Annotated in this window: 34 protein-coding genes; 23 read left to right on the forward strand and 11 right to left on the reverse strand. The window is 73.5% G+C overall.

What is annotated here, in order from left to right; all coding sequences use genetic code 11:
- Nucleotides 1-90: 90 nt before the first annotated feature.
- The 4 genes from IEZ07_RS27800 (at nucleotide 91) to IEZ07_RS27815 (ending at nucleotide 4,340) form a co-directional block, all read left to right on the forward strand.
- Nucleotides 91-1,071, forward strand: coding sequence for a pectate lyase family protein (locus tag IEZ07_RS27800; RefSeq protein ID WP_191897460.1), 981 nt, complete (start codon nucleotides 91-93; stop codon nucleotides 1,069-1,071).
- 65 nt (nucleotides 1,072-1,136) lie between these two features.
- Nucleotides 1,137-2,180 carry a pectate lyase family protein gene (locus tag IEZ07_RS27805; RefSeq protein ID WP_204054641.1) on the forward strand — a complete coding sequence of 348 codons (1,044 nt, stop codon included), beginning with the start codon at nucleotides 1,137-1,139 and terminating at the stop codon, nucleotides 2,178-2,180.
- Nucleotides 2,181-2,350: 170 nt separating this feature from the next.
- Nucleotides 2,351-2,971, forward strand: coding sequence for an L-threonylcarbamoyladenylate synthase (locus tag IEZ07_RS27810; protein ID WP_068897306.1), 621 nt, complete (start codon nucleotides 2,351-2,353; stop codon nucleotides 2,969-2,971).
- 187 nt (nucleotides 2,972-3,158) lie between these two features.
- A complete protein-coding gene (locus IEZ07_RS27815; RefSeq protein ID WP_191897461.1) occupies nucleotides 3,159-4,340 on the forward strand; it encodes an AI-2E family transporter in 1,182 nt (393 codons plus the stop codon).
- A 269-nt stretch (nucleotides 4,341-4,609) separates the two neighbouring features.
- Here the strand turns inward: IEZ07_RS27815 and IEZ07_RS27820 are convergent, their stop codons facing one another.
- Nucleotides 4,610-6,181: a pectate lyase family protein gene (locus tag IEZ07_RS27820; RefSeq protein ID WP_191897462.1), complete on the reverse strand. Its 1,572-nt coding sequence runs from the start codon at nucleotides 6,179-6,181 to the stop codon at nucleotides 4,610-4,612.
- A 783-nt stretch (nucleotides 6,182-6,964) separates the two neighbouring features.
- On the opposite strand from IEZ07_RS27820, the gene IEZ07_RS27825 reads away from it, so the two are divergent.
- The 3 genes from IEZ07_RS27825 (at nucleotide 6,965) to IEZ07_RS27835 (ending at nucleotide 11,431) form a co-directional block, all read left to right on the forward strand.
- The gene (locus tag IEZ07_RS27825) at nucleotides 6,965-8,221 is read left to right on the forward strand and encodes a cytochrome P450 (protein WP_191897463.1); all 1,257 of its coding nucleotides are present in this window, start codon (nucleotides 6,965-6,967) and stop codon (nucleotides 8,219-8,221) included.
- A 305-nt stretch (nucleotides 8,222-8,526) separates the two neighbouring features.
- Complete coding sequence (locus tag IEZ07_RS27830; RefSeq protein ID WP_204054640.1) at nucleotides 8,527-9,933, forward strand: MFS transporter; 1,407 nt, start codon at nucleotides 8,527-8,529, stop codon at nucleotides 9,931-9,933.
- A 64-nt stretch (nucleotides 9,934-9,997) separates the two neighbouring features.
- Complete coding sequence (locus IEZ07_RS27835) at nucleotides 9,998-11,431, forward strand: M20/M25/M40 family metallo-hydrolase (RefSeq protein ID WP_191897464.1); 1,434 nt, start codon at nucleotides 9,998-10,000, stop codon at nucleotides 11,429-11,431.
- Nucleotides 11,432-11,480: 49 nt separating this feature from the next.
- Here IEZ07_RS27835 and IEZ07_RS27840 read toward each other — a convergent pair whose 3' ends face one another.
- Together IEZ07_RS27840 and IEZ07_RS27845 are read right to left on the reverse strand one after the other, a co-directional pair.
- Nucleotides 11,481-13,922 (reverse strand): N-6 DNA methylase, encoded by a 2,442-nt coding sequence (locus IEZ07_RS27840; protein ID WP_191897465.1) that lies wholly within the window; start codon nucleotides 13,920-13,922, stop codon nucleotides 11,481-11,483.
- A gap of 154 nt (nucleotides 13,923-14,076) precedes the next feature.
- Nucleotides 14,077-14,496 carry an STAS domain-containing protein gene (locus tag IEZ07_RS27845; protein ID WP_191897466.1) on the reverse strand — a complete coding sequence of 140 codons (420 nt, stop codon included), beginning with the start codon at nucleotides 14,494-14,496 and terminating at the stop codon, nucleotides 14,077-14,079.
- A gap of 467 nt (nucleotides 14,497-14,963) precedes the next feature.
- Here IEZ07_RS27845 and IEZ07_RS27850 point away from each other — a divergent pair, with 467 nt between their 5' ends.
- The 5 genes from IEZ07_RS27850 (at nucleotide 14,964) to IEZ07_RS27870 (ending at nucleotide 20,743) form a co-directional block, all read left to right on the forward strand.
- The gene (locus IEZ07_RS27850; RefSeq protein WP_239320757.1) at nucleotides 14,964-16,226 is read left to right on the forward strand and encodes an extracellular solute-binding protein; all 1,263 of its coding nucleotides are present in this window, start codon (nucleotides 14,964-14,966) and stop codon (nucleotides 16,224-16,226) included.
- A gap of 99 nt (nucleotides 16,227-16,325) precedes the next feature.
- Nucleotides 16,326-17,231 carry a carbohydrate ABC transporter permease gene (locus tag IEZ07_RS27855; RefSeq protein ID WP_068897298.1) on the forward strand — a complete coding sequence of 302 codons (906 nt, stop codon included), beginning with the start codon at nucleotides 16,326-16,328 and terminating at the stop codon, nucleotides 17,229-17,231.
- Between the two features lie 64 nt (nucleotides 17,232-17,295).
- Nucleotides 17,296-18,186: a carbohydrate ABC transporter permease gene (locus IEZ07_RS27860; protein WP_191897468.1), complete on the forward strand. Its 891-nt coding sequence runs from the start codon at nucleotides 17,296-17,298 to the stop codon at nucleotides 18,184-18,186.
- Between the two features lie 204 nt (nucleotides 18,187-18,390).
- Entirely contained in the window at nucleotides 18,391-20,298 is a 1,908-nt protein-coding gene (locus IEZ07_RS27865) for an N-6 DNA methylase (RefSeq protein WP_204054639.1), read from the forward strand.
- Between the two features lie 13 nt (nucleotides 20,299-20,311).
- The gene (locus IEZ07_RS27870; protein WP_191897469.1) at nucleotides 20,312-20,743 is read left to right on the forward strand and encodes a GNAT family N-acetyltransferase; all 432 of its coding nucleotides are present in this window, start codon (nucleotides 20,312-20,314) and stop codon (nucleotides 20,741-20,743) included.
- A 31-nt stretch (nucleotides 20,744-20,774) separates the two neighbouring features.
- On the opposite strand, the gene IEZ07_RS27875 is transcribed toward IEZ07_RS27870, so the two are convergent.
- The 4 genes from IEZ07_RS27875 to IEZ07_RS27890 form a co-directional block, all read right to left on the reverse strand.
- The gene (locus IEZ07_RS27875) at nucleotides 20,775-22,487 is read right to left on the reverse strand and encodes an HAD family hydrolase (protein WP_191897470.1); all 1,713 of its coding nucleotides are present in this window, start codon (nucleotides 22,485-22,487) and stop codon (nucleotides 20,775-20,777) included.
- A gap of 105 nt (nucleotides 22,488-22,592) precedes the next feature.
- Nucleotides 22,593-23,594, reverse strand: a complete 1,002-nt coding sequence (locus tag IEZ07_RS27880) for a DUF418 domain-containing protein (protein ID WP_204054638.1) — start codon at nucleotides 23,592-23,594, stop codon at nucleotides 22,593-22,595.
- 156 nt (nucleotides 23,595-23,750) lie between these two features.
- Entirely contained in the window at nucleotides 23,751-24,461 is a 711-nt protein-coding gene (locus IEZ07_RS27885; protein WP_239320754.1) for a DUF3152 domain-containing protein, read from the reverse strand.
- 355 nt (nucleotides 24,462-24,816) lie between these two features.
- Nucleotides 24,817-25,716 (reverse strand): alpha/beta hydrolase family protein, encoded by a 900-nt coding sequence (locus IEZ07_RS27890; RefSeq protein WP_204054637.1) that lies wholly within the window; start codon nucleotides 25,714-25,716, stop codon nucleotides 24,817-24,819.
- 308 nt (nucleotides 25,717-26,024) lie between these two features.
- Here IEZ07_RS27890 and IEZ07_RS27895 point away from each other — a divergent pair, with 308 nt between their 5' ends.
- The gene (locus IEZ07_RS27895) at nucleotides 26,025-28,439 is read left to right on the forward strand and encodes a putative bifunctional diguanylate cyclase/phosphodiesterase (RefSeq protein ID WP_191897472.1); all 2,415 of its coding nucleotides are present in this window, start codon (nucleotides 26,025-26,027) and stop codon (nucleotides 28,437-28,439) included.
- Between the two features lie 70 nt (nucleotides 28,440-28,509).
- Here IEZ07_RS27895 and IEZ07_RS27900 read toward each other — a convergent pair whose 3' ends face one another.
- Complete coding sequence (locus IEZ07_RS27900; protein ID WP_191897495.1) at nucleotides 28,510-28,836, reverse strand: DUF4328 domain-containing protein; 327 nt, start codon at nucleotides 28,834-28,836, stop codon at nucleotides 28,510-28,512.
- A 224-nt stretch (nucleotides 28,837-29,060) separates the two neighbouring features.
- Here IEZ07_RS27900 and IEZ07_RS27905 point away from each other — a divergent pair, with 224 nt between their 5' ends.
- The 10 genes from IEZ07_RS27905 to IEZ07_RS27950 are packed head-to-tail and all read left to right on the forward strand — an operon-like array spanning nucleotide 29,061 to nucleotide 39,778.
- Nucleotides 29,061-30,380: an ATP-grasp domain-containing protein gene (locus IEZ07_RS27905; protein ID WP_191897473.1), complete on the forward strand. Its 1,320-nt coding sequence runs from the start codon at nucleotides 29,061-29,063 to the stop codon at nucleotides 30,378-30,380.
- Nucleotides 30,377-31,162: a Rossmann-like domain-containing protein gene (locus tag IEZ07_RS27910; protein WP_191897474.1), complete on the forward strand. Its 786-nt coding sequence runs from the start codon at nucleotides 30,377-30,379 to the stop codon at nucleotides 31,160-31,162. The genes IEZ07_RS27905 and IEZ07_RS27910 overlap by 4 nt, the downstream gene beginning before the upstream one ends.
- Nucleotides 31,159-32,202, forward strand: coding sequence for a PLP-dependent cysteine synthase family protein (locus tag IEZ07_RS27915; RefSeq protein WP_191897475.1), 1,044 nt, complete (start codon nucleotides 31,159-31,161; stop codon nucleotides 32,200-32,202). Before IEZ07_RS27910 ends, IEZ07_RS27915 begins: the two co-directional genes overlap by 4 nt.
- On the forward strand, nucleotides 32,199-33,194 hold the full coding sequence (locus IEZ07_RS27920; RefSeq protein ID WP_204054635.1) for a dipeptide epimerase: 996 nt from the start codon (nucleotides 32,199-32,201) through the stop codon (nucleotides 33,192-33,194). The genes IEZ07_RS27915 and IEZ07_RS27920 overlap by 4 nt, the downstream gene beginning before the upstream one ends.
- Entirely contained in the window at nucleotides 33,191-34,333 is a 1,143-nt protein-coding gene (locus tag IEZ07_RS27925) for an MFS transporter (protein ID WP_191897476.1), read from the forward strand. Before IEZ07_RS27920 ends, IEZ07_RS27925 begins: the two co-directional genes overlap by 4 nt.
- Nucleotides 34,330-35,091, forward strand: a complete 762-nt coding sequence (locus tag IEZ07_RS27930) for a class I SAM-dependent methyltransferase (RefSeq protein WP_204054634.1) — start codon at nucleotides 34,330-34,332, stop codon at nucleotides 35,089-35,091. The genes IEZ07_RS27925 and IEZ07_RS27930 overlap by 4 nt, the downstream gene beginning before the upstream one ends.
- Nucleotides 35,084-36,616, forward strand: a complete 1,533-nt coding sequence (locus tag IEZ07_RS27935) for an ABC transporter substrate-binding protein (RefSeq protein ID WP_191897477.1) — start codon at nucleotides 35,084-35,086, stop codon at nucleotides 36,614-36,616. Before IEZ07_RS27930 ends, IEZ07_RS27935 begins: the two co-directional genes overlap by 8 nt.
- Complete coding sequence (locus IEZ07_RS27940; protein WP_204054633.1) at nucleotides 36,613-37,524, forward strand: ABC transporter permease; 912 nt, start codon at nucleotides 36,613-36,615, stop codon at nucleotides 37,522-37,524. The genes IEZ07_RS27935 and IEZ07_RS27940 overlap by 4 nt, the downstream gene beginning before the upstream one ends.
- Nucleotides 37,521-38,270 carry an ABC transporter permease gene (locus tag IEZ07_RS27945; RefSeq protein WP_191897478.1) on the forward strand — a complete coding sequence of 250 codons (750 nt, stop codon included), beginning with the start codon at nucleotides 37,521-37,523 and terminating at the stop codon, nucleotides 38,268-38,270. The genes IEZ07_RS27940 and IEZ07_RS27945 overlap by 4 nt, the downstream gene beginning before the upstream one ends.
- Nucleotides 38,267-39,778, forward strand: coding sequence for an ABC transporter ATP-binding protein (locus IEZ07_RS27950; protein ID WP_191897479.1), 1,512 nt, complete (start codon nucleotides 38,267-38,269; stop codon nucleotides 39,776-39,778). The genes IEZ07_RS27945 and IEZ07_RS27950 overlap by 4 nt, the downstream gene beginning before the upstream one ends.
- A 53-nt stretch (nucleotides 39,779-39,831) precedes the next feature.
- Here the strand turns inward: IEZ07_RS27950 and IEZ07_RS27955 are convergent, their stop codons facing one another.
- The 3 genes from IEZ07_RS27955 to IEZ07_RS27965 all read right to left on the reverse strand — a co-directional run.
- Nucleotides 39,832-40,209 carry a GntR family transcriptional regulator gene (locus IEZ07_RS27955; RefSeq protein WP_191897480.1) on the reverse strand — a complete coding sequence of 126 codons (378 nt, stop codon included), beginning with the start codon at nucleotides 40,207-40,209 and terminating at the stop codon, nucleotides 39,832-39,834.
- The gene (locus IEZ07_RS27960) at nucleotides 40,206-41,030 is read right to left on the reverse strand and encodes a hypothetical protein (protein ID WP_191897481.1); all 825 of its coding nucleotides are present in this window, start codon (nucleotides 41,028-41,030) and stop codon (nucleotides 40,206-40,208) included. Before IEZ07_RS27960 ends, IEZ07_RS27955 begins: the two co-directional genes overlap by 4 nt.
- Before the next feature lie 139 nt (nucleotides 41,031-41,169).
- Nucleotides 41,170-41,509 (reverse strand): sensor histidine kinase (locus tag IEZ07_RS27965; protein WP_191897482.1); only part of this gene is annotated, 340 nt, incomplete at its 5' end.

Below are 41,509 nucleotides of genomic sequence, written 5' to 3' on the forward strand. Positions count from 1 at the left end.
AAAGCAGAGCGATCCATGGCATCCAGACCGTCCGTCTCCCATCGGTCCCCGGGTCCCGCTAGGAGGGCACCCGCCCGCTACCGCGACCGGATGGCGGCACTCGCCGCCGCGGCGGCCACCGCCCTGACCGCGCTCCCGGCGAGTGCCGCCGCCCCGGCCCCGTCGGCCGCCCCGTACGGCACCGCCGACACCCCGACGGGCTTCGCCTCTGTCGACGCCCTCGGCCGGAACGGCACCACCGGAGGTGCCGGCGGCCCCACGGTGACCGTCACCACGGCGGCGGAGCTGAAGGACTACGCGGGGCGGCGCGGCCCCTACGTCATCCGGGTCTCCGGCAGCATCCGGCTCAGCGGCATGGTCACCGTCATCGCCGACAAGAGCATCCTGGGCGTGGGCTCGACCGCGGAGATCACCGGCGGCGGCCTCCAGCTCGGCTCGACCACCCGGCCAGGCAACAACGTGATCATCCGGAACATCCGGTTCACCGGCGCCTCGGACGACTCCGTCAGCGTCACCAACAAGGCCCACCACGTGTGGATCGACCACAACGACTTCTCCGGCGGCTACGACGGCCTGCTCGACATCAAGCGGGAGTCGGACCTCGTCACGGTCTCGTGGAACCGCTTCCACCACCACAGCAAGGCGGCGCTGCTCGGCCACTCCGACACCTACACCGCCGACGTCGGCAAGCTCCGGGTGACCTACCACCACAACTTCTTCGACGGCACCGATCAGCGCCATCCCCGGGTGCGCTTCGCCGAACCCGTCCACGTCCTCAACAACTACTACCGGAACAACGCCCTGTACGGCGTGGCCTCGACGCAGAACGCCGGCGTGCTGGTGGAGGGCAACCACTTCGAGAACGTCGCCCACCCCGTGCACGTCGGCTACGACAAGAGCGGGCCGGGCCGGGTGGTCGAGCGCGACAACGTCTACGTGAACTCGGGCGTGCCCGAGACGGCGGGCACGGTCGTCGAGCCGCGCACCTACTACCCCTACACGGTCGACGACCCCGCGGCCGTCCCGGCGATCGTCACCGCGGGCGCCGGCATCGGGAAGATCGGCCTCTAGCCCGCGGCGCCTCCGCCCGCCCACCGCCCGCTGGCGGGCGACGTCCCCAACCGAAAGGCAGACCCGTGATCCGGACCTCCACCGCCCGCACGAACCGCCCCGGTCACCGCACGACGGCCGGGGCGGTCGCGGCCGCCGCCCTCGCCGCGCTGCTCGGCTCCGGCGGCGTCCCGGCACCCGCGCTCGCCGCCGTGCACGTCCCGGTCCCCGCGGCGGCGGCCGACGGCCCCGTCGGCTTCGCCGCCGTCGACGCCCTCGGCCGGAACGGCACCACCGGAGGCGCCGGAGGCCGCACGGTCACCGCCACCGACGCCGAGCAGTTCCTGGAGTACATCGACAGCAAGGAGACCCTCGTCATCCGGGTGGCGGGCACCATCGCCATCACCAGCAAGCAGGGGGTGCGGCCCAACAAGACCATCATCGGGGTCGGCACCTCGGGCCACATCACCGGCGGCGGCCTGGACTTCTACCGGTCGTACAACGTGATCGTGCGCAACCTGCGCTTCACCGCCGCCGAGGACGACGCGATCAATATCGGCCGCGAGTCGCACCACATCTGGATCGACCACAACACCTTCTCCGGCGCGGTGGACGGCTCCATCGACGTGGTGCGCGGCGCCGACTACGTCACCGTCTCGTGGAACCACTTCGACCACTCCGACAAGAGCATGCTGATCAGCCACTCCGACGGCGCCGCGGGCACCGACGTGGGCCGCCTCAAGGTGACCATCCACCACAACTTCTTCGACAACAGCCGCCAGCGCCACCCGCGCGTCCGGTTCGGCGAGCCGGTGCACGTCTTCAACAACTACTTCCTGGGCAACGAGCTGTACGGCGTGGCCTCCACCGAGAACGCCGGCGTGCTGGTGGAGGGCAACTACTTCCAGGATGTCCCGCACCCGCTCGTCTCGGCGAGCGGCTACGCCGACAGCGGGCCGGGCAGGGCCGTACAGCGCAATAACGTCTACGTGAACTCGGGCGTGCCCGAGACGGCGGGCACGGTCGTCGAGCCGCGTACCTACTACCCCTACACGGTCGACGACCCCTCGACCGTGCCCGCGAAGGTGCGCTCCGGTGCCGGTGTCGGGGCGCAGTGGGGCCCGGCCTGACCGGCGGATCCGCATCCGGCCCGCACGGGACGGCCCGCGCGGCGCGGCCCTCCCCACGGCCTCCCGCGGGGAGGGCCCGCCGGTGGAACGGCCCGGCGGGCGGGGCGCGGGGTGGAGCGGACGCGTGGGGCCGGGCGATCGCGCCCGCGACTGTCTCTAAGCTCTGGAGCGTGGCGAAATACTTCGACGTGCATCCGGACAGCCCGCAGCCCCGGCTGATCGGCCAGGTGGCCGATCTCCTGCGGGCGGACGGACTGATCGCGTATCCGACGGACTCCGGCTACGCGCTGGGGTGCCGAATGGGAAACAAGGAGGGGATCGACAGGATCAGGGAGATCCGCGATCTCGGTAGCGACCACCACTTCACCCTGGTGTGCCGGGATTTCGCGCAGTTCGGCCAGTTCGTTCATGTGAGCAATGCGCAGTTCCGCTCGGTCAAGGCGGCGACCCCCGGCGGTTACACGTTCATCCTGCCCGGGACCAAGGAGGTGCCGCGGCGGTTGCTGCACCCCCGGAAGAAGACGGTCGGTGTCCGGATCCCCGATCACGTCGTCGTGCAGGCGCTGCTGGCCGAGCTCGGCGAGCCGCTGGTGTCGAGCACCCTGCTGCTGCCCGACGAGGCCGAGTCCCTGACCCAGGGCTGGGAGATCAAGGAGCGGCTCGACCACGTGGTGGACGCCGTCGTCGACTCCGGTGAGTGCGGTGCCACCCCGACGACGGTCGTCGACCTCTCGCAGGACGAGCCGGAGATCCTCCGCCGGGGCACCGGGGACCCGTCCCTCTTCGAGTAGGGTCCCGGCGCCGTCCACGTGGTGACGGTGTGGCCCGGCGACGGCGCCCGGGGCCGGCGGCCGCGGTGCGGCCGCCGCCTCCTCGGCCGGTGCCCGAGGGCGGATCCCGCCGCCGGCCGGGTGATTCCGGCTCCGCCGGTCCGCCTGCGACGAGCGGTCCGCTCAACGGGCGCTTTAAGGTGATCTCATGCCTGCCACGCTGAGTTCCACGAAGACCCGAGCGGCACTGCGTTCCTCGGCCCGCATCTCCCTGGAACTGCTCCTGGTCCTGCTGATGGCCGCCGTGGTGCTGTGGGCGCTGGGCTGGACGTGGTCGGTGACGTGGCCGGTGATCGTCGCGCTGCTGATGACCACGCTGACCTGGCCGCCCACCCGCTTCCTGCGCCGGCGCGGATGGCGTCCGGCCCTGGCCGCGTCGGTCGTGACCGTGCTCTTCCTCATCGTGGCGGCGGGCATCGCGGTGCTGATCGCCGTGCCGGTCGCGTCCCAGTCCGGCGAACTCACCAAGGGCGTGGTCGACGGCATCCAGCAACTGCGGCAATGGGCCGCCGGTCCGCCGTTGAACATCGGCGAGGACCAGCTCGCCAAGGGACTCGACACGGCGGTGGCCCGCATCCAGGACAGCGTCGGCGGCATCGTCAACGCCGCCGTCACCGGCGTGGGCACGGTGCTCAACGGCGTCGTCACCACGGTCCTGGCCCTCTTCCTGATGTTCTTCTTCCTGAAGGACGGTCCCAGGTTCCTGCCCTGGCTGGCCCGCCAGCTGCCCGGCCGGCTCGCAGCCGATGTGCCGGCCGTCGCCGCGCGCGGCTGGGACACCCTGGGGGCGTTCGTCCGGTCGCAGGCCTTCGTCGGCCTGCTGGATGCCGTCTTCATCGGACTGGGCCTGTGGATCGTCGGCGTGCCCCTGGTGCTTCCGCTGGCCGTGCTGACGTTCGTGGCGGCGTTCGTGCCGATCGTCGGAGCCCTCTTCGCCGGCTTCGTGGCCGTGCTCATCGCCCTGGTGTCCAACGGCCTGACCGACGCGCTCATCGTGCTGGCGATCATCGTCGTGGTGCAGCAGCTCGAGGGCAACGTCTTCCAGCCCATGGTGCAGAGCCGCGGCCTGGGCCTGCACGCGGCGGTGGTCCTGCTCGCCGTCACGCTCGGCGGCAGCCTGGCGGGCATCGTCGGCAGCCTGCTCGCGGTTCCGGCCGCCGCGCTGGTCGCCGTGCTCTGGGGCTACCTGCGCGAGCAGCTCGCCGAGCCGGGAACGGGCGAGCGGGGCCGGGACCCCGGAGCGGATGAGCCGGGCCGGAAGCAGGAAACGGATGAGCCGGGCCGGGAGCCAGGAGCGGGCGAACCGGGCAGCGGCTCGGCGCCGGCATAGCGCGCGCGGGTGGTGATCCCGTGCTGCGGGGCGCGCGAGCACGTGTGACCGGGTTCACCGGCATCGCGGTCCGGGACTCTGACGGTCCGAGACCGGGGGCCGTCGGATCCGGCGGCCCCCGGTCCGGCGTTCGGCGGCGGGCGGCGCTCACGGCGCCGATGCCGGGTGCGCCGCCCGCCGGATCCGGCGATGCCGGTTCCTGGCGGACGGCGGGAGCGTGCCGCCACGGGATTCGGGCCGGTGCTCCGGCCTCCGTCCCGGAGAGCCCGTCAGCCGGCGTAGGTCTCGAACTCGGCGACCTTCGGCGCGCCGGTCGAGCCGGTGATCTCGAAGGTGAGCTTGCGCACCGAGGTCCGGGCGAAGGAGATGACGCCCGCTCCGCTGCCGGAGGTCAGGACGGCGCCGGTGTCGCCGTTGAGGACCCTCCAGGTCTTGATGCCGCCCGCGGAGCCCGAGGCCTCACGGATGTTGATCTTTGACACCGAGGTGGCGGAGCCCCACTTGATCGAGATGGAACCGGTCGAACCGGCCGGCGACCAGTAGGTGCTCATGGAGCCGTCCCGCACGTTGCCGTAGCTCGTCCCGCCGGCCTTGCTGGAGCCGTCGGAGCCGGCCCCGATGCTGAGGTTGGTCCCGCTGGGCTGGGTGGGCGTCGGGGTGGCGGAGGTGGTCGGGGTCGGGGTGGGCGTCGGGGTGGCGGAGGTGGTCGGGGTCGGCGTCGGGGTCGGGGACTGCGGCGAGCAGCTGCCGTTCGACACCTTCAGCCCCTTGTTGGCGCCCGCCGTCTGGCTCACGATGCTCGGCACGCAGCCGGCCGCGTCGAGGCTGTAGGAGTAGGGGATGCTGACGGTGGTGTTGGACTGGGGGTTGGGACCGGCGGGCTTGTTGTCCCCGCTGGGGCTGGACCAGGTCACGTTGTCGAAGATGTTGCCGCTGACCTGCCAGTAACCGGCCGCGTCGGTGTAGAAGGTGCCCAGGACGTCCTTGGAGTTCTTGAAGTAGTTGTTGTCCACCTTGGCGCGGGCCCCGGCCCGGGAGTTGATGCCGGACTCGTTGAGGCTCACGTAGTGGTTGTTGTAGATGTGGGCGATGCCGCCGCGGAGCAGGGGCGTACGGGAGTCGATGTTCTCGTACAGGTTGTGGTGGTACGTGATGAAGCCGTTCGACAGGTCGCTCTCACTGGACCCGACGAGGCCGCCGCGGCCGGAGTTGCGCAGGGTGCTGTAGGACAGGGTCACGTACTGGGTGTTGCCCTTCATGTCGAAGAGGCCGTCGAAGCCCTCCGACTCCCCGCCTGACGCCTCCAGGCTGACGTGGTCGACCCAGACGTTGCGGACCGTGCTCTCCATGCCGATGGCGTCGCCGCCGTTGGACGTGGGCGAGCCCGACTTCTTGACGTTCCGGACGGTCACGTTCTGGATGATGATGTTGCTGGAGTCGCGGATGTGGATGCCCACCTGGTCGAAGACGGCGCCGCTGCCGACCCCGACGATCGTGACGTTGCTGATCTGCTTGAGCTCGATCACGCCGGCGGCGGTGCTGCAGCTGTCGCCCGACACCTTGGCGGTGTTGCCGTGGTTGATGGTCCCCTCGACCTGGATGATGATCGGGGTGCTGCTGCTGGCCCGGTTGCACAGGGCCGCGTGGATCGCGGTCCCCGTGGTGGCCCGCACCGTCTGCCCGCCCGCGCCGCCGGTGGTCCCGCCGTTCTGGGACGCGTAACCGGTGGCGCCGCCGGCCGCCGCCGACGCCGCGGGTGCGGACAGGGCCACACCGGTCGTGGCCGCGACGGCCGTCGTGGCCAGTGCAGCGTAGAGTCGCAGTGCGACTGGTCGCCTCATTCTCATCGTGCCTTTCGTCTTCGGATATCGGGTGCCACAGCTGAATTCCGTTGAATTCCGTGGTCGTGTCGGGGCCGGCGACCTGTCGCCGGGCAGGTCGTCGGCGGGCAGGGACGTGAGTGCTCTTCTCGACGGGGCCGGGACGGTGGTTTCACCGCGACCCGGACCTCCGGGGTCGCCGGTGCCGATCGCGGGATCACCGTGACCGTGCTCCGCCGCCGTGAGGCCGTGCCGCCGACCGGCGTCAGCGGCACCACCTGCGCGGCGGCCGCCGGGACCGGCGGCGTGACGGGCGTTCGTTACAGGGAGTCGTCGTCGTTGTAACCGCGACGGATGGCGCGATACGTCTTCGTCATGGCGTGCATCCTTCGTTCCCTGGTGCGTCGGCATCCCGGGGAGGCCTCCGCGCCGGATCGATGGCGGTTCATGCGCGAAGCCGCCGCGGGTGCCGCGGCATCGCCTTCACCGGAACGATCCCTGCAAGTTAGGAAAGCGTTTTCCGTCCGCGAGAATAGGCGGGCGTCCGTCGCGTTGGCAAGACTGCGGACACCGGAAGTTCATCCGTCCAGCTCGAGCGGCATGCCGATGTTCCCCGAGGATGAAACCAGGCCGATCACGTGCCGGTCACCGCCCGCACGGGCGGTGACCGGCGGCGGAACCGGGCCGTCCGTCCCCGCCGTCTCACCCGCCCCACGGGTCTTCTCGATCAGCGGGTATCCGGCGGGGACTCCGGCCGGATGGCCGGATGTTTTCGCACCGGGGGCCGCGGGCAGGCGACAGGCCATGCCCATCGCGGATCACACACTCCTGCTGCTGTTCGAAGGCTACGGCTGGCTGCCCGACCAGCGGCGGCGCGCCTCCGGCGAGGTCGTGCACACCCGGGTGGCGGGTCAGCGCGCCGTGGGGCTGTGCGGGCCGGACGCGGCGCGGTTCTTCTACGACGAGGACCACGTCGAGCGGCGCACGGCCCTGCCCGGCCCCGTCAAGAGCACCCTGTTCGGACACGGGGCGGTCCACACCCTGGACGGCCCCGACCATCGGGTGCGCAAGGCGATGTTCATGTCGCTGATGACCGACGAGGGCATCGCCGACCTCGTCGGCCGCACCACGACGGCCTGGGACGAGGCGGTCGCCTCCTGGGCCGACGGGCGGCGGGTCGTGCTCTTCGACGAGGCCGCCCGCGTCATCACCCGGGCGGTGTGCCGGTGGGCCGGCATCCCCCTGGACGACACCGACGTGCCGGCCGCGGCATCGGACCTGGTGGCGCTGGTCGACGGGTTCGGCACCGCGGGGCCCCGGCACTGGCGGGCCCGGCGGGCCCGCGCGCGCCGCGAGGCGTGGCTGGGCGGCCTCGTGCGGGACGTGCGCGGCGGTGCGGCCACCGCGCCGCCGGACTCGGCGCTCGACGTCGTCGCCCGCCACCGTGACACCGACGGTGAGCTGCTCGACCCCCGCGTGGCGGCGGTGGAACTGCTCAACATCGTGCGCCCGACGGTCGCCGTGTCCTGGTTCGTCGCGTTCGCCGCCCACGCCCTGCACCGGTGGCCGCGGCACCGCGCGCCGCTGCGCGAGGGCGACGAGGTCTTCGCCGAGGCCTTCGTGCACGAGGTCCGCCGCTTCTACCCGTTCGCCCCGCTGGTGGGCGGCCGGGCGGTCGGAGACCTGTCCTGGCGGGGGGAGCGCATTCCCGCCGGTGCGCTGGTGCTGCTCGACGTCTACGGCCAGAACCACGACCCCCGGCTCTGGGAGGACCCCTACGCCTTCGACCCGGGGCGCTTCATCGGCCGGGAGATCGGCGAGTTCGACCTGATCCCGCAGGGCGGCGGGGACCCGCGCACCGGCCACCGCTGCCCCGGCGAGGCCATCACCGTCGCGCTGCTCAAGGCCCTGGTGGCGCGGTTGGCCCGGTTGGACTACGACGTCCCCGGCCAGGACCTGAGCATCTCCCTGCGGCGCATCCCCGCCCGCCCGGCCAGCGGCTTCGTCATGGCCTCCGTACGGCCCGCCGTGCGCAGGCCCGTGCCCTCCCCGCAGCGCTGACGTACCGTTCAGGCGTCCGGTACGGCGTGGCCGGGACCGGAGAAGGCGGCCTGGCCGCAGCGCTCCGGGGCGCGCCGCCTCCTCCGCCGGGCGTGGGCGGAAAGGAAGTTGAATTCTCAACTTCAAGGTGCTCAGGGCGCGCTTCCGTCCGCCGATGGACCCCGCGGAGGACACACCGATGCGTGCCCGGGGGCGACGCCCGGCGCACCGGGCGCGCCGTCCGCCCCTGCCGGGTCCGATGCCGGGCGGAGACGGCCGCGGCGATGCCTCCCACCCCGTGAGGATCCGAGTGAGGAAGCGTCACCGTGCTGCGAGACCCCGACATGCTGCGTGCGCTGCGGCACCACAACTACCGCATGTGGGCCGGCGCGAACTTCATGTCGATGATCGGAAGCTGGACCCAGGTCATGGGAGTCAACTGGCTCCTGCTGTCGGCCTCCGGCTCGGCCACCAGCCTGGGCCTCGGCCTGTTCCTGCAGTCGGCGCCGGGCCTGCTGCTCACCTTCGCCGGCGGGTCCCTGGCCGACCGCCTGCCCGCCCGGCCGCTGGTGGCGGCCGGGCACACCCTGCACGGACTGCTCGCCGTGGCGCTGGCGGTGCTGGTCTTCACCGGCGTGGACAGCCTCTGGCCCGTCTACGCGATGGCCCTCCTCGGCGGGACGCTGTCCTACCTGTACTTCCCCGCGCTGGGGCGCTTCGGCGCGGAGACGGTCGGCCCCGGCGACCTGCCGGGTGCGCTGGCCCTCGGCGCGGTGGTCACCTCCGTCGGGCGCGTCCTGGGCATGGGCCTGGCCGGCATCCTCATCCCGCTCGCCGGCACCGGCGGGCTGTTCGTGATCGACGCGCTGAGCTTCGCCGCGGTCGTGGCGGCGGTCTGCCTCATGCGCGGAGGCGAGCTGCAGCCGCTGCCGCGCGCCGCCGCACAGGACTCCGGCACCGCGGCCGGGCTGCGCTACATCGGCCGGACCCGGTGGCTGCTCGTCCTGCTGGTCTTCACGTTCGTGCTGGGCGCGCTGAGCCGTAACTACCAGGTCACCATGACCGCGATGAGCCAGGGGCCGCTGCAGGCCGGCGCCGCCGGGTACGGGATCCTGTCCGTCGTCTTCGGCGCCGGCGCCGTCCTGGGCGGTCTGTACGTCGTCTCCCGGCACCGGTCGACGTTCCCCGTCCTGTTCGCCGCCGCGGCGCTCACCGCGGTCGGCCAGGCGGTCGGCGGCGTCATGCCGGACCTGCCGTCCTTCGCCGCGGTGCTGCTGCCCGTCGCCGCGACCGCGGTGGTCCTCGACACCGCGGTGGGCGCCCGCCTCCAGCTCGGCACCGACCCGCAGATGCGGGGCCGCGTGCTGGCCGCGCAGTCACTGGTCACGGGGGCGGCCGCAATGGTCGGGGGGCCGCTGCTGGGCGCGCTGTGCGACGCCCTGGGCCCGCGCACGGCCCTCCTCGGAACGGGACTGGCCGCCACGGCGGCGGTGGGCCTGGCCGCGGTGGCGCTGGCCCGCGCACTCGGGCGCCGGCTCGGCGTCCCCGCCGTCACGGCGCTCACCGCCGGGTTCGTCCCGCGGGGAGGCCCCCGGCGGCCGCGGCGGACGGCGCCGGTACGGCCCGCCCGGTCGCGTGCGGCCCGCCGCGTCCGGGCCCCGGGACCGTTGCGCCACCGGACGCGCAGGGCGGGGGCCGGCACCGCGGGGACGCGATCCCGCCGCATTTCCTGATCGTCTGGTAAAGCGGCGGATCGTCGCGGTGAGGACCGGCGCGTGCGTGCCTAGCATCGCCGCCATGACGGTGGACGACGATCACGGTGATCAGCCCGGTGACGAGGCGGTGCACCGGTTCCTGCGCGAGTACCGCGAGGAGTTCCTGCGCGAGCTCGGCGACTGGGTGCGCATCGCCTCGATCTCCTCGATACCCGAGCACGGGATGGACCTGCTGCGCTCGGCCAACTGGCTGACCGGCCGGCTGCGTGAGATCGGTTTCCCCTCCGTGGAGCTGTGGCAGACCCGGGACGGCCTGCCCGCGGTCCACGCCGCCTGGTGCGCCGCGCCCGGCGCGCCGACCGTGCTCGTCTACAGCCACCACGACGTGCGCGCCGTACACGGCGGCACCTGGGGCGAGTCGCTGCCGTTCGAGCCGCAGGTGCGCGACGGCAAGATCTACGGCCGCGGCGCCTCCGACGCCAAGGGGCAGGTGCTGGCCCACCTGTGGGGGCTGCGCGCCTACCTGGCGGCGAGCGGCCGTGACGCGCCCCCGGTCAACCTCAAACTGCTCGTCGAGGGCGAGGAGGAGATCGGCTCCCCGCACCTGGCCGCGCTGCTGGACGACCACCGCGACGAGCTGGCCGCCGACCTGGTCGTGCTGTCGGACACGCTGATGTGGTCGCTGCGGGCCCCGGCGCTGTGCACCGGACTGCGCGGCATGCTCAGCGCCAAGCTGCAGGTGTTCGGGCCCTACCGGGACGTGCACAGCGGCGCCGTCTCCGGGGCCGCGCCCAACCCGTGCACCGAGCTGTGCAAGCTGGTGGCGCAGCTCTACGACGAGCGGGGGAGGGTGACGCTGCCCGGCTTCTACGACCGGGTGGCGGAGCTGCCGCCCGGCGAGCGGGAGCAGATCAACGCCCTGCCCTACAGCGACGCCGACTGGCTGGAGCGCACCGAGACCCGCACGGTCGGAGGCGAGGACGGCTACAGCGTGCTGGAGCGGGTCTGGACCCGTCCGGCGGCGGAGATCCTCGCCTTCATCGGCGGCGACCCGGTGGGCGCCTCCCGCGGCGCGATCCCGTCGGTGGCCTCGGTGGACATGAACCTGCGCCTGGTGCCGGAGCAGAAGGTCGCCGAGGTCGCCGAGCAGCTGAAGGCCTGGGTGGCCGAGCGCATCAGTGACAAGGTCGACTACCGGCTGGACATCTCGCTGGAGGCCGCCCAGGAGCCGTACCGCACCCCGCCGGAGCACCCGGCGCTGGCCGCGCTGGGCCGGGCGATGGAACGGGGATTCGGCGTCCCGGTAGCCGGACGGATGCGCAACGGCGGCGGCGGTCCCGCCGAGCTGCTCTCCACGACCCTGGACGCGCCGGTCGTCCTCTTCGGGACCGGTCTGCCGACCGACCGCTGGCACGACAGCGACGAGCGGGCCGAGATCGACGCGCTGCTCGCCGGCGCGGCCACGCTGGCGTTCCTCTGGCCCGAGCTCGCCGGAGCCCTGTCCCGGCCCTCGTGACCGGCGCGCAGGCGCGCTCCGGCACCATGACGCACCGTGGCGGTGGACATCACAGGTCCGGCGACGACCGGGCCCGCGGGGCGCGGAAGAGCGCGAGGGTCTCGGGCAGCTGCGAGTGGAGCGGGCCGGGCAGGGCGTCCGGGGCGAACCAGCCGAGCCCGTCGAACTTGTGCGGTTCCCCGATCGCGACGGCCGAGGGGTCGACGCGGACCGCGAAGACGACCGCCACCCAGTGGGAGGGCGGGTCCCGCCGGACGACGTTGCGGACCCCGATCTGCTCCACCTCCAGCGCCTCGGCGGAGTACTCCTCGCGGACCTCACGGGCGACGGCGGCCTCGAAGGACTCGCCGTACTCCAGTGCGCCCGCCCCGCAGTCCCAGGCGCCGGGCTCGTCCCGCGCGCCGGGACCCCGGCGGGCCAGCAGGATCCGGCCGCGGCCGTCGTGGCAGACGAACACGCAGGAGACGGAGGGACCCGCAGGCCGTCCGGCGCCGCGCGCCGGTTCCGCCGCGGTGCTCCCGCCCGTGGTGCTCCCGCCCGCGGTGCTTCCGGAGGCGGGGCGGCTGTCGTGCGAGGGCGGGGCGAGGGCCCCCCTGGCGAGGCCGCGGGCGATCGCCGCCGCGGCCAGGCCGCCGTCCAGGACGAGCCGCCGCAGCTCCGCCTCGAACGCGAAGACCCGGCGGAAGAGGTCACCGTAGCGGCGCTGCTCGTCCGGGGCCAGGCGCGGCACCTGGGCCCGGCGCGGGTCGAAGCGGGCCGCACCCGACTGCGTGCCGGACGCCGAGGGGGCGGGCAGGGTCCGCAGGAAGCCCGCCAGGAAGAACGGGTCGAGCCGGTCGGGATCCGGCCGCAGGAGGGTGAGCCGCGGGCCGAGGAGCAGCCCGGACTCCTCGACCACCCGGGCCGCCAGGCCGCCGCTCCGGGCGGCGACCACCACGTCCCCCGGTTCGATCCTGGTCCGGTCCGCGGGCTGCGTGAGCGCTTCGGCCCGGCCGCCGTCGAACACCTGCCGGTCGGTCAGGACGGGGTCTCCCGAGCCGTCGATCTCGAAGCGCCCGGCCTGGTGCAGCGAGAGCGCCCCGATCCGCTCCAGCTCCGACAAGGTGACGGCCGGCATCTCCCGGCCCGGGCCGGGGACGGCCTCGGGGACCGATGCGGCGAGCCGTTCGAACCGCGCGGCGAGGCGTTCGCGGAAGGCGGGGTAGCCCTCCGCCGAGACCTGGTCCGCCGCTCCCAGACGGCGGGAGGGGGTGACGTCGACGTCCTCGTCGATCAGGTCGATGATCGGCACCGTACGGCTCTCGCCGGGCCGGTCGAGTTCGGCGTCCGGGTCCGCCCGGAACGCGTGCCACGACTCGGCGACCGCGTCGAAGTTCCCCGGGTCGGCCTCGGCCAGCAGCACGCGCGACGGGGTACGGCCCTCGCCCGCGGGTCTGCGCAGCACCCAGACGTGCACGGGCAGCCCGGTGCCGGTGGCCATCCTCGGCGGCAGGCCGATCACGGCCTGCAGCGCCCCGCGCCGCAGCAGGTTGCTGCGGATGCGGCGGCCGGAGCGGCGGGAGGCGGCGATCGCGGGCATCAGCAGCACCGCGACGCCGCCCGGTTCCAGGTGGGCGAGCGCGTGCTGCACCCAGGCGAGTTCGGACTCGGTCTTGGGGGGCAGGCCGTACTCCCAGCGCGGGTCGCCCGTCAGCTCCTCGTATCCCCAGTTGCGCTCGTTGAACGGCGGATGGCACACGACGGCGTCGACGGCCACGCCGGGCCAGGCGTCCCGCCGGAGGGAGTCACCCGCCCTGACCTCGCCGTCCGCCCCGGTCAGGGCCAGGCGCGACTGCGCCAGCCGGGCGAGGGCGGGGTCGTTCTCCTGGCCGTAGGCGCACCCCGCCCCGGACGTCCCTGACGCCCCGGACGTTCCCGACGCCCCGGACGTCCCTGACGCCCCGGACCCCTCCGGCGGTCCGCACACCGCGGCCAGGAGGACGCCGAGGCCGCAGGCCGGGTCGAGGACCGAGCGCAGTCCCGGGCCGGCCAGCCGGGCCATGAACTCCGCGACCTCGGCCGGGGTCTCGACCAGGCGCCGGGAGTGCACGTCGGCGTAACGGTCGAGGAGGAACCGGACGGTGTGGTCGGCGCCCTGCTCCGCGGCGTACCGCCCGATGAGCCTCCACGCGACGGGCGGGACGAGACGCGCCTCTCCCTCGCCGCGCAGGATCTCCGCGACCTCCGCGACGACCTCGCCGAGGCGCAGGTCGTCGGCGGCGGTCCGGATCTGCTGCCAGGCGCGCTCGCGCAGCGGCAGCTCCTGGACCTTGCCCTGCGCGAGCAGCCACGCCTCGACGGCCTGGAGGGAGAAGGCCGGGCTGGTCGCCGTACCTCCCACGGGTTCGGGGAAGTCCTCGTGCCGCCGCCGCCAGTTGCTCACGGCCGCGCGGCCGACCCCTGCCATCCGTGCGATGTCGGCCGCGGTGACGGTCGCCTCGTCGCCTGGCATCGCCGACCCCCATCGTCTCGTCCCAGCACGCCGCATATGTGGACGCCAAATATGTGGACGCCAACGTATCCCACAACGTGAAACCCGGTCGATCTGTGACGGGGTTCGAGTGTACTGCGTTCACATGGATGCGGCCGGGAGGGGTGAACCGGTGTCAGGGTGCCGGGCAGGGGTCTCCGTCGGCGGGCCGGCCGGTGGGCCGGTCGGCGCCGGCCCGCCGGAGGGCCGCGCCCGGCTCGTCGTGGATCTCGAAGGCCTTGCGCAGACCCGTGATCGACAGCACCCGGGACAGGACGCCGTGCACGCCGCTGAGCATCAGCCGCACGCCCGCGGCCTCGCTGCGCTGCAGCGCGTCGACCAGTTCGCTGAGACCGACCGAGTCGCAGAAGGCGACCTCGGACAGGTCCACCACGAGGGCCGCCATCCCGGGCGTGGCCCAGACCCGGCCCAGGTGCTCGCGCAGCACCGGTGCGGAGCGGTAGTCGAGCTCTCCGGCGGCGCGGACGACGATCGCATCCCCGTACGTCTCTGACGAGAGGGTGAACGCCGAGCCTCGATCGGGCTCGAACAGCATGGTCGGCTCCTCACGCCTGCGGGTTCAGGGCAGGTAGCCACTCTTTCTACCAGTGCGCGGAACGCCGCGTGGCGGAGGGGTCGTGACACGTGCGGTCACCCCGTGCCCCGGTGCCGGATCCGGAGAGCCCCGCCGGTCCGGTTCCCTCGTCGGGTATTGATCATTGTTGATCGGTGTCGCACAATAAACGTCACAAACGAGCATGCCAGCGGGTGCGTCGAATCCGCCTTGCTGGTATAGACCAGTACGGTGCTCTGAAGGCCGGTGTTGTGAAACCGATATCGGCCGGTATGGACCGGAAGATGGCTGCCACCTAACGTGGTCCGCATCACGAAGGCCCCGGACCGGCCCGGCCTGACGGCCGGAGGTGGTCCGGAGCCGGAAAAGCGGTGCACTGAGGTGCTCCTCGGTATCCCCCACTGGTACGGACCAGTTCGGGCCGTATGACGACCAAGGTGGTAATGCACGTGAACAAGAGGCTCGTTGGCGCGGTCACGCTCGGCCTGGCCGCCGCACTGGTAATGACCGCCTGCGGCTCCGAGGCTCCCGCCGCGGGCGGGGACAAGGCGGCCGGCGGCGGGGTGACGCTGAAGCTGGTCGCCGCCGACTACGGCGACGGGCCCACCGCCGAGAACAGCGGTGAGAAGTTCTGGAAGGGCGTCGTCGACGAGTTCCAGGCGGCCAACCCCGGCATCAAGGTCGACGTCCAGGTGATCAACTGGAACGACATCGACAAGCAGGTCGCCACCATGGTCCAGAACGGCCAGGTGCCCGACATCCTGCAGACCGGCGACTACTCGGGCTTCGTCAAGGACGGGCTGCTCTACAAGACCGACGAGGTCCTGTCGCCGCAGACCTCCGGCGACCTGCTGGAGAAGTTCGCCGAGTTCGGCAAGGTCGAGGGCGTCGGCTACGGCATCCCGTTCGTCTCCTCCGCCCGCGCCCTGTTCTACAACAAGGCCCTGTTCGACAAGGCCGGCATCGCCGAGGCGCCCAAGACCTGGGACGAGCTCAAGGCCGCCGCCGAGAAGCTGAAGGCCTCCGGCGTCTCCCAGCCGTTCGGCCTGCCGCTGGGCAACGAGGAGGCCCAGGCCGAGTCGTTCCTGTGGTTCATGGGCAACGGCGGCGGCTACAAGGACGCCTCCGGCGCCTGGACGGTCGACTCCCCGGCCAACGTCGAGGCCTTCGAGTACCTCAAGGGCCTGGTGAAGGCGGGCCTGACCACCCCCAACCCCGGCACCAAGAACCGCAAGGACGTCTGGGCCGACTTCGCCGCGGGCAAGGTCGGCATGGTCAACGGCGGACCCATGTCGATCCCGATCTTCGAGAAGGGCGGCCTGACCGACTTCGGCGTCGCCCCCATCGCGGGCAAGACCGGTCCGCTCGACACCACGCTCGGCGTCCAGGACTGGATCATGGCCTTCAACAAGAACGGCCGCAAGGAGGAGATCAAGAAGTTCTTCGACTTCTTCTACGGCGGCACCGCGGCGCAGAAGATCAGCGACACCTACAAGCTGCTCCCGGTGACCAAGTCCGGCATCGAGAGGCTGTCGTCGGACGAGAAGCTCAAGCCGTTCCTGGACGCGCTGCCCAACGCGACCTTCTACCCCTTCCAGGACCCGAAGTGGTCCGAGGTGAACACCCAGATCAAGCAGACCATCGGCAGCGCGATCGACGGTGACCCCAAGGCGGTCCTCGGGGCGATCCAGAAGACGGCCACCGCGAACTAGCCCCTCGCGGGATCCCGACTCCGATCACCGGTGACCGGGTGCGGCGGGCGCGCAGGAAGGCGCCCGCCGCACCCGGCGCCACGTTCGAAAGCAGGACGCATGCAGCAGACATTCACCCCGGGCCGGGTGGTGCGCGCGCTGGCCCCGCTGGCCTGGATCGGCCCGGCGGTGGTCCTGATCGCCGTCGTGGTCGTCTGGCCGGTCGTGGTGATGGTCCAGTCGTCGTTCCTGAAGATCAGCCGGTTCGGCGTGGTCCAGGGATCGAACGGGCTCGACAACTACACCAAGCTGTTCGCCGAGCCCGACTTCGGCGGGGTCATGACCAGGAGCCTGGTGTGGGTGGTCGCCGTGGTGGTCCTCACCGTGGCGCTCTCCCTGGGCCTGGCGCAGCTGTTCAACCAGCGCTTCCCGGGCCGCCGGTTCGCCCGCTGGGCGCTGATCGCGCCGTGGGCGGCCTCGGTCCTGATGACGGCGATCATCTTCAAGTGGATGCTCGACCCCGAGGTCGGCCTGATCAACATGATCCGGCGGAACCTCGGCCTGCTGGACGCGCTCGGCGGCGCCGACGCCGACCCGCTGGGCAACGCGGCGACCGCGATGCCGTGGCTCGTCTTCGTCGCGGTCTTCGTCTCCCTGCCGTTCACCACCTACGCGCTGCTCGCGGGGCTGTCGGCGATCCCCTCCGACGTCTACGAGGCCGCCAAGATGGACGGCGCCTCCAGGTTCCGCACCTACTGGTCGATCACGCTGCCGCTGCTGCGGCCGGCCCTGGTCGTGGCGACGCTCATCAACGTGATGAACGTCTTCAACAGCTTCCCGATCATCTGGGCCATGACGCACGGCCAGCCCGGCTACTCCACCGCGACCTCGACCATCTTCATGTACATCCTCAAGGGCTCCGACATCGGTGAGTCGGCGGCCATGTCCGTCGTCAACTTCGGAATGGTGATCGTGCTGACGATCATCTTCCTCAAGGTCAGCAAGTGGAGGACGGAGGTCTCATGACCGAACAACGTGAGGTCGTCGATGAGCGCCGCCCCTGGGGCATGGGGCCGACGAAGGAGGTCGCATGACCCTCACCGAAAGCGCCCCGGCCGCGCCTGCGCGGCGGCCGGCGGCGGCTCCGGCCCCCGCGCGGGCCCGCAGGCTCCCGTCGGTCAAGACCGTGATCGTCGCGGCGAGCGCCTACCTCGTCGCGTTCGTCTTCCTCTTCCCCTACCTGGTGATGATCCTCACCGCGCTCCGGCCGCAGGAGGAGCTGCGCGAGGCGACCTTCCTGCCGACGACGTTCGCGTGGTCGAACTTCACGAACTTCTGGACCGGCGGGCTGGCGCAGAACCTGGGCGTCACCCTGCAGGTGGCGGCGGGGTCGACCGTCCTGGTGCTGCTGGTGGCGCTGCCCGCGGCGTACTACACGGCCCGGCACGAGTTCCGGGGCCGGACGGCGTTCCTGGTCCTGGTGCTGATCACGCAGATGTTCCAGCCCACCGCCATGCTGGTCGGCATCTACCGGGAGTTCTTCCAGTTCGGCCTGGTGGACACGGTCTGGTCGCTGATCCTCGTCAACGGGGGGTTCAACCTGGCGTTCGCGGTGTGGATCCTCAACGCCTACTTCTCCTCCATCCCGCGGGAACTGGAGGAGGCCGCCTTCATCGACGGCAACGGCCGGTTCGGAGCCCTGTTCCGGGTGACGCTGCCGCTGGCGATGCCGGGTGTGGTGACCGCGCTGATCTTCACCTTCATCGCGGCCTGGAACGAGTTCGTCGTGGCCCTGACGCTCACCACGACCCCGTCCAACCAGCCGCTGACGGTGGCGCTGAACTCCTTCATCGGGCAGTACCAGGTGGACTGGCAGAACCTGTTCGCGGGCTCGGTGATCGCCACCATCCCGGTGATCATCCTGTTCGCGCTCATCGAGCGGAAGGTCGTCGGCGGCCTGACCGCGGGTTCGATCAAGTAGTGGTGAATCCATCGAGTGAGAAATAGCGGAATCCCGTATCTCACGCCGCAACATGGGTGATTCTGGACCGGTACATTCCGGATGTGGGACGGACCGGAAAGTGCGCGAAGCCGCGTGCCCGGCCGTCTCCGCCGACCGGGCGCGCCGGTGGCACCGCAGGGTGCCGCCGGTCCGGAAGGCGGGTGACCCAGCGGGAGGTGGGAAGTGGCCACGCAGGAAGGTCCGACGGTGACCTCGGGGGACATCGCCAGGCTCGCGGGGGTCGGCCGGGCCGCGGTGAGCAACTGGCGCCGCCGTTTCGGCGACTTCCCGGGGCCGGTCGGCGGCACCGCGTCGAGCCCGCTGTTCTCCCTGGCGGAGGTCGAGGCCTGGCTGCGGGCGCAGGGCAAGCTGGAGGAGCTTCCGGAGGACGAGCTGCTCTGGCAGCAGGTGCGCAACTCGGCCGACGACCTGCGGCTGCTCTCCCTCGTCAGCCGGCTCGCGGCGGCCGTCGCGCACCGCAGGCTCAGGACGCTCCTGGAGGCCGGGGACGCCGAGATCGCCGACGCGCTGCCCGACCTGGTCGTGGGCGACGAGGACGTCCCGCTGATCCGCGCCGCCGCTGCGCTCGCCGAGGTCCGCGGCCCCGAGGAGACCGTGGAGTTCCTCTACACCCGCTACGCCCAGGCCCACGCGCGCCGCGTCCAGGCGGTCTCCCCGGAGGTCGCCGACCTCATGGCGGCGTTCGTCGAGCCCCGGGCCGCCGAGGTGTTCGATCCGTCGTGCGGGCACGGAGGACTGCTGATCGCCGCCGGCGACCCCGGAGCGGTCCGGGCGGTGGGGCAGGAACGCGACGGCGACGCCGCCCGGCTGGCGGGCGCCCGGCTGGCGGTGCGCGGCATCACCGCCGACATCAGGCGGGGCGACGCCCTGACCGGTGACGCCTTCCCGCTGCTGCAGGCCGACGCCGTACTGTGCAGCCCGCCGTTCAGCGAGCGCGGCTGGGGATACGAGGAACTGGCGGGCGACCCGCGCTGGCAGTACGGCCTGCCCCCGCGGGGGGAGTCCGAGCTGGCCTGGGTCCAGCACTGCCTGGCCCACGCCCGGCCGGGCGGGCAGGTCATCGTCCTGATGCCGCCCGCCGCGGCCGGCCGCAGGTCCGGCCGCCGGATCCGCTCCCGGTTCATCCGGACGGGCGCGCTGCGCGCGATCGTGGCCCTGCCGCCGGGGTCGGCCCCCCAGTCCGCGATGCCGCCCCATCTGTGGCTGCTCCGCCGGCCCGACGACGGCGACCCGATCCCGACGCACGTGCTGATGATCGACGCCACCGAGTCGCGGGACTCGGCGGTGCCGGCCTGGCGGTCCTTCGTGGAGGACCCGCGGCGCGAGACGGCCGGCAGCCGCGCGGTCCCGGTCATCGACCTGCTCGACGAGGACGTCGACCTCACCCCGGCCCGCCACCTGGCCCGCCCCGCCGCGGTCGCCGGCGGCGTCGGCAGGACCGTGGACGAGCTGCTGGCGGCCGTCGCCGAGCTGACCCGGCTGCTCCCCTCGGTCACGGAGACGCCGCACAGGCCTCTTGTGGCCGTCCCCCTGAGCGAGCTGGCGAGGACGGGCGCGCTGAGCGTCGTCCAGACGCCGGGGCGGATGGAGACCGGCCGGGGTGAACTGGCGCTGCTGACCGCGGAGGACCTGATCCTGGGACGGGCCGCCACGGGCAGGGGAGCGGACGGGCCCGGCCTGGTCGTCGCCGGACCCGGCGACGTCGTCGTCCCCGCCACGGGACGCGCCCCGGCCGCCGCGGTGGTCGAGGAGGAGACGGCGCTCGGCCCCCACCTGCTCCTCATCCGGCCGGACCCCGGTTCCTTCGATCCCCACTTCGTCGCCGGGTTCCTGCGGGCCTCGGCCGCCCGGGCGGCGGGCTCCGCCCCGTCCGCCTCCCGCCCGGACGCGCGGCGGATGCGGCTGCCCCGGCTGCCCCTCGCCGAGCAGCGGCGCTACGGGCAGCTCTTCCGCGAGCTGGACCTCTTCGCCGACGCGCTCCGCCGTACCGGCGAGGCGGGCGAGCTGCTCCGCGGGCTCGTCCTGGACGGCCTGGTCGACGGCGACCTGCGGCCGGACCCGAGCGGCTGACTACGATGTGGCCGTGATCATCGAAGAACGGCCCCTGTCGGACGAGGCCCTGTCCGCTCTGGTCGCGGCGGCCTTCGCGGAGCTGGTCGCCAAGTACGGCCCCGAGGGCCGGTCCGGGGTGCACCCCCGGGCGCGCTTCCTCGTCGCGGTGAGCGGGGACCGCGCCGTCGGCTGCGGCGCGGTGCAGCCGGTGGACGAGGCGACGGGCGAGGTCAAGCGGATGTACGTCGCCCCCGGACACCGCAGGCGCGGCGTCGCCCGCTCGCTGCTGGAGGCGCTGGAGGACCTGGCCCGGTCGCAGGGGCACACGGTGCTCCGCCTGGCGACCGGGCACCTGCAGCCGGAGGCCCTCGCGCTCTACCGGAGCTGCGGTTACCGGCCGATCCCGCCCTACGGGAAGTACGTCGAGGAGCCCACCACGCACTGCCTGGCCAAGCGGTTGTGACCGCCGGCGGGGCCCGGGCGGGGCGGGCGGCTCAGCCCGGTCCGGTGGCGGCGGCGGTGTAGCGGTCCTCGACGAGCTCCCGCACGCGCCTCCTGGCCTCGGCCGCGGAGTCGCCGGGCTCCCGCTCGACCTCGGCCACCTCCGCCGCCAGCTCCTCGTCCTTGACCTGCTCGGCGATCCACCGCGAGTAGTCGCCCCGGCGCAGGTGGTGGTTCCAGGTGTCGTCGTCGACGCCGTCGGCGAGCCTGCAGAACACGGCGAGGTTCTCGGCACGCAGGTTCAGCGCCCCGTGCGGACCCCGGAAGTAGAAGCTCTTGGCCTCCCCGAGGTCCCCGATCGCGTACTTGCGGCGGTGCCTCTGGCGCTCCTGCCGGGGCGGGGTCAGCTCCACCCGGAGCGGCTCGGCCGGCGGCTGCCAGAGCAGCAGGTGCCCCGTCGGCAGGTCCGGGAAGTCCTCCGGGGGCAGGATCTGACCGGTGGCGGCGGCGAAGGTGCCGAGCGCGTCGCCGGGGGACTCGCCCACCACGGCGATCGCGTTCAGGGTCTGCAGCACCGGTCCGCTGACCGCCGCCGGATGCACGGTGACCATCAGCAGCGCGCCCGCCTCCCGCAGCAGGCTCACCGACTCCAGGCCGAACCCGTCGGGCATCATGTGGTGGGCCTCGTCGACCACCAGCCAGTGCGGGTGCCCGTGGCGGGCCCGGAGCGCCGACAGGCGGGGCAGGAATCCCTCGAAGAAGCCCGGCCGGTCGTCGAGGGACACCCCCAGCAGGTTGACCACCACGCTCTCCCCGGGCTCCTTCAGCACCTGGACGATCTCGTCCTCGGTGGGGGCGCGGCGGCCGTCGCCGAGCACGACCGCGCCCTCGATCCCCTCGATGTAGTCGCCCTCCGGGTCGATCAGGCAGAACTGGTACCCCGCCTCGGCGATGCGTTCCAGCAGCGCGGCGGTGACGGTGGACTTGCCGCTGTGCGAGGGGCCGGCGATCAGCAGCCGCAGGCCGTACGGGGAGAACCGGAGCTCGCCGTCCTCGACGGTGCCCAGCAGCAGGTGGTGCCGGTCCACGTCGACCTCGGACAGGTCGGTCTCGACGATCCGGCCGGCCAGCTCGGCCACCCCGGCGCCCCGCTCGCCCTCGGTCACCAGGTCGCAGCGCTCCTTGACGGCGGGGAGCGCGTTGGACACCGCCGCCGCGCACTCGCAGGCGACCAGGAACGCGTGGTCGTTCTCCGCGTCGCCCACCCCCACCGTGCTGTGCGCCGAGAGGCCGAGCTCCGCCAGCGCGGCGGCCAGGCCGCTGGCCTTGTTGACACCCGAGGGCAGGATCATGACCGCGCCCTTGTTGAAGATCATCTGCATCTCCAGGCCGAGCTCCTGGATCGCGTGCAGGACGGTGTCGCCGTGCGGCTCCCGGGTGGCCACGATCACCGAGCCGACGCTGAGCGGCTCCACGTCCCGCTCGCGCAGGAGCTCGACGAGCCTCGCCGGAGGGGCCTCCGCCAGGGGCGTGCTCGTCTGGTCGGCGGGGCGGTAGAGCACGGCCCCGTTCTCGGCGACGACCCGGTCGAACAGGTCCAGCCGGGGGAAGACCCGCAGGAGGTCCTCCAGCTCCCGCCCGGTGACCATGATCAGCTGCCGTCCGGAGCGTACGAGGCGCTCGAGCGCGGCCACGGTGCCGTCGTCGACGCGGCCCTCGGCGGCCAGGGTCTCGTCGTAGTCGCAAGCCAGGGCGTGATAGCGCATGTCGGATCGGGTACCCGGATCCGACGGCGGCATCGTCTGGAACGGGTGAATTCCTGAGCCGGAAGACTTGAACGTCGCCGGATCCGCCGCGCCGGGGACCCCTTCTCAGGCGGGCACGGGGGACCTGCGGTTCGGGACCCGTTCCAGCCAGGTCAGGCACCGCCACAGCCACTCCACCGGGCCGTACCGGAACCGCGCCAGCCACCACCGGCTGAAGGCGACCTGGGCGGCCAGCACCGCCACCGCCAGGGCCGGCACCGACAACCGGGTCGGATCGGCGACCAGCAGCGGCAGCGCGCCCAGGATGGCCACCGTGCTGAGCAGGTAGTTGGTCAGGGCCATCCGGCCGAGCGGGGTGAGGGCCCGCATCAGCAGGTCGCGCAGGCGGGTGCGCAGGAGCAGCAGCAGCCCGGTGCCGTAGGCCGCCGAGCAGGCCACCCCGCTGGCGGTGTACGCGCTCCGGAAGAACAGCAGGCCCCCCGTGGAGGAGGCGATCCACAGGTAGACGAGCCCTCCCGCCAGCACCGTGCTGACCACGAAGGCGGGCGCCAGCAGCCGCTCGGAGAGCGGGAACTCCATCGCGGCCATGCCCAGCAGGAACAGCCCGCTGACCAGGGCCCCGCCACCGCCGTGGCCGACCCCCCAGACGGTGGCGCCGACCCCGGCCAGCAGCACCATCAGGTCCGGCAGGAACGACGCGGGCAGCAGCACCATCGCGCCGAACCCCGCGTACGGCAGGAGCACCTCGTCCGGGTTCACCAGCCGGTGCGCCGCGCCGAAGCAGGCCAGCACGGCCAGCCTGCGCAGCAGGACCAGGCGGGGGTGCTCCGACCGGTCCCCGGCGGAGCGGAGGAACAGCACGAGGCTCATCCCGAACAGGAACGAGAAGATCGGGAAGAACTTGGCCTGGAAGAGGCTGTCGACGACCCAGTCGACGGAGTTGCGCGCCGGGTGCTCCAACCGGTCGCACGTGTGCTGCCAGGTGTTGACCACCATGATCCCGCACAGCGCGAAACCGCGGAGCGCGTCCAGCTCGTGGAGTCTGCGGGGCGCCGAGGGACCCCGCTCACCGGCCATACGACGGAGACCGTTACGGAATGCAGTCACGCGAGCACCGTATAGCCGACGATCGCCGGGAAACGGGGAAGCACGCCGTGCCTTGCCTGACTCTGTGCCGACCACCGGCGGTCCGGTGCGGAGGCTTCCCGCGGTCGTCCGTGCCCTCCCGTGCCCCCCCTGCGGGGACCGGCCGCCGGGGCGCGGTCATCGCTTGGGGAAGGGCCAGGCGTTGGGGCGGCAGCCGTACAGGGACTTGGTCTGCTGGAGCATGACCGGGGCGCGCCGGCCCGGTCCGGGGCAGGGCACGTGGCCGTGTCCCAGCCCGTGGCCGACCTCGTGGTTGACGACGTACTCGCGGTAGGAGGCGACATCACCGCGGTAACCCGGCACGCCCCGGTTCCACCGGACCGCGTTGATCACCGCCTGCCTGCCGTTCCAGCAGGACAGCGTGCCCTGGGTGCGCAGCGGCAGGCAGCGGCGGTCGGTCAGGGCCGGGCTGGACAGCGAGACGCGGAGCTTCGCCGGGCCGCGGGACACCCGCTTGAACCGGAAGCCCCAGCCCCGCGGGTCGTTGAGGATCCGGTGCACCTCGTCGGCGAACTCCTGCGGATCGAACGGGAGCCCGCGCTCCACCTCGACGACGTACCGGACGACCTTTCCCTGGCGCCGCGGCGGAGGCGCGGCCCCGCCGGGCACGACCGCGTAACGGCCGCTCGCGGCCCTGGGCACCCGAACCTTCTCCGGCTGCAGCCGCCCGTTGGCCAGCAGGCGGGTCCGCTGCGCCTCGGGGGCGGGCTCGGGCGGGGGAGTGGGCGTGGCGACCGCCGGGGGCGTCGCTGTCGGCGTCGCTGTCGGCAGGGCCGTCCGTGAGGCCGCCGGCGGTGTCGTCGGTGGGGGCGTCGGTGGGGGCGTCACCGCGGCTGGGGGCACCGGCGTCCCCGGAGGCGGGGGAGGAGGTCCGGACAGGGCCCCGGGAGAGGGGGCGGGCTCGGGGAGGGGCAGGGCTGCGACCGCGCTTCCGCCGGCCAGGAGCATGGACAGGCAGCCGAAAACGAGCAGCCACGAACGAGGCCTGCGCAGCTGATTATCTATGTTCCCGGGCATAGGGCACAAACCCTATTGCCCCTCGGGTACCACCGAAAACACCGGTAACGGGCGTGTCGGAAAGGGCCCGTAGAACGGGACGGCGACCGCCCGGAGAGGGCGGTCGCCGTCGTCGTGCGTCCCGCTCGGCGCGGGCGGAGACCTCGGTGGCAGGTCTCGGGAGTGCCTAGTGCGGGCAGGAGGAGCGGTACTCCTCGATCTGCGTGCTGCGTCCCGGGGCGGGGCACAGGAACTGGTCGTAGCGGAGGTCGTCGTCGACGAAGCGCTTCATCCACGCGATGCTGTACTTGGCGAGCGTGCTGTTGGAGCTGTTCGGCGCGAAGTGGCTGGCGCCGTTGAGCTCCAGGTAGGCCTTCTCCGGAGCGGAGGACAGGCTGTTGTAGAACGGCTCGGAGTGCGAGCCCACCGGGGCGACCGAGTCGTTCTCGGCACCGATGATCATCGTCGGGACCCGGACGTTCCCCCAGGACTTGTCCGTGTGCCACGGGGTGAGCGGGATGGCCGCCTGCAGGGACGGGCGGCTCTCGGCCGCCGCGAGGGTGCCGCCGCCGCCCATGGAGTGGCCCGTGACGCCGATGCGGCCGGCGTCGAGCCGGCTGCGGACCGTGAGACTGCTCTCCTCCGCCAGGTGGTCGGCCGCGGCCAGGATCTGCCGGCCCCGGCTGTCGGGCTGGTCGTAGCGGGTGATGGTGTCGATGTTGAAGACCACGAAGCCGTGCGAGGCGAGCCGCTCGGCGAGCCAGGCCATGGTGGACCTGCTCGCGGTGTAGCCCGGCGCGACGATGACGCCGCCGAAGGTGCCCTGGCTGGTGTCGGTCGGGTAGTAGATCGTCCCGCCGCCGAAGCCGCTCGCGGCGAGGGAGGAGACGGTGGTGCTGGAGACCCTGAACGGGCCGCGGGAGGACTCGAGGCTGGAGCTGGTGGGGTCCGGGCCGCGCTCGTAACCGGCGGCGGCGTGGGCGGCGGGGGCGACCGCGCCGGCGCCGCCGACGAGGGCCAGCGCCAGCGCCAGCTTGGTGAGGGTCCGGGCCCGGCGGTTCACGGGGGTCGGGGGGTGTGACTGCACGTCGGTTGCTCCCTGCTCGTAGGAGGGGAACCGGGTGACGGCGTCCGCGCCGGCAGCCGTCCGGTACGGAGCCGCCGGGGGCGGCCGCTCCGTGCCGTGGGGGGTTCCGCTGTTCCCCTCGAAACGTTGACAGGAAGTACTGTCGCGCTGTCAGGCACTGTGATGCATCGGTGAAATCACCTATCCAGTCCGAAACCGGGGAGATCGCCCCCTTTTTTCCGGGTCTCCGATTCGTTCGCCCGCTTTGGTCAACTGCCGGACCGCGGTGCCGATAGGGAGGAGCCAGATCTCACGGAAGGACCACCTCCATGCGCCAGCCACCGCGCTCGACGCTCCGGCGATCCCCGCACCGGGGCGGTGCCGAAAGCCGGGCCACGCGAGGCTGGCTGGTGTACCTCCTGGTCGGCGGCCTGCTGGCCGTGGCCTCCCCGCTGCTGCCCGCCCTGCCGGCCGTACTGGCCCAGGCGGGGGTGCAGGGGGCGACGGTGCTGGTCATGGTCGTCATGATCCGGCGGCACGGGCTGAGCCGCCTGTGGCCGTGGCGGATGGTCATCGTCGCCGCCCTCTCCGCCTGGCTGGCGACCGCGCTGGGCTGGGCGGTCGGCTGGACGTGGCTGAAGATCCCCCAGTTGCTGCACTTCTACAACCTCTTCACCCTCTTCGCCTACCTGCTCGGGCTCGCCGCGCTGGTGCTGCTGAGCCGGCGCGGCGGCGGATCGCCCAGATCGGCGCTGCTGGACGCGGGCATCATCACCGTGGGCGCCGCCATGCCCGCGTGGACCTTCCTGCTCCATCCCCTGCTGCACGGCGTCCACCGGGTGGACACCGATCTGGTGTTCACCGTCTCCACGCCCGTCATCGACCTGTTCATGCTGGGACTGGCGGCGCGGCTGGCGCTCGGCAAGGGGCGGGCGGCCTGGCTGGTCCTGATGAGCCTGGCCTACGGCATGGTGTTCGTCTCGGACAGCAGCCACCTGCTCAACCTGGCCGCGGGCCGCCCGGACGGCGCGCTGACCCTGGTCGCCTGGATGGCGTGGCCGGTCCTGATCGGCAGCGCGGCGCTCCACCCCAGCCTCGGGGGAGCCGCGGAGATCGTGACGCCCGAGGTCGGCAACCGGGTGCGGGTGACCACGTTCCTGGCGCTGACCGTGATCAGCCCGCTGGTCTCGGTGGCGGGGCTCAGCCTGGCCGGCGAGGGCTTCCCCGGCCGGTTCCACGCCGAGCTGGTGATCACCGGGCTGACCGTCCTGCTCGCGGTCCTGCTGGTGGTGCGCCTCAACCTCGTCGCCAGGCTGGCCGAGGCACGCGCCGTCGAGCTGGACCGCCAGGCCGAGCAGCTCACCGCCCAGGCGGACGAGCTGTCGGCCGCGCTGCGCCGCCAGGACGTGCTCCAGCGCCGCCTGGCCCACCGCGCCGCGCACGACCCGCTCACCGGGCTGGCCAACCGAACCCTGCTCGGCGAGGTCTTGCAGGACGCGATCACCGCCCACGCCGCCCGGCCGGACACGCCCCCGCCCGCGCTGCTCCTGCTCGACCTGGACGGTTTCAAGGACGTCAACGACACCTACGGCCACCCGGTCGGCGACAGGCTCCTGACCATCGTGGCCCGCCGCCTGCGCGGCCTGATCATCGGCGACCAGGTCCTGGCCCGGCCCGGCGGCGACGAGTTCGCCGTCGTGCTGCCGGACGCCACCGTCGAGGAGGCCCTCTCCACGGCGCAGCAGGTGCTGACCGCCGTGCAGGCCCCCTACCGCCTGGGCGAGCGCGAGCTGTACCTGACGACCAGCATCGGCGTGCTGGCCGAGGTCCCGATGGAGGGCGCCTCGGAGGCGCTGCGCGACGCCGACCTGGCCCTGTACGCGGCCAAGTCCGCGGGCAAGAACCAGGTCACCGTGTTCGACAGCGCGCTGCGCGCCGCCCGGCTGGAGCACACCCGGCTCGCCACCGGCCTGCGGCACGCCCTGGCCCGGGAGGAGCTCGCCCTGGTCTACCAGCCGGTCGTCGACCTGGCCACCGGTGACATCCGCAAGGTGGAGGCCCTGCTGCGCTGGACCCCGGCGGGCGGGTCCCCGGTCCGCCCGGACGTGTTCATCCCCATCGCCGAGGAGACGGGCCTAATCATCGACATCGGCCTGTGGGTCCTGGAGCAGGCCTGCGCCGACGCCCGCCGCTGGCACGAGGACCACGGCATCACGGTGGCCGTCAACGTCTCGGGCCGCCAGCTGCGCGACGAGTCCTTCAGCGACGCCGTGCTGGAACTGCTCGACCGGCACGAGCTGCCCGAGCACGCGCTGACCCTGGAGATCACCGAGAGCATGCTGCTGGCCACCACCGCCGCCGAGACCCGGCGTATCGTGGAGGTCCTGGCGGGGCTGCGCGCCCACGGGGTGCGCATCGCGCTGGACGACTTCGGCACCGGCTACTCCTCGCTGGCCTACCTGCGCACCCTCCCGGTGGACATCCTCAAGATCGACCGGTCGTTCACCACCCCGCTGACCGAGGCCGACCACCACCGGACCCGCGCCTTCACCAAGGCGATCCTGGAGCTCTCGGCCAGCCTGGGGCTCAGCACCGTCGTGGAGGGCGTCGAGTCGCGCGACCAGGCCGACGTGCTGCAGCAGATGGGCTCCCCGCTGGCCCAGGGCTACCTGTTCTCCCCGCCCGTGCCGCCCGCGCGGATCGACGACATGCTGCGGGTCACACCGTGGAAGAACGCGGCCTGACCGCGGCGGCCCGTGCGGCCGGGGTCCGTGCGACCGGGGTCCGCGCGGCGGGCGGGGGCGCCGCGTCCGCCTACGGGATCGGCGCGACCCGGGCCGTCTCCCCGCCCCGGGCGCCCCGGGTCTGGAAAGCGGTGATCTTCAGGACCACCGCGGCGGCCAGGGCGGCGCAGATCAGAGTCGGGGCGGCGAAACCGATCTCGATCCTGGTCGCCGCGAGGTAGGCCTCCAGGTCGTCGCCGTCCGCGAAGGTCCGGTAGGCGAAGCCGGACATCACGATGCCGATCAGCCAGAACAGCCACCACGCCCGGACCGGCCCCGCACGCCGGGCGGTGTGCGGGGTGGCGTGGCCCAGCCCGCGGCGACCGCCGGTCGCCGCGGGCTTCCGCGGGTTGGGCAGGGGTTGACGAAATGAAAACCATTGCCATTATCATTACACGTCCCGGCCGCCCGAGAGGAACCCCACGGCCGGAAAGGCACCCCGCCCCGTGATCGGACTCCGGTCCGGCGCGGGCACCGCCCGCGCCCGCGTGACCCGCGAGAACCTGCGGAACGGTCCCGACCGGCTCGCCCGCGCAAGTACGACCCCGTCATCCGCAAGCACGTTCTCCTCAAGGAGGAGCGATGAAAAAGGGCCTCCCACCCGACTGCCGCCCCGGTCCGTCGATACGCACGGCCGGAGGGGACGGCACGGCCCATCTGCTGCTGATCGAGAGCTGGGTGGGGGCGATGAGCACGCTGCTGCCCCGCGCCATCCTCGATGCGGGGCACCGGTTCACCTTCCTCACCCGCGACCTGCACCATTACCTGCGCGCCGCGCCGAGCGCGCGCTCGCATCCGCTGCTGGCCGCCGACAACGTGCTGACCGCGGAGACCAACGACCTGCCCGCGCTGCTGTCCCAGGTGGAGCGCTTGCACGACGCGCTCGGCTTCGACGGCGTCCTGTCCTCCTGCGACTACTACCTGCCCGCCGTGGCCGAGGTCGCGGCGCGCCTGGGGCTGCCCGGTCCCTCCCCGGAGGCCGTGCGGCGGGCCTGCCGCAAGGACCTCACCCGCGCCACCCTGCAGGACGCCGGGGTCCCGGGCCCGCGGTTCGCACCGGTCTCCTCCTGGGAGGAGGCCGTGCGGGCCGCGGCCGATCTGGGCTACCCCCTGGTGGTCAAACCGGTCGACCTGTGCGCCGGGATGTACGTGCGCAAGGTGCACGACCCGGCCGAGCTGCGCACGGCCTTCCTCGCCCTGGGGGAGTTCCCCGTCAACGCGCGCGGTCAGCTGCGGACACCGGTCGTGCTGCTGGAGGAACTGCTCACCGGGCCGGAGGTCAGCGTCGAGACGGTCAGCGCGGACGGTGACGTCCACGTGGTGGGGGTGACCGGCAAGAGCCTGGCCGGCGAGCCGTGGTTCGTCGAGAGCGGCCACGTGTTCCCCGCCGCGCTGGAGGCCGGCCTGGCCGGGCAGGTGGCGCGGACCGCGGTGGCCGCCGTGCAGGCGCTGGGCCTGGACCGGGGAGTCGCCCACACCGAACTGCGGCTCACCCCGGACGGCCCGGCGCTGATCGAGGTCAACCCGCGCCCCGCCGGCAACCGGATCACCGAGCTGGTCCGCCGGGTCACCGGCGTCGACCTGCCGATGGTCCACGCCCGGCTCGCCGCCGGGCAGCGGCCGGATCTGACCCCTGCCGACACCGGGGTGCGCAGCGCGGCCATCGCCTTCCTGCTGCCCGAGCACGCGGGCCGGATCGCCGCCGTGCACGGCACCGACGGGCTCGCCGCCGCCCCGGACGTCGTCGACTGGTCCGTCAAGCCCGCCGGGCACCGGACGGGCGAGCCCACGAGCAACAACCACTACCTCGGCCACGTCATGGTGACCGACACCTCCGGCGGCGGTGCCGGGGCACGGGCACAGGAGCTGGTCGCAGGCCTGAAGGTCGAGTACGAGCGGTGAACCTGACGACGCTCACCAAGCGGGCCCTCGCCGGAGAGCTGGGCCCCGACCCCGCCCGGGAGCGGGTCAGCACCGCCTTCACCACGCGGCAGGGAGTGCGGCACGACTCCCGCGGCCGCACCTACCGCAACCAGGTGATCAGCCTGCGGGTCGGCCGGGCCGTGGGCTCCTGCGCGGTTGAGCCCGGCGAGGTCGCGGACGGGACCGTCGAGGAGTGCGCCGGCGCCGCGGTCGCCGACCTGCTGGCCCATCCGGCGCCGCCGGTCCGGGTGGCCGCGCTCGACGCCTACCTGATGTCGGCCCGCCCCCACCGGGGCGAGCGGGTCACCGTGCCGGCCGGGACGTCCCTGGAGAAGTCCCTGGCCCGGGCGGCGGCCGTGGTCGAGCTGCTGCCCGGCGGCGCGGACCGGGTCCTCGTGGTCGGCGTGGTCAACTCGTTGCTGCACCGCCTGCGTGAGCGGGGCGTCCGCTACGTCCCGTGCGATCTGAAAGGCGGCTCGACCGAGTGGGGCGAGCCGGTGACCGCCGACGCCGCCGCCGCCCTCGACGGCTGCGACGCCGTGCTCGCCTCGGGGATGACCCTGGGCAACGGGAGCTTCGAGACCCTCTTGGACCACGCCCGCGTGCACGGCAAGCCCCTGGTGATGTTCGCCCAGACGGGCAGCGCGATCCTGCCGCACTTCCTCGGCGCGGGTGTCACCGCGGTGTCGGCGGAGCCGTACCCCTTCTTCTGGCTCGACGGCGGCGACACCGTCCTCTTCCGCTACCGGGAGCAGGCATGAACGACCTGCTGGCCCTGGTCGGCCGGACGCCCCTGGCCCGGATCACCGCCCCGCTGCCCCACCCGCACGGCGGGTTCTGGGCGAAGCTGGAAGGCCTCGGCGTCGGCGGGATGAAGGCCCGTTCCGCCGTCTCCATGCTCACCGCCGCCCGAGCCCGCGGCGAGCTGCGTCCCGGCGCCCCCGTCGTGGAGTCCACCAGCGGGACGCTCGGGATCGGGCTGGCCTTCGCCGGTCAGTGCCTGGGGCATCCCGTGGTGCTGGTGGTCGACGACGAGCTCGAGCCGGCCATGCGCACCCTCCTGCGCGCGTACGGCGTGCGCCTGGAGGTCGTGGACCGCCCGCACCCGCGGGGCGGCTGGCAGCAGGCCCGGCTGGACCGGCTGCGCGAGCTGCTGGAGCGGCTCCCCGGGGCGTACTGGCCCGACCAGTACAACAACCCCGACAACCCCGGCGGGTACGCCTCGCTGGCGCGGGAGCTGGCCGAACGGCTCGGCCACGCCGACGTGCTGGTGTGCAGCGTGGGCACCGGCGGGCACAGCGCCGGGATCTTCCAGGGCCTGCGCCGGTACTGGCCGGGACTGCGGCTGGTCGGGGTGGACACGGTGGGCTCCACCGTCTTCGGCCAGCCCGCGCGCCCCCGGCTCATGCGCGGCCTGGGCAGCAGCATCCACCCGCGCAACGTGGCCTACGAGCTGTTCGACGAGGTGCACTGGCTGGGCCCGGTCGAGGCCGTCGACGCCTGCCGCAGGCTGGCCCGCGAATCCTTCGTCACCGGCGGGTGGAGCACCGGCGCGGTCGCCCGGGTCGCCGCGTGGACGGCGCGTCGGGAGGCCGGCGCCGTCGTGGTCGCGGTGTTCCCCGACGGGCCGGACCGCTACCTGGGCTCGATCTTCGACGACGAGTACTGCCGGGCCCGCGGCCTGCTGGGGCGGCCGGAGGACCGGCCCGTGGAGATCGCGCATCCGCGTGCCGTCGAGGTGTCCGGCTGGGCCCGCTGCCGCACGGTGGCCGACCCCCTGCTCGCGGAGGTGCCCGCGTGAGGCTCACCTGGACCGTGACGCCACTGGTGCTGCGCGAGCCGCTGCGGATCTCCAGGTCGGTGATGGCCCGCCGGGACGCCGTCCAGCTCACCGTGGCGCACGAAGGACTGCGCGGCCACGGGGAGGCGGTGACCAGCGTCCACCACCGGCTCGACGTCGAGCGGATCACCGGCCTGCTGCGGCGGCTGCGCCCGGCGCTGGAGGAACTGCCCGGTCCGGAGGAGGCCCTGGCGGCCGTCCCCGGTCTCCTGCCCGGTGCTCCCGGCGTGCTCGCCGCCGTGGACGCGGCCCTGCACGACCTGGTCGGCAAGCGGCGCGGCCTGCCGGTCCACGCGCTCTGGGGACGGCGGTGGTCCGAGACCGCGACCGCCTGCACCGTGGGCATCGGCCAGGACCCCGCCCCGGTCCTCGGCCGCGGCTTCCGGCTGATCAAGATCAAGCTGGGCGGCGGAGACGACGTCGCGCGGGTCCGCGCGATCCGTCGCGCCGCCCCCGGTGCCCGGCTGCTCCTGGACCCCAACGGGGCGTGGACGGCCGAGCAGGCGGTGCGGATCCTCGACGAGGTCGCGCCGCTGGAGGTCGAGGCCGTCGAGCAGCCGGTCGCCCCCGGAAACGTGGACGACCTCGCCTGGGTGGCGGCGCGCTCGGCGATCCCGGTCGTCGCCGACGAGGACGCCCGGACCCTGCGGGACGTGGAGAACCTGCGGGGCGCCGTCCACGGCGTCAACGTCAAGCTCGCTGAGTGCGGCGGCCTGACGGCCGCCCGGCGGATCGTCGGCTTCGCCCGCCGCCACGGCCTGCACGTCATGCTCGGCTGCCAGGTGGCCAGCAGCCTGGGCATCGCACCCGCCGTGCACCTGGTACCGGCGGCCCGCTGGGCCGATCTGGACGGCCACCTGCTGCTAGCCGAGGACCCGTGGACCGGCATCGGCGGGCACGACGGCGTGCTGCGGCTGAGCGGAAGGCCCGGGCTGGGGGTGCGGGCCGCATGAGAGGGCTCTCGTGGACCGTGCGGCTGCTGCTGGTCAACCAGTTCGGCGTCAACACCGGCTTCTACCTGCTCGTTCCCTACCTCGCCGGCCACCTCACCGGGAGCCTCGGCCTGTCCGCCGCGGTGACCGGCGTCATCCTGGGAGTGCGCAACCTCAGCCAGCAGGGACTGTTCCTCATCGGCGGCTCCGCCGCCGACCGGCTCGGCGCTCGAGGCGTGATCATCGCGGGCTGCGCGCTGCGCACCGTCGGATTCGCCCTGTTCGCGTTCGGCACCACGGTGCCGCTGCTGCTGGCGGCCGCCGTGCTCAGCGGGCTGGCCGGCGCCCTGTTCAACCCGGCCGTCCGCGCCTACGTCGCCGTGGCGGCTCCCGACAAGGCCAGGGCGTTCGCGCTGTTCAACGTGTTCGCTCAGGCGGGAGCGCTGTGCGGGCCGGTGCTGGGCGGCGTGCTGCTGCTGGTGGACTTCCGGGCCGCCGCGCTCACCGCGGCTGCGATCTTCGCGGTCCTGACCGTCGCCCAGGCGTTCGTCCTGCCCGCGCGCGAGGTGCCGCCCAGCGGCTCGTCGGTGCTGGGGGACTGGCGGCGCTGCCTGGCCGACCGGCGCTTCCTCGCCTTCACCCTCGCGCTCAGCGGCATGTTCGCGCTGCAGAACCAGCTCTACCTGGTGCTGCCGCTGGCCGCAGAGCAGGCGACCGGTACGGCGGGTTCGGTGGCGCTGCTGTTCCTGGTGTCCACCGTGGCGACCCTGCTCTTCCAGCTGCGGGTCACCCGGCGGCTGGAGGCGGCGACGAGCCGGGGCCGCGCGATGGCCTCGGGCCTGGCCGTGATGGGGGCCGGGTTCCTCGCCCCCGCCCTGCTGCCGGGCATCGTCCCGGTGCTGGTCGCGGTGCTGGCGCTGGCCTTCGGCGTGATGATGGCGCAGCCGTTCGTGTACGAGCGGATCGGCCACTTCGGCGGCGAGTCGCTGGCCGGCACCTACTTCGGCGTGTTCTACCTGGTGTCGGGGGTGGTCGCCGCCGCCAGCACCGCGCTGGTCGGCTGGGCGGGCGCGGCCGGGGCCGCCGTGTGCGCGGCGATCGGGCTGGGCTGCGCGGCGGCCGTGCTGGTCCAGGAACGGCGTACGGCGGTGCCGGCGTGAACTTCCTGACCGACAACCCCGCCCTGTACGAGGCGCAGTTCCCCGACCCGGAGCACAGGGCCGCCCGGTTCCTGGACGAGCAGGTACGGCGCTTCGGCGGCGGGAGAAGCCTCCTCGACGTCGGCTGCGGTACGGGCCGCGACGCGGGCCACCTGGCCGGCCTCGGCTACGACGCCACCGGGATCGACGTGTCCGAGGCGATGCTGGCCTACGCGCGCGAGCACCACCCGAAGGCGACGTTCGCCCGCGGCGACATGCGCGACTTCGCGCTCGACCGCCGCTTCGACGTGGTGACGTGCCTGGACAGCGCGATGCTGTACTGCCACACCAACGCCGACCTGGCCGCGTTCCTGGGCCGCTGCCGCGCGCACCTGCGCCCCGGCGGCCTGCTGATCGCCGAGATGCGCAACGGCGCCCACTTCCTCACCCACCCGGTCCCGGAGCCCTTCACCCGCACCGTCACCTACGCGGGCGTCGTCTACACCTCCCGCACGGAGCTGCGGCTCGACCACGCCGCCCAGCTGCTGCGGCGCCGCCGCCGTTGGCGATGGCCCGGCGGGGAGCCGCTGGAGCAGCACTCCGCCTGGCGGCTGCTCTTCCCCCAGGAGCTCGCCTACTTCCTGACCGTCGCCGGGTTCGAGGTCCTCGACCTGTTCGACCGGCCAGGCCCCCGGGCGGAGCCGCACGACGGCCCGCCCCTGTCCGCCGACCGACTCCACCTCATCGCCCGACTCGCGAAGGACCCACACCATGCGTGACCGTCTCAGCCGCCGCGGCTTCCTCGGCCTGACCGCCGGAGCCGCCCTGCTCGCCGGATGCGGCACCGGCACCGCCACCACCTCCTCCGGGTCCCCCGGTGGCGGCTCCGGCGGGAGACTGCGCGCCGTGTTCGCCGGCGGCGGCGCCACCGAAGTGCTGGATCCGCACCTGGCCAACCTGTTCAACGAGGCCGCACGCGCCAAGGCCCTCTACGACAAGCTCGCCGATCTCGGCCCGGACGTCTCCCCGCAGCCCCGCCTGGCCGAGAAGTGGGAGCCGAACGCCGACTTCACCGTCTGGCGGATCACCCTGCGGCAGGCGCACTTCCACGACGGGCGGCCGGTGCGCGCCCGGGACGTGCTGGCCAGCTACGCCCGCATCGCCGACCCGGGCAGGACCTTCCGCGCCAAGTCCAGCCTCGCACTCATCGACCTGCCCGGCAGCCGGGCCGTCGGCGACCGCACGGTCGAGTTCCGGCTCAAGCGGCCGTTCGCGGAGTTCCCCAACGTGCTGGCCGCGTTCGGCACCTACATCGTCCCCGAGGGGACCACGGACTTCAGCGAGCCGGTCGGCTCGGGCCCGTTCTCCTTCGTGTCGTGGAAGCCGGGCAGCTCCGTGCTGCTCAAGCGCAACCCGGACCACTGGGACGGCGCGCCGTACATCGAGGAGCTGGAGTTCCTCATCGCCAACGAGGAGTCCGCGCGGATCAACGCGCTGCTGGGCGGGCAGGTCGAGTACGCGCACGACCTCAGCCCGGCCTCCGCCCGCCAGTACGAGGGGCGCGTCACGGTCGTGCGCGCGCCCAACAGCGCGATGCAGGCGTTCGCGATGAAGACCGACCGCGCCCCGTTCGACGACCGGGACCTGCGCGAGGCGCTGTTCCTGCTCACCGACCGGCAGCAGCTGGTCGACGCGGTCATGCCCGGTGCCGGGCAGATCGGCAACGACCTGTTCGGCAAGGGCTACCTGCACTACGCCGAGGACATCCCCCAGCGTACGTTCGACCTCGACAGGGCGAAGGCGCTGATCAGGAAGGCCGGAGCCGAGGGCCTCACCGTCGAGCTGACCACCTCCACCGCCGCCGCCGGCTTCGTCGAGGCGGCCACGGTCTTCGCCGGCCAGCTGCGCGCCGCCGGGCTGAAGGCCGTCATCGCCAGCGGCAGCAAGGACACCTACTGGGCCGACATCCTCACCAAGGGCTCCATCGCCAGCTTCCGCTCCGGGGCCATGCCGATCGAGACCCACATCGCGCAGCGGCTGCTGTCGGCCTCGACGACCAACGCCACCAGGTGGGCGCGGCCGGAGTTCGACGCGCTCTACGAGACGGCCGTCTCGGCGCGCGACGCCGCCGATCGGGAGGCCGCCTACCTGAAGATGCAGCAGATGCTGCACGCCGAGGGCGGGTTGCTGGTGTGGGGTTTCGCCGACTGGATCGTCGCGACCTCGCCGAAGGTGAGCGGCGTGCAGGCGGCACCCGCCAACACCCTGGACTGGGCCCGGTTCGACAAGGTGAGACTGGGGTGAACCTGACCCGCTACGCCGCGCGGCGGCTGGCGGTGGGCGCCGTGCAGGTCGCCGCGGTCACCGGCCTGGTGTTCCTGATGACCGAGGCGCTGCCGGGCGACGCCGCGGTGGTGCTGGCGGGCGACCAGCCGGATCCGGCGCGGATCGCACAGATCCGCGCCGAGCTCGGCCTGGACCGCCCCCTCGCCGAACGCTTCACCGCGTGGGCCGCCGGGATGGCGCGGGGCGACTTCGGCGCGTCACTGGTCTCCGGCCGCCCGGTCGCCGAGATCGTGCTGGACGCGCTGGCCCCCACCGCCGTGCTGGCCGGGCTCACCCTGCTGCTCCTGATCCCGCTCTCGGTCCTGCTCGGGGTGGCCGCCGCGCTGCGCGAGGGCGGCAGGCTCGACCGGGCGCTGACCGCCGCCGGCGCCGCGCTCTACGCGGTCCCGGAGTTCGCGCTGGCCATCGTGCTGGTCGCGGTCTTCGGCGTGGCGCTGGCGTGGCTGCCGCCGACCGGGCTCGGCGGGCTCACCGCCGCCACCCTGGTGCTGCCGGTGACGGTGCTGCTGGTCCGGCCCGTCTGCTCCACCGGACGGCTGATCCGCTCCACGATGATCGACGTGCTGGCCGCGCCGTACGTGCGGCACGCACGGCGCCTGGGACTCGGCCGGTTCGCGCACGCGCTGCCCAACGCGCTCGCACCCGCCGTACAGCACCTGGCCCGCACCGCCGACTGGCTGCTCGGCGGCGTCATCGTGGTGGAGGCCGTCTTCGTCATCCCCGGCCTGGGCAGCGCGCTGGCCGACGCGGTCGGTCAGCGCGACCTCCCCGTCCTGCAGGGGCTCGCGCTGCTGTTCGCCGCCACGACCGTCCTGGTGAACCTGCTCGCCGACGTCGCGGCCTTCCGGCTGGCGCCCCGCGCATGAGACTGCTCCTGCTGGCCGTCCCGCTGGCCGTCGCCCTGGCCGGACCGTGGTTCGTCCCCGTCGAGCTGGTCCACGGCGTCTCCTACACCGATGCGGGCCTGCTCGGCACCGACTTCGCCGGACGCGACGTGTGGCACCAGGTGCTGCTGGGCGGGCGGTCCCTGGTGCTGACGGCCGTGCTCGCCACCGCCGGCGCCTACCTGCTGGGCACCGGCTGGGGCCTGGTCGCGGCGGGTGCGCCCCGGATGGCCGACGACGCGCTGATGCGGCCGCTGGACGTGCTCATGTCGGTGCCCTCCCTGCTGCTGCTCCTGGTGGCGGCGGCTCTGGCCCCGGGCGGAGCGCTCGGCTGGATCGTCCTGCTGATCCACCTGCCCGACATCGCCCGGCTGGTCCGCGCCTGCGCGCTGGAGATCGGCACCCGGCCCGCCGTGGAGGCCATGCGGCTGCAGGGCGAGAGCCGGTGGCGGATCACCACCGGGTTCGTCGTGCCCGCCATGGCCCGCGTGCTCGCCACCGACGCCGGCACCCGGCTGACCGGGTCGCTGTACCTCGTCGCCGCCGCGAGCTTCCTCGGCGTCGGCGTGCCGCCGGACGCCGCCGACTGGGCGGTCATGGTCGACCGCAACCGGGGCGGGCTCTTCCTCAACCCCTGGGCGGTCCTCGCTCCCGCCCTGCTGATCGTGATGCTCGCCGTCGGGCTGAACCTCACCGCCGACCGCGCACTGAGAAAGGCGGCACCGTGATCGACGTCGACGGGCTGACGGTCGCCGTCCCCGGCCGGACCCTGCTGGACGGGGTCGGTCTCACCCTGCCCGCCGCGGAGACGCTGGCCCTGGTCGGCGCGTCCGGCAGCGGCAAGACGACCACCGCGCTCGCCCTGCTCGGCGAGTATCCGCCCGGCGCCCGCGTCACCGGCCGCGTCAGCGTGGCCGGGCGCGAGGTCACCCCCGCGCAGCCTCCGCCGCCCGGGACCGTCGCCTTCATCCCGCAACACCCCTCCGCCGTGCTCAACCCGGTGCTGCGCATCGGGACCGTGCTCCGCCAGGTCGCGGCACGGCACGGCGGCGACGTCCGCGACGCCCTGCACCGGGCGCGGCTCCCCGGTGATCGCGCCTTCCTGCGGCGCTTCCCCCACCAGCTGTCCGGCGGCCAGCAGCAGCGGCTCGTCCTGGCGCACGCGCTGCTGACCGGCCCGTCCGTGATCGTCGCCGACGAGCCCACCACCGGCCAGGACGCCGTCACCCGGGCCGAGGTCGCCGCCGAGCTGTCCGGGCTCGGTGTCGCCGTCGTCCTGCTCAGCCACGACCTCGACCTGGTGCGGGAGCTGGCCGACCGGGTCGTCGTGCTCAAGGACGGGCGGGTCGTGGAGTCCGGGCCCGCGGTGCTGGACGCCCCGCGCAGCGACTACGCCAGGGCGCTGGTCACCGCACGGCCCCGCGCGGCGGCCGCCCGCAGAGACCTGCGCGCGGAGCCGCCGCTCCTCCAGGTCGCGGGTCTCGGCACAGAGGTCCTGCGCGAGGTGGACCTCGACGCCGCCCGCGGTGAGCGGCTGGCCGTCGTCGGCCGCTCGGGCAGCGGGAAGACGACCCTCGCCCGCTGCATCGCCGGCCTGCGCTCCTGGACGTCCGGGACCGTACGGCTGGCCGGCCGGCCGCTGCCGCGCTCCCCGCGCAGGCGCGGCCGCGCCGACCTGGCCCGCGTGCAGTACGTCTTCCAGGACGCCCGGGCCTCGTTCGACCCCCGGCGCGCCGTCGTGGAGCAGGTCGCCAGGACCGCGGTACGGCTCCGCGGCCGGACCGCCCCCGCCGCGCGCGAGGAGGCGTTCGCGAGCCTGGCCTCCCTGGGGCTGGACCACCAGGCCGCACTGCGGCGCCCGGACACGCTGTCCGGGGGCGAGCTCCAGCGCGCCGCCCTGGCCCGCGCCCTGCTCGCCCGTCCCGATGTGCTGATCTGCGACGAGATCACCTCCGGGCTGGACCCCGTCACCCAGGCGGAGGCCCTCGACCTGCTCACCGGCCTCGACCTGACCCTGATCGTCATCAGCCACGACCTGCCCGTGGCCGCGCGGATCGCCGACCGGGTCGCGGTCGTCCACGAGGGGCGCCTGGTCGAGCACGGCCCGTCCGGCCAGGTGCTCAATCACCCCTCCCACCCCGTCACCCGTGCCCTCACCGGCCTGACTGGGGAGTCCTCCCGCGCCGCCGGTGATCCGCCCCGCCCCCGGACCGTCCACTCCGAGATCCCCCGTTGAGCCGGCCCTGAGAGGCGCGGCGGACTTCTGCGGCTCCCGCGGCCTGGGTGCGGTCACGACGAGGCCGGTGCCGCCGCGCCGGCCGCCAGGGCCGCCTGCACGATGCGGAGCGCCTCACCCGCGTCGAGGCCGATGCTGGCGATCACGGCCGCGTAGTCGGCGGCGGCCCGGCGGGCCCGCTCCCGGCCCTCCTCGCCGGCGGCCGACACGAACGAGCCCGCCCGCCCGCGCGTCTCGATCAGCCCCGCCTCCTCCAGCTCCCGGTAGGCCCGGCCGACCGTGTTGACGGCCAGGCCGAGGTCGGCCGCCAGATGGCGGATGGTCGGCAGCCGGGCGCCCACGGCCAGCGTGCGGTCCTGGATCTGCCGGGCGAGCTGGGCCCGCAGCTGCTCGAACGGCGGGACCGGAGAGGCCGCATCGATGACGATCATCGGACGCTCACGACCCGCTGTGCCACCGTCGCGCTCGACGGCGTCCGGGCATGGAGCGCGACGAACACGGCCAGGCTCAGGAGCAGGTAGGCGACCGCGGAGGCGCCCCACCAGCCGGGCGCGGTGCCGAACAGCAGCACCATGGGCAGCGACCACTGCACGTTCGGCGTGGTGAGGACGCGGGCGTCCTCGACGCGCATGATGACGTCGGCGGTCAGCGACTCCTCGTCCTCCGCCACGACCGGGAACCTGAGCAGGTGGCGCAGCTGCAGGGCGGTGATGGCGGTCGCACCGAGCAGGCCGATCAGCAGGATGACGGCCAGCTGCCGCACGGTGGGGTCGGGAACGGCCAGGGCGCTCGCGGCGAGAGCCATCGCACCGGCGGACGTGGCGAGTGCGAAGACGGCGTACGGCAGGCCGAGCAGGGCCCGCCAGCCGGGCTGGATCGCATGGGCGGCCCGGCGCGACAGCGCCGCGCCCGCCCGCTGGTCGACGCGTCGCACCCACCGGTCGAGCAGCGACTGCGCCAGCAGCAGCCCGGCCACGAGCGCGGTCAGGGCCGGCAGCGAGGTCGGGTAGGGCGGCGGGAAGCCGCCGAAGCCGCCGAAGGCGGAAGTCGCGGCGAGCGCGCTCGCGAGAATCAGCACGGCCAGGATGACGTGAGCGGCGAGGCGGGCGCGATCCCGGACCGCCAGCCGGCTGGCCAGCAGCGGGGTCGGGCGGGCGTCGGCCAGGCCGTGCCGGGTCAGCCACGCGCCCGCCGACCGCAGATCGGCCGCCCGTGCCGGCGGGGGAGCGTCGGGTGAGGATTCACGGGTCATGGCGCCTCCTTTGTCGCAAGGTTTGTAGCAACATGGTGCGTCATAACTTGCGACAAAGTCAACGCCTCGCGGGCTCCCGTCGCCCGGGTGGCCGAGCTCCGGCTCGGCGGCCGGCACCGGCGGCAACGGGCGCGGGGTCTCAGGAAGCCGGTCCTGCGGTGGGCAGGCGGACGGTGAAGACGGTGCCGCCGCCCTGGCGGGGGGCGGCGGTGATGGTGCCGCCGTGCGCCTCGACGACGGCCTTGGTGACGGCCAGGCCCAGGCCGGTGCCCGTGATCCCGGACTCGACGGCGGTGGAGGCGCGGAAGAACCGGTCGAACAGGCGGGGGTACTCCTCGGCCGGGACGCCGATGCCGGTGTCGGCCACCGTCACCGTGGCTGTTCCGCTCTCGTCCGCCTTCCCTCCGTCACCGTCACCGCCGGCGGTGACGGTGACGGTCCCGTGCTCGGGGGTGTACTTGACCGCGTTGGACAGCAGG

This window comes from Planomonospora parontospora (assembly GCA_014647935.1).
In the GTDB taxonomy this organism is placed as follows: Bacteria; Actinomycetota; Actinomycetes; order Streptosporangiales; family Streptosporangiaceae; genus Planomonospora; species Planomonospora parontospora.

Coding starts and splice junctions, on each gene's coding strand:
- IEZ07_RS27800 (WP_191897460.1), top strand. CDS start 91: ATGGCGGCACTCGCCGCCGCGGCGGCCACCGCCCTGACCGCGCTCCCG.
- IEZ07_RS27815 (WP_191897461.1), top strand. CDS start 3,159: ATGCCTGCCACGCTGAGTTCCACGAAGACCCGAGCGGCACTGCGTTCC.
- IEZ07_RS27820 (WP_191897462.1), bottom strand. CDS start 6,181: ATGAGGCGACCAGTCGCACTGCGACTCTACGCTGCACTGGCCACGACG.
- IEZ07_RS27825 (WP_191897463.1), top strand. CDS start 6,965: ATGCCCATCGCGGATCACACACTCCTGCTGCTGTTCGAAGGCTACGGC.
- IEZ07_RS27835 (WP_191897464.1), top strand. CDS start 9,998: ATGACGGTGGACGACGATCACGGTGATCAGCCCGGTGACGAGGCGGTG.
- IEZ07_RS27840 (WP_191897465.1), bottom strand. CDS start 13,922: ATGCCAGGCGACGAGGCGACCGTCACCGCGGCCGACATCGCACGGATG.
- IEZ07_RS27845 (WP_191897466.1), bottom strand. CDS start 14,496: ATGCTGTTCGAGCCCGATCGAGGCTCGGCGTTCACCCTCTCGTCAGAG.
- IEZ07_RS27855 (WP_068897298.1), top strand. CDS start 16,326: ATGCAGCAGACATTCACCCCGGGCCGGGTGGTGCGCGCGCTGGCCCCG.
- IEZ07_RS27860 (WP_191897468.1), top strand. CDS start 17,296: ATGACCCTCACCGAAAGCGCCCCGGCCGCGCCTGCGCGGCGGCCGGCG.
- IEZ07_RS27875 (WP_191897470.1), bottom strand. CDS start 22,487: ATGCGCTATCACGCCCTGGCTTGCGACTACGACGAGACCCTGGCCGCC.
- IEZ07_RS27895 (WP_191897472.1), top strand. CDS start 26,025: ATGCGCCAGCCACCGCGCTCGACGCTCCGGCGATCCCCGCACCGGGGC.
- IEZ07_RS27905 (WP_191897473.1), top strand. CDS start 29,061: ATGAAAAAGGGCCTCCCACCCGACTGCCGCCCCGGTCCGTCGATACGC.
- IEZ07_RS27915 (WP_191897475.1), top strand. CDS start 31,159: ATGAACGACCTGCTGGCCCTGGTCGGCCGGACGCCCCTGGCCCGGATC.
- IEZ07_RS27925 (WP_191897476.1), top strand. CDS start 33,191: ATGAGAGGGCTCTCGTGGACCGTGCGGCTGCTGCTGGTCAACCAGTTC.
- IEZ07_RS27935 (WP_191897477.1), top strand. CDS start 35,084: ATGCGTGACCGTCTCAGCCGCCGCGGCTTCCTCGGCCTGACCGCCGGA.
- IEZ07_RS27945 (WP_191897478.1), top strand. CDS start 37,521: ATGAGACTGCTCCTGCTGGCCGTCCCGCTGGCCGTCGCCCTGGCCGGA.
- IEZ07_RS27955 (WP_191897480.1), bottom strand. CDS start 40,209: ATGATCGTCATCGATGCGGCCTCTCCGGTCCCGCCGTTCGAGCAGCTG.
- IEZ07_RS27960 (WP_191897481.1), bottom strand. CDS start 41,030: ATGACCCGTGAATCCTCACCCGACGCTCCCCCGCCGGCACGGGCGGCC.